This is a genomic window from Nocardioides sp. NPDC087217 (assembly GCF_044744805.1).
In the GTDB taxonomy this organism is placed as follows: Bacteria; Actinomycetota; Actinomycetes; order Propionibacteriales; family Nocardioidaceae; genus Nocardioides.
Genome location: NZ_JBIUZB010000012.1, coordinates 1 through 55,967, shown reverse-complemented (window position 1 = coordinate 55,967; position 55,967 = coordinate 1). Strand labels below are relative to the sequence as shown.

At 70.2% G+C, this 55,967-nt stretch carries 53 protein-coding genes (1 of these 53 running past the window's edge); 14 read left to right on the top strand and 39 right to left on the bottom strand.

From position 1 onward, the window contains the following. The 3 genes in view from ACIO3S_RS28660 to ACIO3S_RS28650 are tightly spaced (at most 45 nt apart) and all read right to left on the bottom strand, a layout consistent with a single transcriptional unit that may run on beyond the window. Positions 1-384, bottom strand: partial view of a thiamine pyrophosphate-binding protein gene (locus ACIO3S_RS28660; RefSeq protein WP_400470047.1) — the 5' end (the start) only. 1,242 nt of this gene lie to the left of the window's left edge; 384 of the gene's 1,626 nt are visible here — the first part of the coding sequence; its start codon is at positions 382-384; its stop codon lies beyond the left edge, outside the window. Beyond that, positions 381-1,358, bottom strand: coding sequence for an agmatinase (gene speB / locus ACIO3S_RS28655; protein WP_400470045.1), 978 nt, complete (start codon positions 1,356-1,358; stop codon positions 381-383). Before speB (ACIO3S_RS28655) ends, ACIO3S_RS28660 begins: the two co-directional genes overlap by 4 nt. A 45-nt stretch (positions 1,359-1,403) precedes the next feature. Further along, a complete protein-coding gene (locus ACIO3S_RS28650) occupies positions 1,404-2,987 on the bottom strand; it encodes a purine-cytosine permease family protein (RefSeq protein WP_400470042.1) in 1,584 nt (527 codons plus the stop codon). Positions 2,988-3,181: 194 nt separating this feature from the next. Between ACIO3S_RS28650 and ACIO3S_RS28645 the strand changes: the two genes are divergently transcribed. Further along, a complete protein-coding gene (locus ACIO3S_RS28645; protein WP_400470039.1) occupies positions 3,182-4,111 on the top strand; it encodes an Lrp/AsnC family transcriptional regulator in 930 nt (309 codons plus the stop codon). 31 nt (positions 4,112-4,142) lie between these two features. Here ACIO3S_RS28645 and ACIO3S_RS28640 read toward each other — a convergent pair whose 3' ends face one another. Beyond that, complete coding sequence (locus tag ACIO3S_RS28640; protein WP_400470036.1) at positions 4,143-4,565, bottom strand: YciI family protein; 423 nt, start codon at positions 4,563-4,565, stop codon at positions 4,143-4,145. 67 nt (positions 4,566-4,632) lie between these two features. After that, a complete protein-coding gene (locus ACIO3S_RS28635; RefSeq protein ID WP_160022306.1) occupies positions 4,633-5,529 on the bottom strand; it encodes a sulfite exporter TauE/SafE family protein in 897 nt (298 codons plus the stop codon). A 218-nt stretch (positions 5,530-5,747) separates the two neighbouring features. Between ACIO3S_RS28635 and ACIO3S_RS28630 the strand changes: the two genes are divergently transcribed. From ACIO3S_RS28630 to ACIO3S_RS28620, 3 genes are all read left to right on the top strand, one after another. Further along, positions 5,748-6,083 (top strand): DUF1048 domain-containing protein, encoded by a 336-nt coding sequence (locus ACIO3S_RS28630; RefSeq protein ID WP_400470033.1) that lies wholly within the window; start codon positions 5,748-5,750, stop codon positions 6,081-6,083. Positions 6,084-6,267: 184 nt separating this feature from the next. Beyond that, positions 6,268-7,155: a bile acid:sodium symporter family protein gene (locus ACIO3S_RS28625; RefSeq protein ID WP_400470030.1), complete on the top strand. Its 888-nt coding sequence runs from the start codon at positions 6,268-6,270 to the stop codon at positions 7,153-7,155. Between the two features lie 56 nt (positions 7,156-7,211). Further along, positions 7,212-7,733 (top strand): hypothetical protein, encoded by a 522-nt coding sequence (locus ACIO3S_RS28620; protein WP_400470027.1) that lies wholly within the window; start codon positions 7,212-7,214, stop codon positions 7,731-7,733. Here ACIO3S_RS28620 and ACIO3S_RS28615 read toward each other — a convergent pair. The 3 genes from ACIO3S_RS28615 to gabT all read right to left on the bottom strand — a co-directional run bounded on the left by ACIO3S_RS28615 (position 7,730) and on the right by gabT (position 14,143). Beyond that, complete coding sequence (locus ACIO3S_RS28615) at positions 7,730-11,182, bottom strand: indolepyruvate ferredoxin oxidoreductase family protein (protein WP_400470024.1); 3,453 nt, start codon at positions 11,180-11,182, stop codon at positions 7,730-7,732. The genes ACIO3S_RS28620 and ACIO3S_RS28615 overlap by 4 nt on opposite strands. 166 nt (positions 11,183-11,348) lie before the next feature. Beyond that, positions 11,349-12,809 (bottom strand): NAD-dependent succinate-semialdehyde dehydrogenase, encoded by a 1,461-nt coding sequence (locus tag ACIO3S_RS28610; protein WP_400470021.1) that lies wholly within the window; start codon positions 12,807-12,809, stop codon positions 11,349-11,351. Continuing rightward, complete coding sequence (gene gabT, locus ACIO3S_RS28605; protein ID WP_400470018.1) at positions 12,806-14,143, bottom strand: 4-aminobutyrate--2-oxoglutarate transaminase; 1,338 nt, start codon at positions 14,141-14,143, stop codon at positions 12,806-12,808. Before gabT ends, ACIO3S_RS28610 begins: the two co-directional genes overlap by 4 nt. A 71-nt stretch (positions 14,144-14,214) precedes the next feature. Here gabT and ACIO3S_RS28600 point away from each other — a divergent pair, with 71 nt between their 5' ends. After that, complete coding sequence (locus ACIO3S_RS28600) at positions 14,215-15,105, top strand: LysR family transcriptional regulator (RefSeq protein WP_400470171.1); 891 nt, start codon at positions 14,215-14,217, stop codon at positions 15,103-15,105. Here the strand turns inward: ACIO3S_RS28600 and ACIO3S_RS28595 are convergent. The 4 genes from ACIO3S_RS28595 to ACIO3S_RS28580 all read right to left on the bottom strand — a co-directional run bounded on the left by ACIO3S_RS28595 (position 15,078) and on the right by ACIO3S_RS28580 (position 19,646). Beyond that, entirely contained in the window at positions 15,078-15,674 is a 597-nt protein-coding gene (locus ACIO3S_RS28595; RefSeq protein ID WP_400470015.1) for an adenylate kinase, read from the bottom strand. The two genes, ACIO3S_RS28600 and ACIO3S_RS28595, sit on opposite strands and share 28 nt — an antisense overlap. Before the next feature lie 126 nt (positions 15,675-15,800). Then, positions 15,801-17,153 carry a flavin monoamine oxidase family protein gene (locus ACIO3S_RS28590; protein ID WP_400470012.1) on the bottom strand — a complete coding sequence of 451 codons (1,353 nt, stop codon included), beginning with the start codon at positions 17,151-17,153 and terminating at the stop codon, positions 15,801-15,803. A gap of 1 nt (position 17,154) precedes the next feature. After that, positions 17,155-18,213 carry an agmatinase gene (gene speB, locus ACIO3S_RS28585; protein ID WP_400470009.1) on the bottom strand — a complete coding sequence of 353 codons (1,059 nt, stop codon included), beginning with the start codon at positions 18,211-18,213 and terminating at the stop codon, positions 17,155-17,157. 44 nt (positions 18,214-18,257) lie between these two features. After that, a complete protein-coding gene (locus tag ACIO3S_RS28580; protein ID WP_400470006.1) occupies positions 18,258-19,646 on the bottom strand; it encodes an APC family permease in 1,389 nt (462 codons plus the stop codon). 145 nt (positions 19,647-19,791) lie between these two features. Between ACIO3S_RS28580 and ACIO3S_RS28575 the strand changes: the two genes are divergently transcribed. Further along, complete coding sequence (locus ACIO3S_RS28575) at positions 19,792-20,388, top strand: TetR/AcrR family transcriptional regulator (protein WP_400470003.1); 597 nt, start codon at positions 19,792-19,794, stop codon at positions 20,386-20,388. 5 nt (positions 20,389-20,393) lie between these two features. Beyond that, positions 20,394-21,659, top strand: coding sequence for an alpha-L-fucosidase (locus ACIO3S_RS28570; protein ID WP_400470000.1), 1,266 nt, complete (start codon positions 20,394-20,396; stop codon positions 21,657-21,659). Here the strand turns inward: ACIO3S_RS28570 and ACIO3S_RS28565 are convergent. The 9 genes from ACIO3S_RS28565 to ACIO3S_RS28525 all read right to left on the bottom strand — a co-directional run bounded on the left by ACIO3S_RS28565 (position 21,656) and on the right by ACIO3S_RS28525 (position 31,397). Next, the gene (locus ACIO3S_RS28565; protein ID WP_400469997.1) at positions 21,656-22,825 is read right to left on the bottom strand and encodes a Cmx/CmrA family chloramphenicol efflux MFS transporter; all 1,170 of its coding nucleotides are present in this window, start codon (positions 22,823-22,825) and stop codon (positions 21,656-21,658) included. The two genes, ACIO3S_RS28570 and ACIO3S_RS28565, sit on opposite strands and share 4 nt — an antisense overlap. Before the next feature lie 206 nt (positions 22,826-23,031). Next, a complete protein-coding gene (locus ACIO3S_RS28560; RefSeq protein WP_400469995.1) occupies positions 23,032-24,273 on the bottom strand; it encodes a DUF222 domain-containing protein in 1,242 nt (413 codons plus the stop codon). A 435-nt stretch (positions 24,274-24,708) separates the two neighbouring features. Further along, positions 24,709-25,461, bottom strand: coding sequence for an AAA family ATPase (locus ACIO3S_RS28555; RefSeq protein ID WP_400469992.1), 753 nt, complete (start codon positions 25,459-25,461; stop codon positions 24,709-24,711). 58 nt (positions 25,462-25,519) lie between these two features. Continuing rightward, a complete protein-coding gene (locus ACIO3S_RS28550; protein ID WP_400469989.1) occupies positions 25,520-26,434 on the bottom strand; it encodes an ABC transporter substrate-binding protein in 915 nt (304 codons plus the stop codon). A gap of 45 nt (positions 26,435-26,479) precedes the next feature. After that, entirely contained in the window at positions 26,480-27,292 is an 813-nt protein-coding gene (locus tag ACIO3S_RS28545; RefSeq protein WP_400469986.1) for an ABC transporter ATP-binding protein, read from the bottom strand. Then, positions 27,289-28,347, bottom strand: coding sequence for a FecCD family ABC transporter permease (locus tag ACIO3S_RS28540; RefSeq protein ID WP_400469983.1), 1,059 nt, complete (start codon positions 28,345-28,347; stop codon positions 27,289-27,291). The genes ACIO3S_RS28545 and ACIO3S_RS28540 overlap by 4 nt, the downstream gene beginning before the upstream one ends. Continuing rightward, complete coding sequence (locus tag ACIO3S_RS28535; protein ID WP_400469980.1) at positions 28,344-29,801, bottom strand: FecCD family ABC transporter permease; 1,458 nt, start codon at positions 29,799-29,801, stop codon at positions 28,344-28,346. Before ACIO3S_RS28535 ends, ACIO3S_RS28540 begins: the two co-directional genes overlap by 4 nt. A 10-nt stretch (positions 29,802-29,811) precedes the next feature. Beyond that, positions 29,812-30,795: an ABC transporter substrate-binding protein gene (locus ACIO3S_RS28530; RefSeq protein WP_400469977.1), complete on the bottom strand. Its 984-nt coding sequence runs from the start codon at positions 30,793-30,795 to the stop codon at positions 29,812-29,814. Between the two features lie 110 nt (positions 30,796-30,905). Further along, positions 30,906-31,397: a MarR family winged helix-turn-helix transcriptional regulator gene (locus ACIO3S_RS28525; RefSeq protein ID WP_357356624.1), complete on the bottom strand. Its 492-nt coding sequence runs from the start codon at positions 31,395-31,397 to the stop codon at positions 30,906-30,908. A gap of 97 nt (positions 31,398-31,494) precedes the next feature. On the opposite strand from ACIO3S_RS28525, the gene ACIO3S_RS28520 reads away from it, so the two are divergent. Next, entirely contained in the window at positions 31,495-32,406 is a 912-nt protein-coding gene (locus tag ACIO3S_RS28520) for a class III extradiol ring-cleavage dioxygenase (RefSeq protein ID WP_350720918.1), read from the top strand. 2 nt (positions 32,407-32,408) lie between these two features. On the opposite strand, the gene ACIO3S_RS28515 is transcribed toward ACIO3S_RS28520, so the two are convergent. The 4 genes from ACIO3S_RS28515 to ACIO3S_RS28500 form a co-directional block, all read right to left on the bottom strand. Continuing rightward, positions 32,409-33,593: an AGE family epimerase/isomerase gene (locus ACIO3S_RS28515; RefSeq protein ID WP_400469972.1), complete on the bottom strand. Its 1,185-nt coding sequence runs from the start codon at positions 33,591-33,593 to the stop codon at positions 32,409-32,411. Further along, on the bottom strand, positions 33,590-34,459 hold the full coding sequence (locus tag ACIO3S_RS28510; protein ID WP_160022236.1) for a carbohydrate ABC transporter permease: 870 nt from the start codon (positions 34,457-34,459) through the stop codon (positions 33,590-33,592). The genes ACIO3S_RS28515 and ACIO3S_RS28510 overlap by 4 nt, the downstream gene beginning before the upstream one ends. Continuing rightward, positions 34,456-35,394 carry a carbohydrate ABC transporter permease gene (locus ACIO3S_RS28505; RefSeq protein WP_400469969.1) on the bottom strand — a complete coding sequence of 313 codons (939 nt, stop codon included), beginning with the start codon at positions 35,392-35,394 and terminating at the stop codon, positions 34,456-34,458. Before ACIO3S_RS28505 ends, ACIO3S_RS28510 begins: the two co-directional genes overlap by 4 nt. 101 nt (positions 35,395-35,495) lie before the next feature. Next, entirely contained in the window at positions 35,496-36,767 is a 1,272-nt protein-coding gene (locus tag ACIO3S_RS28500; protein WP_400469966.1) for an ABC transporter substrate-binding protein, read from the bottom strand. Positions 36,768-36,936: 169 nt separating this feature from the next. On the opposite strand from ACIO3S_RS28500, the gene ACIO3S_RS28495 reads away from it, so the two are divergent. The 4 genes from ACIO3S_RS28495 (at position 36,937) to ACIO3S_RS28480 (ending at position 43,217) form a co-directional block, all read left to right on the top strand. Further along, complete coding sequence (locus tag ACIO3S_RS28495) at positions 36,937-38,109, top strand: ROK family transcriptional regulator (RefSeq protein WP_400469963.1); 1,173 nt, start codon at positions 36,937-36,939, stop codon at positions 38,107-38,109. 24 nt (positions 38,110-38,133) lie between these two features. After that, entirely contained in the window at positions 38,134-39,225 is a 1,092-nt protein-coding gene (gene nemA, locus ACIO3S_RS28490) for an N-ethylmaleimide reductase (protein WP_400469961.1), read from the top strand. A gap of 63 nt (positions 39,226-39,288) precedes the next feature. Beyond that, positions 39,289-41,706, top strand: coding sequence for a GH92 family glycosyl hydrolase (locus ACIO3S_RS28485; protein ID WP_400469958.1), 2,418 nt, complete (start codon positions 39,289-39,291; stop codon positions 41,704-41,706). 41 nt (positions 41,707-41,747) lie between these two features. Continuing rightward, the gene (locus ACIO3S_RS28480; protein WP_400469955.1) at positions 41,748-43,217 is read left to right on the top strand and encodes an NCS2 family permease; all 1,470 of its coding nucleotides are present in this window, start codon (positions 41,748-41,750) and stop codon (positions 43,215-43,217) included. Between the two features lie 22 nt (positions 43,218-43,239). On the opposite strand, the gene ACIO3S_RS28475 is transcribed toward ACIO3S_RS28480, so the two are convergent. From ACIO3S_RS28475 to ACIO3S_RS28415, 13 genes are all read right to left on the bottom strand, one after another. Next, positions 43,240-44,265: an Atu2307/SP_0267 family LLM class monooxygenase gene (locus ACIO3S_RS28475; RefSeq protein WP_400469952.1), complete on the bottom strand. Its 1,026-nt coding sequence runs from the start codon at positions 44,263-44,265 to the stop codon at positions 43,240-43,242. A 12-nt stretch (positions 44,266-44,277) separates the two neighbouring features. Then, positions 44,278-45,030 (bottom strand): urease accessory protein UreD, encoded by a 753-nt coding sequence (locus ACIO3S_RS28470; protein ID WP_400469950.1) that lies wholly within the window; start codon positions 45,028-45,030, stop codon positions 44,278-44,280. Continuing rightward, positions 45,005-45,736 carry an urease accessory protein UreG gene (ureG, locus tag ACIO3S_RS28465; RefSeq protein ID WP_400469947.1) on the bottom strand — a complete coding sequence of 244 codons (732 nt, stop codon included), beginning with the start codon at positions 45,734-45,736 and terminating at the stop codon, positions 45,005-45,007. Before ureG ends, ACIO3S_RS28470 begins: the two co-directional genes overlap by 26 nt. Beyond that, on the bottom strand, positions 45,729-46,391 hold the full coding sequence (locus tag ACIO3S_RS28460; protein WP_400469944.1) for an urease accessory protein UreF: 663 nt from the start codon (positions 46,389-46,391) through the stop codon (positions 45,729-45,731). Before ACIO3S_RS28460 ends, ureG begins: the two co-directional genes overlap by 8 nt. Before the next feature lie 5 nt (positions 46,392-46,396). Continuing rightward, positions 46,397-48,091 (bottom strand): urease subunit alpha, encoded by a 1,695-nt coding sequence (locus ACIO3S_RS28455; protein ID WP_400469941.1) that lies wholly within the window; start codon positions 48,089-48,091, stop codon positions 46,397-46,399. Continuing rightward, positions 48,091-48,405 carry an urease subunit beta gene (gene ureB / locus ACIO3S_RS28450; RefSeq protein ID WP_400470168.1) on the bottom strand — a complete coding sequence of 105 codons (315 nt, stop codon included), beginning with the start codon at positions 48,403-48,405 and terminating at the stop codon, positions 48,091-48,093. The genes ACIO3S_RS28455 and ureB overlap by 1 nt, the downstream gene beginning before the upstream one ends. Before the next feature lie 13 nt (positions 48,406-48,418). Continuing rightward, the gene (locus ACIO3S_RS28445) at positions 48,419-48,721 is read right to left on the bottom strand and encodes an urease subunit gamma (protein ID WP_400469938.1); all 303 of its coding nucleotides are present in this window, start codon (positions 48,719-48,721) and stop codon (positions 48,419-48,421) included. Between the two features lie 25 nt (positions 48,722-48,746). Continuing rightward, entirely contained in the window at positions 48,747-49,424 is a 678-nt protein-coding gene (locus tag ACIO3S_RS28440) for an ATP-binding cassette domain-containing protein (RefSeq protein ID WP_400469935.1), read from the bottom strand. Next, positions 49,424-50,191, bottom strand: a complete 768-nt coding sequence (urtD, locus tag ACIO3S_RS28435) for an urea ABC transporter ATP-binding protein UrtD (RefSeq protein WP_400469932.1) — start codon at positions 50,189-50,191, stop codon at positions 49,424-49,426. Before urtD ends, ACIO3S_RS28440 begins: the two co-directional genes overlap by 1 nt. Further along, positions 50,188-51,333 (bottom strand): urea ABC transporter permease subunit UrtC, encoded by a 1,146-nt coding sequence (gene urtC, locus ACIO3S_RS28430; protein ID WP_400469929.1) that lies wholly within the window; start codon positions 51,331-51,333, stop codon positions 50,188-50,190. The genes urtD and urtC overlap by 4 nt, the downstream gene beginning before the upstream one ends. Then, positions 51,330-52,214: an urea ABC transporter permease subunit UrtB gene (gene urtB / locus ACIO3S_RS28425; RefSeq protein WP_160022194.1), complete on the bottom strand. Its 885-nt coding sequence runs from the start codon at positions 52,212-52,214 to the stop codon at positions 51,330-51,332. Before urtB ends, urtC begins: the two co-directional genes overlap by 4 nt. Before the next feature lie 4 nt (positions 52,215-52,218). Further along, on the bottom strand, positions 52,219-53,460 hold the full coding sequence (gene urtA / locus ACIO3S_RS28420; RefSeq protein ID WP_400469925.1) for an urea ABC transporter substrate-binding protein: 1,242 nt from the start codon (positions 53,458-53,460) through the stop codon (positions 52,219-52,221). Between the two features lie 127 nt (positions 53,461-53,587). Further along, positions 53,588-53,986 (bottom strand): MarR family transcriptional regulator, encoded by a 399-nt coding sequence (locus tag ACIO3S_RS28415; RefSeq protein WP_350842851.1) that lies wholly within the window; start codon positions 53,984-53,986, stop codon positions 53,588-53,590. Positions 53,987-54,121: 135 nt separating this feature from the next. On the opposite strand from ACIO3S_RS28415, the gene ACIO3S_RS28410 reads away from it, so the two are divergent. Together ACIO3S_RS28410 and ACIO3S_RS28405 are read left to right on the top strand one after the other, a co-directional pair. Beyond that, the gene (locus ACIO3S_RS28410) at positions 54,122-55,240 is read left to right on the top strand and encodes a substrate-binding domain-containing protein (protein ID WP_400469921.1); all 1,119 of its coding nucleotides are present in this window, start codon (positions 54,122-54,124) and stop codon (positions 55,238-55,240) included. Between the two features lie 54 nt (positions 55,241-55,294). Next, a complete protein-coding gene (locus ACIO3S_RS28405) occupies positions 55,295-55,717 on the top strand; it encodes a carboxymuconolactone decarboxylase family protein (protein WP_400469919.1) in 423 nt (140 codons plus the stop codon). Positions 55,718-55,729: 12 nt separating this feature from the next. On the opposite strand, the gene ACIO3S_RS28400 is transcribed toward ACIO3S_RS28405, so the two are convergent. Continuing rightward, on the bottom strand, positions 55,730-55,967 hold a 238-nt coding region (locus ACIO3S_RS28400; RefSeq protein WP_400469917.1), incomplete at its 5' end, for an HNH endonuclease.

Here is a 55,967-nt window from a genome sequence, read left to right as displayed (position 1 = left end):
GACGTTGCGGGCGCTGGCCTGCTGATCGTCGAGCTGGTGCAGGTAGCCCTTGCAGGCACCCCCGAGCCCGTCACGCGGGATCTGGCTGGTGATCATCAGGATCGGGACACAGGCGGCGTACGCCTCCTGGAGCGCGCCCAACGCGGTGAGTGCTCCCGGTCCGGTGGAGCAGAACACCACCCCGACCTGGCCGGTCGTCCGGGCGTAGCCGTCGGCCGCGAAGACCGAGTTGTTCTCCACCCGGGAGGAGACGAAGGTCAGGTCGCTGCGGCGGATGGCGTCGAAGAGACCCAGCGCGTGCTGGCCCGGGATGCCGAACACGTGCCTCGCTCCGAGAGCGGTCAGGCTCTCGACGGTGACGTCGCCGCCGTTGCGTCTCGTCATGCCTGACCCGCTGTACCAATTGCCTTGGGCTCCGCGTCGGCCTTACGCATCGCGAGCAGCGAGACCAGGTCATAGGCCACGTGCGAGGCCGCGACGCCGGTCAGCTCGGCATGGTCGTACGCCGGGGCCACCTCGACCACGTCGGCGCCGATCAGGTTCAGGCCGGCGAAACCGCGCAGGATCTCCAGCAGCTCACGGGAGGTGAGCCCGCCGGCCTCGGGGGTGCCGGTGCCCGGGGCGTGCGCCGGGTCGAGGACGTCGATGTCGACCGAGACGTAGACGGGCCGAGTGCCGACGCGCTTCCGGATCTTCTCGACGACCTCGTCGACGCCTTGCCGGAAGACGTCGGAGGAGGTGACGATCCCGAAGCCGAAGCGGCGGTCGTCCTCGAGGTCCTTCTTGCCGTAGAGCGGGCCGCGGGTGCCGACGTGGCACAGCGCCTCGGTGTCGAGGATGCCCTCCTCCACCGCCCGCCGGAACGGGGTGCCGTGGGTGTACTCGGCCCCGAAGTAGGTGTCCCAGGTGTCCAGGTGGGCGTCGAAGTGCACCAGCGCGACCGGGCCGTGCCGCTCGGCGGCGGCTCGCAGCAGCGGCAGTGCGATGGTGTGGTCGCCGCCGATCGTCACCAGCCTGGTGCCGCCGGCGGTGAGCTCGAGCGCCGAGGCCTGCACCGTGTCGAGCGCCTCCTCGATGTGGAAGGGGTTGGCCGCGATGTCACCTGCGTCGACCACCTGGGCCGAGGCGAACGGCGAGACGTCCAGCGCCGGGTTGTAGGGACGCAGCAGCCGCGAGGACTCCCGTACGTGCGCCGGGCCGAAGCGGGCGCCCGGACGGTAGGAGACGCCGGTGTCGAACGGCACTCCGACGACCGCTATGTCGGCCCGCTCCACCTGATCGAGGCGGGGCAGCCGCGCGAACGTCGCGAAGCCGGCATAGCGGGGGTTCTTGGAGGCGTCGACGGGCCCGATGGGCATGGGTGGTTCTCCTTGCGTGGTGCGAGTGTTGCGGGGTGGTTCGGCTCAGCCGACGACAGTGGCGGCGGGCGCCGGCCCGTCGTCGACCGAGATGACCGGTGTGTTCGCGGGCGGTCCGGTGGGCACCAGCCGGGCTCCCTCGGGGCCGTAGGCGTCCCGCGGCTCGGGGAAGGCGAAGAGCAGACCGAGGTAGAGCAGCGCGCCGAGACCCATGCCGAGCGGGATGGAGACATCGACCCCGCCGGGGATCAGGGGGGCGGCCGGCCCGACGAACTGACCGGGCAGGTTCACGAAGGTCAGCGCGACGGCGGCCGCGATCAGCCAGGCGGCCAGGCCGCGCCAGTTCCAGCCGTGGGCGAACCAGTAGCGGCCCCCGCGCTGACGGCGGTTGAAGACCTGCAGCGAGTCGGAGTCGTACCAGCCGCGCCGGACGTACCAGCCGATCATCATCACCATCATCCACGGGACGGTGCAGCTGATGATGAGGACGGCGAAGGCGGAGATGCTGGAGACCACGTCGAAGACGAAGCGGCCGATGAAGATGACGCCGGTCGCGAAGACCCCGATCAGCACCGTGGACTGGACGCGGTTGAAGCGCGGGAAGACGCTGGAGAAGTCCAGGCCGGTGCCGTAGAGCGCGGTGGTGCCGGTCGACATGCCACCGATCAGTGCGATCAGGGCGACCGGCGCGAAGTACCAGCCCGGCGCGATCGCGAGCAGGCCGGAGGCGTACGCACCGGAGGCGAAGATCTCCGGCTCGCGGGTGGCGATGATCGTCATGGTGACCAGTCCGAAGCAGAACGGTACGAGGGTGGCGATCTGCGCCAGGAACGCGGCAGCCATCGAGGAGCGTCCGGGGGTCTCGCGCGGGATGTAGCGGGCCCAGTCACCCAGGAAGGCGCCGAAGCTGACCGGGTTGGACATCACGATCAGCGCCGACCCGACGAAGGCCGCCCAGAAGCCGGGCTCGCCGAACGCTTCCGAGCCGGAGCCGAACGCACCGGCGTAGCCGGGGTCGAAGTCGCCGGCGAACGCGACGATGCCGAGCAGGAACAGCAGCGTCGCGGCGATCACGGCGATCTTGTTGACCAGCAGCATGAACCGGAAGCCGTAGATGCACACGACCAGGACGAGCACGGCGAAGAGGCCGTACGCCAGCGCCAGGGTCAGGTCGTTCTCCGGCAGCCCGACCGCGCGGTTGGCGCCACCGACGAGCACGTCGCCCGAGCTCCACACCGAGATCGAGAAGAACGCGAGCGCGGTGAGCAGGGAGAGGAACGAGCCGACGATCCGGCCGTGCACGCCGAGGTGGGCCGAGGAGCTGACCGAGTTGCTGGTGCCGTTGCGCGGGCCGAACAGCGCCATCGGGGCGAGGACGACGGCGCCGAGCAGCAGCCCGAGCAGCGTGGCCATCAGACCGTGGGCGAAGGAGAGCCCGAAGAGGATCGGGAAGCTGCCGAGCACCACGGTGGCGATCGTGTTGGCACCACCGAAGGTGAGCCGGAACAGGTCCAGCGGGCGGGCGCTGCGCTCGGGGTCGGGAATCGGCTCGACGCCGTGCTGCTCGACCTCGGTGACCTTGGGCGGGGTCGGCGTGGCTGAGGGGATGGTGATCGGTTCCGTGGACACCGAGGCCTCCTGGGTCTGTGGGTCGGCCGAGATCTGCGTCACTGTAAGAGCATCCGGAACGCCGCCGCAATCGTTTCGTTCTTAACCTGGCCGTAATACCTGTCGATATGCCGGTCAGGCTCGGAAGATCCGTCATAATGGCATCAGATCGACCGCCTGGAGGATCGATCCGACATTGGAGACGCTCCCAAAAAATGTCGAACGAAATCACGCCCGGGGTCCTCGACAGCACCGATGAGGCGATTCTCGTCCTGCTCGAGGAGGACGGTCGCCTCACCCACCGCGAGATCGCCGCCCAGGTCGGCCTCTCCCGATCAGCCGCGGCCACCCGGGTCCAGCGGCTGCTGACCGAGGGCCACATCGACGTCCGCGGCGTCGTCCACCCGGCCGTTCTCGGTCATGACGTGCTCGCCCACGTCTCGGTCACCGTGGACGGCTCCGCGACCCAGGTCGCGCAGGCCGCCGCGGCCCGCGAGGACACCACCCTGGTCTCGATGACCAGCGGCCAGCACGCCCTGGTCCTCGAGCTGCGGGCGAAGGACATCGGCCGGATCGACGACGCCCTCGCCGAGGTGCGCGCGATCGACGGCATCGTCACCACCGAGACCCTGCTCTACACCGAGGTCGTCCGCGACGTGGCCGCCCCGGTCGGGCCCGCACCCGCCGCCGGGACGCTCGATGAGACCGACTACGCCCTGCTGCGCGCGCTGCAGGCCAACGGCCGCGCCTCCTTCGTCGACCTGGCCGCGAGCGTCGGCCTCTCCCCCGCCGGCACCCGGCGCCGCGTGGTCCGGCTGCTCGACGGCAATGTCGTCCGGGTCGGCGCCGTCGTGCGTCACTCGGGCCAGGAGCGGCGTACGGCGACCGGCATCGGCCTCCGTCTCGACGGCGCCGCCCACCGTCCGATCGCCGAACAGCTCGCCCGGCTCCCCTCGGTCACGTTCGTGGCCCGGACCCTGGGGCGCTACGACGCCCTGCTCACGGTCCACACCGCCACCTCCGGCGACCTTGTCGGGGTCCTCGACCACATCCGCGACCTCGACGGCGTCCGTGAGGTCCAGACCTGGAGCCACCTCCGCTTCGTCAAGGAGACCTACGCCTCCCTGAACCTCGGCGGCGCCTGAGCGACCGCCGAGGCATCGTCCTCGCAGGCGTCTAGTCGGCCTCGGAGACCTGGCGCAGGGTGGCGACGATCTTGCACTCCGGCCAGTACGTCGCGTGCAGCTGCGCGAACTCCCGCTGCCCGGCGATCGCCTCCTCGAGGGTGTCGTAGCGCGTCAGCGCCCACCCGCCGACGACCTCCTTGGCCTCGGCGTACGGACCGTCGACCCGGGTGACCTCGCCCTTCTCCACCAGGAAGTTCACCGAGTCCTCGCTGCCGTAGAGACCGCCGCCGTCGAGGAAGTGTCCGGCAGCCGCCTGCTCGCCGATGTAGTCGTCCATCGCCTTGTACAGGGCCTCCGGCGCCGGGCCGTTTCCCTCTTCCATCCTCACGAAACCCATGAAACGCGGCATGATGTGCTCCTCAGTTCGGGGCCACCGCTTCTCGGTGGCCGACACCTGTGCGTCGAACCACATCGTTCTCCTTCGACATCGACATCGGAAGAACTTTCCACCGGCCACGAGGTCGCCGGCATGCCGATACTCAGGCGTTGGCGGCCTCGGACTCGGGCGTCGGCTCCTGCGCCGGGGCGATCTTGCCGCCGGCCTTGCGCACCGCGATGGCGACGATGACAGCGGCGACGGCGAAGAGCAGGCCGTAGGCACCGACCGACTCGGCGTCGAAGTTGCGCAGCAGCGTACGTCCGTTGGTGATCAGGATGATGCTGCCGACGAGACCGCCCAGAACCGGCAGCGAGAGGTGCTTGACGAGGTAGGCGGCGAACGGGGCGGCGATCACGCCACCGATGAGGAGGCCGGCGATGACGCGCCAGTCGAGCGCCTCTCCGGCCAGTCCGACGAGGAACCCGACACTCGCGGAGAGCGTCGTGACGAACTCGGCGGTCGAGACCGATCCGATCACCTTGCGCGGGTGCAGAGTGCCGCTGGAGATCAGGGTCGGCGTGGTCACCGGGCCCCAGCCGCCGCCACCGGTGGCGTCGATGAAGCCGCCGAAGAGACCGAGCGGCGCGAGCAGACCAAGCCCCGGGCGACGTCCCGGGATGAAGACCGGCGGCTTGCCGAAGACGAAGCGGGCGATGATGTAGACGCCCAGGACGAGCAGGAGACCAGCCACCCAGGGCGTCGCGCTCTCGGTGGAAAGGCTCGAAAGGACGGTCGCGCCGGCGAAGGCGCCGATGCCGCCCGGAATCGCGATCTTGGCCACGACCTTCCAGTCGACGTTGCCGAGCCTCCAGTGCGAGACACCCGAGACGAACGTGGTGCCGACCTCGGCCAGGTGCACCGACGCCGAGGCGACCGCCGGCGCGACACCAGTCGCGACCAGCAGGGTGCTCGAGGTGACGCCGTACGCCATGCCGAGGGAACCGTCGACAGCCTGGGCCGCGAGACCGACCAGAGCGAAGATGAGAAGCCGCTCCACGCGGACCTCCTAGGGATGGGATCAAACTACGATAGTCACGTAATTTAGTAGACTCTAGGCCGCCTCACCAAAGCCCGACGGGCCATCTCACGACCTGGGCGCGAGCGCCGAGAACTTTTCCTTCGATCGGTCCTTGACCTTGACGCAGCGTCAGGGCTGCACGCTTCTTCCATCGACCCGAACACGGGACCCGAAACCATCGAAGAAGGAGCACCACCATGAACAACATCCTCAGCCGCCTCGTAGGTGACAAGAAGGACTGGAAGCGCATGGAAGCCCGCGCCGCCGCACTGCCCACCGACTACCGCACCGTCTATGGCGAGATGAAGAGCTACCTGTGGCGCTTCACCGCCGGCGACGGCATGGACATCGTCGAGGTCCTGCGCGAGATCCTCGACCTGTTCGAGACCGAGGCCGCCGCCGGACGCCCGGTCATCGAGGTCACCGGGACCGACCTGGCCGCCTTCTGCGACGCCCGGCTGCCCGAGCAGCACGACGCCTACCGCGCCAAGCTCCGCGCCAACCTCAACCAGGTCGCCGACAAGCTCTCCTGAGCCCGGCGATGCTCACCGCACATCCCCTGTCGCGAGCCGAGAAGGCCGCTCGCGACAGGGGATACGTTCTTTGCGGGGCGAAATGTCGGGATAAGACTGTGGTTCACCTCTTCCGCATGGTCCACTGTGACGCACATCTCATACGGCCGATCGTGGCGGCTGCCCCGCACGCTGGAGGAACACAGTGAACGACTCGGCCCTGCTCTCGGTCGGCCTCCCCATCGCCTTGGCCATCATCATGTTCGGACTTGGCCTGAGCCTGACCCCGGGAGACTTCCGCAGGGTCGTACGCACCCCGCGAGCCGTCTTCGTCGCGCTCACGCTCCAGATCGTGGTCCTGCCGATGATCGCGTTCGGGCTCGTCGTGGCAGCCGACGTGGATCCGCTGATCGCCGTGGGGGTCATGCTGCTGGCCGCCTCGCCGGGCGGGACGACGGCGAACCTGTTCAGCCACCTGTTCCGTGGGGACGTCGCGCTCAACGTGACGCTGACCGCGGTCAACTCGGTGCTTGCGGCGGTCTCGATCCCGTTGATCACCAACGCGGCGATCACCTACTTCGACGCCGGCGACACCCTGGGCCTCCAGTTCGGCAAGGTCGTCCAGGTCATCGCCATCGTGCTGGTTCCGGTCGGCATCGGGATGCTGGTGCGGAGCCGGTCGGCGACGTTCGCCGCACGGGCGGATCGTCCGGTGCGGATCTTCTCGATCGTCGTACTGGTCATGGTCTCGGTCGGCGCGATCCTCGGGGAGCGGGAGAACATCGCCGACTACCTCCGCGAGATCGGTGTGGTCGTGACGCTGTTCTGCTGCGCGAGCCTCTGCCTCGGATACCTCGGCGCTCGGGTGTTCAAGCTCGGCCAGCCGCAGGCGATCGCCACCTCGATGGAGGTCGGGATCCACAACACCACCGTCGCCCTCACCATCGCGCTCAGCGTGCTCGACAACACGACCGTGGCGATCCCCGCCGCGGTCTACAGCATCGTGATGTACGTCCTCGCGACCGCCTTCGGCTTCCTGATCACCCGCTCGCGGGTGGGGCAGCCCGCCGCGCCGCACGACGCCATCACCTGACGCACGGGCCACCGTCGGCTAGGTTGCGTGTCGTCACCCGTCGAGGAGGAGCTCAGATGACCGCACCGCTGGCACGTACGGCACAGATGATGGCGCTCGCGTTCATGACCATGGTCGTGGGCCTGGGGGTCATCGTCGCGCTCAGCATCCCCGATGCCGATCTGCAGCTGCCCTCGGCGTACGTCATCGGCGGTCAGGTCGCGGCCGGCGTGGTCCTGGCCGTGCTGTGCTCGGCGATCGGCTTCCGCGCCGTTCCGATCACGCCTGGGACCTCGCCGGAGAAGGCGACCAGCGAGGGCCTGCAGAAGCACCAGACCTCGATGATCCTGCGGCTCGTCCTCAGCGAGGTCGTCGCGCTCGTCTCTCTCGCCCTGGCCTTCGTCCTCACCGAGGGACAGCTGATGACGTACGTCATCGGTGGGGCCATCTCGCTGGTGCTGATGGCCTACTTCGCCTACCCGTCGGCGCGCAACATCCGCAAGGTGGAGGCCAGCCTCGACAGCGCTGGTGCGCCGTCGAGGCTGGCAGAGGCGTTCGGCGTGGGTGACGGTCCGGCCAGCACCCACCAGGTGCTCTAGACCGTCAGGTCGATCCCCTCGGCGGCGAGCGCCTCGCGGTAGGCCTCGACGTTGCGCATCTTCACGTTCTCGTAGCCCCGCACCATGTCCGGAAGCTCCGCGAGGCGGACGGCCCGGGCGTAGGACTCCTCGGTGAGGTCTTCAGCGAGGCTGGTGACCAGCGCGGAGTAGTGCGCGAGGAGGGCCCGCTCGGTGCGGCGTACGTGGGCCTGACCGAACGGGTCGAGGACCGTGCCGCGGAGGAACTTCATGGTCGCCAGCAGGCGGAGCATGAAGTGGGTGCGCGGCCCGAAGGTCATCTTGCGGCCCTTCAGGAACGCCCCGAACACCGGCGGGGAGAGCTTGAAGCTGATCTTGCCCTGGACCTCGGCGCGGACACCGTCGAGGGCGGCCGGCGCGGTGAGCAGCCGGGCGACCTCGTACTCGTCCTTGTAGGCGGTGAGCTTGAACAGGTAGCGGGCGACAGCCTCGGAGAAGCGGGTGTCCTCCGTGACCGCACGCTCGGCGTTCCAGATCCGGTCGACGGTCTCGACGTAGTCACGGGCGGTCGCCTGGTTCTGGAAGGCGACGAGCTTCGGGGCACGGAACTCGGCGAGGCGACGCACCTCGCCGTCGAACGTCGCGGCCTCGAGAGCCGGCACGGCGATCTGCTCGACCGGAGCGGTCGCGGTGCCGGTGACCTTGGCGAACTCCTCCGGCGCGGCCACCGAGGCGCGGCCCCAGCGGAAGGCGGCGACGTTGGCGCTGACCGCGACCCCGTTGATGCCGATGGCCTCCTCGATCGCCTCGGCGGGGATCGGAAGAGCGCCGGCCTGGTAGGCGGCACCGACCAGCAGGAAGTTGGCCGCGGCGGTGCTGCCGAAGAGGGTCTCCGCGGCCGCCAGTGCGTCGAAGGCACGCAGCGAGGACGTCGCGCTGTTGACCCGGGTTAGCAGCTCGTCATCGGCCGGGTAGGCGATGTCCTTGTCGTAGACCATCGGCCCGGTCGGCGTCTTGCTGGTCGACACGACCGCACGGGTACGCGCCGGGTCACCGTAGGCGAGGTTCTTGCCCTCGGCCAGGGTGAGCAGGTCGAAGCCGAGCAGCGCGTCGGCCGACCCCGGGGTGACCCGGTTGGAGGGGTCGATCGAGCCCGGGCCGAACCGCAGGTGCGCCGTCACCGGGCCCGCCTTCTGGCTCATCCCGACCTGGTCGAGCGACTCCACGCCGAAGCCGGCGCGCAGCGCCGCGGTGGCGAGCACCTGGTTGACCGTGACGATGCCGGTGCCGCCGATGCCGGCCATGAAGACGCCGTACGTCCGCTCCAACTCGCCATAGCCCGGGTCGGCCACCGTCGGCGGCTCGGGGGTCGACTTCTTCGCCTTCTTCGCGGTCGGGTCGGTCTCGACGGCCATGAAGGAGGGGCACTCCCCCTCGACGCAGGTGTAGTCGGTGTTGCACGAGGTCTGGTCGATGCGGGTCTTGCGGCCCAGCTCGGTCTCGACCGGCTGCACGGAGAGGCAGTTGGACTTCACCCCGCAGTCGCCGCAGCCCTCACAGACGGCCTCGTTGATCACGATCCGGGTGTTGCGGGCCTCGATCGTGCCGCGCTTGCGCTGACGCCGCGCGTCAGCGGCGCAGTGCTGGTCGTAGATCAGGACGGTCACGCCCTCGACCTCGCGCAGCTCCCGCTGGGCGTCGTCGAGGCGGTCGCGGTGCCACAGTCGTACGCCTGCGGGGAAGTGGGCGCGGCGGTAGCGCTTCGGCTCGTCGGCGACGACGATGATCGCCTTGACGCCCTCGTTCATCAGCTTGTGGGTCAGCTGCGCCATCGCGACCTCGCCCTGCCGCTTCTGGGCACCGGTCATCGCGACGACGTCGTTGTGGAGCAGCTTGTAGGTGATGTTCACCCCGGCCGCGACGCACGCCTGGATGGCGAGCTGCGCGGAGTGGAAGAAGGTGCCGTCACCGACGTTCTGGAACGTGTGACCGGCGTGGCTGTAGGGCGCCTGCCCGATCCACTGCGAGCCCTCGCCGCCCATCTGGGTGATGCCGACGACCGCACTGTCCTCACGCTGGGATGCGGTCACCAGGGTGTGGCAGCCGATGCCGCCGCCGCCCAGGCTCCCGTCCGGGAGCGCGGTCGAGCGGTTGTGGGGGCAGCCGGAGCAGAAGTAGGGGGTGCGCGAGGTCGAGAGGAGCGGCAGGTCGATCCGGGCGGGCCCGGCGGCCTTCAGCTGGGCGTGGCCCTTCAGCGCACGACGCAGCGGCGCGAGCAGGCGGCCGGCGGTCAGCTCGCCGTCGAGCGGAACCAGCGGGACACCGTTGCGGTCCTTCTTGCCGACGATGACGGGAGCGGAGGGAGCGCCGTAGAGGATCTCGCGGATGCCCTGCTCGATGAAGGACGTCTTGTCCTCGACGACGATGATCTCCTCGAGCCCGTCGGCGAACTCCGAGACGATGGTCGGCTCGACCGGCCACATCATGCCCAGGCGCAGCACCCGGATCCCGGCGGCCATCAGGTCGTCGTGGTCGAGGCCGAGGTCCTTCAGGCCCTGGCGCATCGAGTCGTAGCACGAGCCGGAGGCGACGATGCCGACCTTGGCGTTCGGTGCCTTGACCTCGATCCGGTTGAGCCGGTTCTCGGCGGCGTACGCCTTCACGACATTCATCCGGGGGCCGTAGAGCTTCGCCTCGGCACCGACGATCCGGTCGGGGAAGAGCTCGATCTTGGTCGGCTCGTAGGTGTAGGGGACGCCTTCCCACTCGGTCTTGGGCGTGACCGGGTCGAGGACGCCGATCTCCGGGTTGACCACCCAGGCGCCGTCGGCGACGTCGGCGACGATCTTGAGCGCGACGACGCAGCCGGAGGCGCGGGAGAGGGCGATGCCCTCCATGCCGTACTCGACGATCTCGGAGGCGTTGCGCGGGAACAGCACCGGGATGCCGAGGCTCGCCAGGGTTCGCTCGCTCACGGCCGGCACGGTGGACGACTTGGCGGCCGGGTCGTCACCGACCAGCATCAGCATGCCGCCGGTGGGGTGGGCACCGTACATGTTCGCGTGGCGCATCGCGTCGAGCGCACGGTCGACGCCGGGACCCTTGCCGTACCAGACCCCGGTGACGCCGTCGTAGCGCTCGGTGTCGAGGGTGACCGCGGACTGCGAACCCCACACCGCGGTGGCCGCGAGCTCCTCGTTGAGGCCGGGGACCACGGTGATGTCGGCGTCGGCCATCTCCTTCGGCAGACCCAGCAGCAGCTGGTCGAGACCGCCGAGCGGGCTGCCCGGGTAGCCGGAGATGAAGGTGCCGGTCCGCAGGCCGCGGCGCTGGTCGAGGGCCCGCTGCTCGACGAGCATCCGCGCGATCGCCTGGATCCCGGTGAGCAACACCGGGCCGGCTCCGACTCGATAGCGGTCTGCCAGGTCGTAGGCCTCGAACGAGGTCCCGGGCTCGAACACTGCGGTCATAGGTGTGACTCCTCAATCTGCCGGGCGGCGCTGGTGGTCCGTCTGGAGCGTTGTGCCGGGACTGCCGGGTGAGGCTGTCCCGAGGGACCACCCGCAGGGTGTGCGGGTGGCCTGGGTCACATCATCGTGGATAGGGCCTGCGCTCGGCCAATTCCTGAGGCGCAGATCACCAGGCGACGCTGAGGTACTGCGTCTCCAGGTACTCCTCCAGACCGGCCCGCGCGCCCTCGCGCCCGATGCCACTCTGCTTCACCCCGCCGAACGGCGCGGACGGGTCGGAGACCAGGCCTCGGTTGACGCCGACCATCCCGGCGTCGATCCGCTCGGCCACGTGCAGCGCCTCGCCCATCTCGCCGAAGACGTACGCCGCCAGGCCGAACTCGGTGTCGTTGACGGAGGCCAGCAGCTCTTCGATGTCGTTCCAGACCACGATCGGGGCCACCGGCCCGAAGATCTCCTCGCGCAGCAGCGGCGAGTCGGCCGCTACGCCGGTCAGGACCGTCGGCGGGTAGAAGTAGCCCTCGGACTGCGGGATCTCGGTGCGGTGGGCGATCACGGCTCCCGCGGCCACGGCGTCGTCGACGAGGCCGGTGACGGTGGCGTACGCCTTCGCGGAGATGAGCGGGCCGATGTCGCTGCCCTGCTCGGCGGGGCCGACGCGGAGCGCCTCCACGGCCGCGCCGAGGCGGGCGGTGAACTCCTCGGCGACGTCGGCGTGGACGTAGAGCCGGTTGGCCGCGGTGCAGGCCTGTCCCCCGTTGCGGAACTTGGCGACCATCGCGCCCTCGACCGCGGCGTCGATGTCCGCCGAGGAGGTCACCACGAACGGCGCGTTGCCGCCGAGCTCCATCGAGGTGTTCACGACCCGGTCGGCGGCCTGGCGGAGCAGGATGCGGCCGACGCCGGTCGAGCCGGTGAAGGAGATCTTGCGGACCCGCGAGTCGGCGAGCCAGGTGCTGACGATGCCGGCAGCGTCCGTTCCGGGGACCACGTTGACGACGCCCTCCGGCACGCCTGCCTCGGCGATCAGCCGGGCGACCGCGAGGGCCGTCAGCGGCGTCTCGGCGGCGGGCTTGAGCACGACGGTGCAGCCGGCCGCGAGGGCCGGAGCGATCTTGCGGGTGGCCATCGCGGCCGGGAAGTTCCACGGCGTCACGAGGGCGGCCACGCCCACCGGCTTGTGGGTGACGATGGTGCGGGTGCCACCGGCCGGCGAGGACCCGAAGTCGCCGTGCGGGCGCACGGCCTCCTCGGCGTACCAGCGGAAGAACTCGGCGGCGTAGACGACCTCGCCGCGGGCGTCGGCGAGGGACTTGCCGTTCTCGAGCGCGATCAGGGCGGCGAGCTCGTCGGCATCGCGCAGCATCAGGTCGCGTACCCGGCTGAGCAGGTCGCTGCGGGTGCGCGGCGGCAGGGCCGACCACTCCGGGAGCGCCGCGGCGGCCGCGTCGACGGCCGCGGTCGCGTCCTCCGTGCTGCCGTCGGCGACGTCGGCGACGAGCTCGCGGGTGGCGGGGTTCTCGACCGCGAAGACGCCGGCGGTGCCCGGACGCCACCGGCCGCCGACGAGGACCCCGCTGCCGGGCTCGAGGGAGTCGAGGTAGCTGGTCTCGATGCTGGTGGTCACTTGGTCTCCTCGAGTGCGGTCGTGAGTACGTCCAGGGCCTCGTCGAGCAGCTCGTCGGAGATGCTCAGCGGGGGCAGGAAGCGGATGACGTTGCCCCAGGTGCCACAGGTCAGGGTGATGACACCCTGGCTGTGAGCGTAGGCGGCGACGGCCTTCGCCACCGCGCCGTCCGGGTTGCCGGTGGCCGGGTCGACGAACTCGGCGGCGATCATCGCGCCCCGGCCGCGTACGTCACCGATGCGCGGGTCGCTCGCCTGCAGGTCACGGAGTTTTCCGAGGAGACGCGTCTCGATCTCGCGGGCCCGGGTGAGCAGGTCCTCGGCCTCGATGGTCTCGATCACGGCCAGTGCGGCGGCGCAGGCGAGCGGGTTGCCGCCGTAGGTGCCGCCCAGACCGCCGGGGTGGACGGCGTCCATGACGTCGGCGCGACCGGTCACCGCGGAGAGCGGCAGGCCGCCGGCGATGCCCTTGGCGCTGACCACCAGGTCCGGGACGACGTCGTCGTGCTCGACGGCGAACCAGGTGCCGGTGCGGCCGAAGCCGGACTGCACCTCGTCGGCCACGAAGATCACGTCGTTGGCGCGGCACCAGTCCGCCAGTGCGGAGAGGAAGCCCGGCGCCGGGACGATGAATCCGCCCTCGCCCTGGACCGGCTCGATCACAACGGCGGCGAGGTTCTCGGCGCCCACCTGCGTCTCGATCAGGGAGGTGGCCCGGGCCGCCGCCAGCTTGCCGTCGATCTCGGCGGCGTCGCGGAACGGGTAGGACATCGGCGCCCGGTAGACCTCGCCCGCGAACGGCCCGAAGCCGTGCTTGTAGGGCATGTTCTTCGCGGTCATCGCCATGGTGAGGTTGGTGCGCCCGTGGTAGGCGTGGTCGAAGACGACGACCGCGTCCTTGCCGGTGAACGAGCGGGCGATCTTGACCGCGTTCTCGACGGCCTCGGAGCCGGAGTTGAACAGCGCGGTGCGCTTCTCGTGGTCGCCGGGGGTGAGCCGGGCGAGCTGCTCGGCGACGGCCACGTAGCCCTCGTATGGCGTGACCATGAAGCAGGTGTGCGTGAAGGCCGCCACCTGGTCGGAGACCGCCTCGACCACCTTGGCGGCGCTGGAGCCGACGGTGGTCACCGCGATGCCGGAGCCGAGGTCGATGAAGCGGTTGCCGTCGACGTCCTCGACGATCCCGCCGGCCGCGCGCGCGGCGAAGACGGGCATGGTCGTGGCCACGCCCTGGCTCACGGCCGACACCTTGCGGGCCATGAGCTCCTGGGAGCGCGGGCCGGGAAGCGGCGTACGCAGGAGACGGGACTGTTCGAGGGTCGAGGACTCGGTCATGGCTTCAGCATGAGCCTCGGCAACACATGTCGTCCAAGACCTTTTGACTACTACAATCATGTCTCGTGAGCATGGATCTGCGGCTGCTGCGCTACTTCGTCGCCACCGCCGACGCGGGCTCGGCGACCCGCGCCGCCGAGGTGCTGCACGTGACCCAGCCGGTGCTGTCGCGCCAGCTGCGCCAGCTCGAGACGAACCTGGGTGTTCCGCTGTTCGCGAGGGAGGGACGGCGGCTGCGTCTCACCCGCACGGCCGAGGATCTCCTCCCCCGCGCCCGGGACCTGCTCGCGCACGCCGACGACCTCGAGCGCGCGGTCGGCGTGCTCGCCTCCGGGCGGCTCGACGAGCTCCATCTCGCCGTGCCCACCACGACGCTCACCGATGTGCTCGCGCCGTTCCTGGCGACGCTCGGGCCCGAGGACCCCGTCGCGATGGTCCGCGAGCTGGATCCGCGTGGCGCGGTCGCCGCCGTCCGCGCCGGCGCCGACCTGGCGATCGTCACGCGGCCGCCGGCCCGGTCGCTGGCCTCGCGCGCGCTCGCCGTGCTGCCGGTGTGGGCCTATGTCCGCGCCGACGATCCGTGGGCCGGGCGGGGGTCCGTGGACGTACGCGATCTGGTGACGCGGTCGCTCGTGCTCCTCACCGAGGACCTGCGTCCGCGTCCGCTCCTGGACGCAGCGGTCGAGGACGCCGCCGTGGGCTACGGCGACGTCCTCGAGGTGTCCAACGCCCAGGTCGCTCAGGCGCTCGCGGCCTCGGGCCGAGGGATCGCGGTCGTCTCCGACGACCCCCGGTTCGGGCTGGTGCCCCTGCACATCGAGGCACCGGCAGGCCGGGTGCGGATCAGGCTGTACGCAGCCTGGGACCCCCAGCACCACGCCGCCGAGGCGCTCGCCGGCCTGGCCGAGCGGCTCTCGGCCTTCTGCGTCGAGCGCTACGGCGCCGAGGTCGCCGTCCGCTGAGCGGCCGCCGACGTCAGCACGGTCAGGATCCGCTCGGTGACCTCGTCGACCGGGCCCAGCCCGTCCACTCTCGCGAGCAGGCCGCGCTCCGCATAGCCGGCGGCGAGCGGACCGGTCTCGGCGGCGTACACCTCCAGCCGCCGGCGGATGACCGACTCTGTGTCGTCGGCCCGGCCCTGCTCCTCGGACCGGGCCAGGAGCCGGCTCACCAGCTCGTCGGGGTCCGCCTCGAGCAGCACCACCGCGTCGAGCCCGGCGCCGGAGAGCTCGAGGAGCGAGTCGAGCTCGACGACCTGCTGCGGGGTGCGCGGATACCCGTCGAGGAGGAACCCGTCGGCGCAGTCACGCTCGGCGAGGCGGTCGGCGACCATGGCGTTGGTGATCTCGTCCGGGACATACTCGCCCGCGTCCATGTAGGTCTGTGCCGCCACGCCCAGCGTGGTCTGCTGGACGACGTTCGTCCGGAAGATGTCGCCGGTCGAGATCGCCGGCACGGCGAACCGCTCGGCGATGACGGCGGCCTGGGTGCCCTTGCCGGCACCGGGAGGTCCCATGAGGAGGAGGCGCATACGAAGGGTGGACCTTTCTCGAGGGGTGGCGCGCTCACCCCCACGATGAGCGCGCCCGGTCGGAGGCTAGGTGCCGCTTCGCTGCGATCACGTTGCATCCGCGCAGACCTCTGACAGACCTTTCGGTCAGCGGCCGCCGATCCGGCGAGCGATCTCCTCGCCCACACGTACGGCTCCGTCGACGTGCTGGAAGCCGTGGCCGGCGACGTCGCTGCTGCCGAACTCGATCGGCCCGAGCGGCTCGCGCAGCACCGCGCCCCAGCGGGTCAGGCCACCCAGGTCGAAGCTCGTCCCGTATGCACCGCCGGTGAGCTCCTGGTGCTGCCAGTCGCTCTCGACGAAGGTGAGCGGCTCGAGCGCCGCGTCCCCGAAGTACGCCGCCAGCGACCCGAGCACCTGACGGCGTCGCTCGGAGTCGGAGAGCCGGCCGACCGTGTCCGCGCGCTCGTCGGAGACGAAGCCGACCAGCGTCCCGCGCTGCTCGCCCTCGGGGGTGTTGTCGTAGACCTCGTGGACCAGCTGCCAAGGAGCGAAGCCGGTGCCGCTGAGACCGTCGGCACGCCAGAACGGCGTCTCGTACTGCGCCTGCACCTTGATGACCAGCCCGAACGACTGGTGCTCGCGGGCGATCCGGTGCTCGGCCGGAAGCTCGGGGCTGAACCGGATCCGCTTGACCAGGGTCGGCGGCACCGCGAGTACCAGCCGGTGGGCGGCATGGATCTCGCTGCCGACGTGGACGACGGCACCGTCCTCGTCCCACTCGATGTGGGTGACGTCCTGGCCGAGCCGGACGCGATCGCCCAGCCGCTCGGCCAGCGTCAGCGGCACCCGCTGCAGGCCGCCGACGACTCGGCGGTCGAGGATCACGTCGGCGTCGACGAGGTTGCTGAACGACCCCGCGCTGGCGGCCATCTGCACGGCCTGGAGCGCGGAGAAAGAGTGGGCGGGCTTCGTCAGCATCGCCGGCCCGATGTAGAGGGCGACGTTGTCGACGGCGACCGGGTCGTCGCACTGCTGCTCAAGCCAGGCCCGGAACGAGATGCTGTCGAGGTGGTCGGCGTCGTCGAGCTCCCACGGCCGGGCCGGGTCCATGGCCGCGGCCAGCGCGTCGAGCGTCTTGGTAAGCTGCGCGATGGCGGCCGAGGTGCCCTCGCCGACCGGCAGTTCGTCGCCGAAGCGATGCGCCACACCCGCCTTGTCGACGTAGAGCGACTCGCCCTCACGAAAGCGCGGGTAGGTCGGCAGGCCGAGCTCGTCGAGGATCCCGATCAGGGCGTCCTGGTCCGGCGAGACCCACTGGCCGCCGATCTCGAAATCGGCCTCTTCCCCGGGCGCACCGTGCGCCTCGGTACGCAGCCGGCCGCCGACACGGTCGCGCGCCTCCAGGACGAGTACGTCCTGGCCTGCCTGGGCCAGTCGCCAGGCCGCGGTCAGGCCGGTCACGCCGGCGCCGACCACGATCACGTCGTGGGTGGTCATGTCAGTTCTCCTGGTTGTCGGTCGGGCGCTGGTCGGGGCGGCGGTCGGGACGCTGGGCGAGCAGCGGGAGGCTCGGGTCCCAGCGGGTCCCGTCGGCCTCGTCGCGCTTGCGGCGGGCAATACCGGAGAGCGCCTCGAGGACGACCCGGTTGGCGAGGAACGAGGTGATGTCGGCGTGGTCGTACGGCGGGGAGACCTCGACGACGTCGATGCCGACCACCGGCAGCTCGTAGGCGATCCGGCGGACCGAGTCGAGCAGCTGACGCGCGGTCAGGCCACCCGGCTCGGGGGTGCCGGTGCCGGGCGCGTGGCCCGGGTCGCAGACGTCGATGTCGACCGAGAGGAACACCCCGTCGCACTCGTCCGTGGCGATGGTGAAGGCCTCGGTCAGGCACTCCTCCAGGCCGCGGTGCACGATCTCGGTCATCTCGTAGGACCGCATGCCCTGCTCGGCCATCCAGTCCAGCGTCTCGGGCTCGGGCCAGTAGCCACGCAGCCCCATCTGCAGGAACCGGTCGCCACGCAGCGCACCGGACTCGATGAGCCGGCGCATCGGCTGGCCGTGCCCGATCAGCGAGCCGAACTCGATGTCGCCGGTGTCGGCGTGGGCGTCGAAGTGGATCATCGAGACGCGCCCCTGGCCCAGGTGCTGGGCGACGCCGGCGGCGTCGGGCCAGGCGATCGTGTGGTCGCCGCCCAGCACCAGCGGGATGGCACCGTTGCTCGTCACGGCGTGGACGGCCTCCTGCAGGTCGCGCACCGAGCGCTCGGCGTCGCCGGAGAACATCTCCACGTCGCCCGCATCGAGCACGCGAAGATCCTTGAGCGCGTCGACCCGCATCGCGAGCGAGGGCCGCGACCCGTCGTGGGCCAGGTAGCAGGTCTGCCGGATGAACTGCGGGCCGAACCGGGTGCCCGACCGGTGCGACGTACCTCCATCGAAGGGGGCACCGAGGATGACCACATCGGCCCCCTCGTACGTCGCGGGGTCGGCCCAGTCGCACCGGTCGACACCCAGGAAGGTGATGTCGGGGCCGAACTGGGTTCCGTAGCGAGCCATGGCTTCTTCTCTCTCGTTCGTTTCTCTGGATACGTCGGTCGTACTCAGTCCTCGGTCGGGTCGACGACCAGGAACCGCTCGCCCGGTCGGCGGGCGAGGTAGACGTAGTAGTAGGCGAGGGCGGCGACCACGACGCCGGCCGTGATCAGGACGTCCATCCGCGCGGAGCCGGCCAGCGCGTAGCCGATCGCACCGATGACGACCAGCGGGGGCAACGGCCACAACGGCATCCTCCAGCTCTCGGCAGCCGGTGCCAGTCGAGGCGCGCGGAGGGCGGCGATCGCGACCACGACGTACATCGTGGACATGACCACCGAGGTCACGCCGAGCAGAGACTCGATCTCGACGGCACCCGCCAGGATCGTTCCGGGGATGCCGATGACGAGGGTCGCGAGCCACGGGGTGGCGTAGCGGGGGTGCAGCCTGGTCAGCACGTTGTTGACCGGTGCCGGCCAGGAGCGGTCGCGCGCGGAGGCGTAGACGACCCGCGCGTTCTGCAGCACCATCACGATGACGGCGTTGAGGATCGCGATGGCGATGGCGACGTTCACGGCGACCGCGACGCGCTCGCCACCCCAGGCGGCGACCCACTGGGAGAAGTTGCCGGACGCGAGATCGCTGAGGTCGTCGACCGCGAGGACCGTGGTCACGGTCGGGATGAGGATGACGAGGCCACCCAGGCCGAGGGTCCAGAAGATGACGCGGGCGACGTTGCGACGCGGGTCGACGATCTCCTCGGAGAGGTAGACGGTGGTGCCGAAGCCGCTGACCAGGAACGTGCTCACGGCGAGACCGGAGATGAGGATCGCCAGGGTGAAGGGCTCCAGGCCGTTCTCACCGATGACGTGCGGCGAGACCAGCTCGCCGGGACCGCGCTGGACGTGGCCGAGCCCGAGCACGACGACGACGGCGGCCGCGATCATCTCGAGGGCGAGGAAGGTGCCGGTGACGACGGCGTTGGCCTTGATGTTGAGGATCGCGGTCGCGGTCGAGAGGAGCATCACGATCGCACCGGTCGCGGCCCGCGGCAGCTCCACCAGGTCGGCCAGGTAGTCGGCGGTGCCGAGGGCGAAGATCGGCGGGATCAGCCAGAGCAGCACGCCCGCCAGGGAGAACGTCAGCCAGCCCATCGACTTGCCGAGGGTCTGGGTGACCATCGCGTACTCACCGCCGGAGCTGGCGGTGCGGGTGCCGAGCTCGGCGTAGCACGCGGCGATCGCGATCGAGACCGCGAAGCCGGCGACGACGGCCAGCACCGCGCCGCTCCCCTGGGTCGCGAAGAGCTCCGGGACGATGATGAACAGGCTCGAGGCGGGCGTGATGCACGACAGCACCAGCAGGACCGCGGCGCCGGGTCCGAGCACCCGCGCGAGCCGCCGCCGTTCCTGCGCCGGCTTCACCCCGTCGGGGCTCACCTGCATGGATTCGATCATCGCGGGTCTCCTTGTGATGAGGGTACAGCGTGTTTTGAACGCTGTACAAAACTTTGAACGGCATTCAAAGTGACCCAGATCACCGCTAGAGTCAAGGGGTGGGACCGAAGATTTCACCGAGCGAGCACAAGGAGACACTGTCGAGGTGACGCGCACACGCTCCAACAGACGCCTGGAACGACCGCGCGAGCAGGTGCTCGCGACCACTCTGGAGATGGTGGCCGAGCAGGGGCTCGCCAAGGTGACGATGGCTTCCCTCGCTGCCCGGCTCGGCACCAGCGGAGGCCACCTCCTCTACTACTTCGGCACCCGCAACGGCCTGCTTCTCGAGACCCTGCGATGGAGCGAGAACGAGTACGCAGCACAGCGAGCGCCCATCCTGGAGAAGGCCGAGAAGGACGGCTCCGGAGGCGTCGACGCGCTGGTCTCCTTCACCGACGTCTACCTCGCCCTCGACGAGCGTGACCCGCGCTGGCTCCTCTGGCTCGAGCTGTGGGCACGGGCGCCGTACGACTCCGAGCTCGCCGCCGCGCAGCGCGCGATGGACGACGAGTGGCACGCCGACCTGGTCCGGCTGTTCGCCGCGGCGCTCCCGGAGGTGCCCGACCGTGAGGCCGTCTCCGAACGCCTGCGCGCGATGTGGGACGGCTTCAGCATCGGCATCGTCACTGGAGGCGGCACCACCCTGCGCGAGCACGCCCTTGCGCACACCCGCGCCGTCGTCGCCGGACACGAGGGGTAGCGGACATGCCGATCGCGTCCTGGTTCCCCGAGGCCCAGCTGGGCATCTTCGTCCACTGGGGCATCTACAGCGTCGACGGCGTCGCGGAGTCCTGGTCGTTCTACGACGGCCGGGTCCCCTACGCCGACTACATGGCCCAGCTCGACGGCTTCACCGCCTCCAGGTTCGACGCCGACGCCTGGGCCGAGCTCTTCGAGCGGGCGGGGGCGACGTACGCCGTGCTCACCGCCAAGCACCACGACGGGGTCGCGCTCTACGACACCGACGCCAACGACCTCTCCGTGGTCGAGCGGACCCCGGCGGGCCGTGACCTCGTCGCCGAGTTCGTCGAGGCCCTACGCCGCCGAGGGCTGAAGGTCGGCCTCTACTTCTCCCACCTCGACTGGTCCCATCCCGACTACGCGACCGTGCGGCCCGAGGTGCAGCACCACGTGGTGCAGGACAACCCGTACGCCGTGCCGCGGCCGGGTGCGGAGGAGCCCGAGCGCTGGGAGCGCTACCTGGAGTTCCACCGCGCCCAGATCCGGGAGGTGGTCACCCGCTACCAACCGGATCTGCTGTGGTTCGACGGCGAGTGGGAGCGCGACGAGCGGCAGTGGCGGATGCGGGAGCTGCGTGCCGAGCTGCGCGACCTCGCTCCCGAGATGGTCGTCAACGGCCGGATGCTCGGCCACGGCGACTACGTGACCCCGGAACAGGGTGTTCCGATCGTGCCGCCGGACGGCCCGTGGGAGCTCTGCCTGACCATCAACGACTCCTGGGGCTGGCAGCCGCAGGACCACAACCACAAGTCACCGCGCCAGCTCGTACGCACCTTCGTCGAGACCATCGGCGGCGGCGGCAACCTGCTGCTCGACGTCGGGCCGCGCGAGGACGGCACGATCACGCCCGAGCAGACCGAGCGGCTCGAGGCACTCGGCGAGTGGGTCGCGCGCCACTCCCCCGCGGTCCACGGCATCCGCCGCGGTCTCCCCCACGGTCACTTCTACGGTCCGACCGCCGTCTCGGCCGACGGCCGGACCCTGTTCCTCTACGTCCTGGACCGGCCCAACGACTACGTCGTGGTCCGCGGCCTGCGCAACCAGGTCCTGAAGGCGTACGTCCTCGGGTCCGGCGCCGAGCTCGACCATCAGCGCATCGGCGGCCTCCACGAGGTCCCCGGCTGGGAGTACGTCTTCACCACCGACGACGTCCTCGACCCGCTGTGCACCGTCATCGCCCTCGAGCTCGACGGCGAGGTGTCGGTGCACCGCGAGCACGAGTCGCACTAGCCGAGGCGTGCGGGCACCGACGTCATCAACGCGCGCCTCGAGAGGAGCATGACCAGGAGCGCCAGCGTGGTCAGCGCCGCGGCGACCCACACCGGTGCCAGCGCGCCCGCTCCGGTCGCCAGGCCGAGAGCACCGAGCACGGGCCCGGCCGCGGCTCCGGTGTTCAGGGCCGCGGTCGCGTACGCCCCCGCCATCGTCGGCGCGCCCGAGGCGGCGTAGAGCACCCGCGCGATCAAGGTGCTGCCAACCCCGAACGCCAGCATGCCCTGGACGAGGACCAGGCCGAGGAGGAGCCCGGGACGAGGCGCGGCGAGCGCCAGCGCGATCCAGCCGACCGGCAGCAGCGGGCCGCCCACGGCGAGCACGAGGCCGGGCCGGTGGTCCGAGAGCCGCCCGGCGAGCGTGACGCCGAGGAACGACCCAACCCCGAACATCACCAGCATCACCGAGATCCACACCTCGGCCAGGCCCGCGGTCCCGGTCACGACCGGCGCCAGGTAGGTGACCGCCGCGAAGGTGCCGCCGTTGACCAGGGCACCGAGGCCCATCGCGAGGAGGAGACGGGGCGAGCGGAGCCAGCCGAGCTCGGCACGCAGCCCGGGGGTGACGTCGGTCCCGCCCGGAGCGGACCCGACACCCCGGAGGATCCCGATGGCCGCAGGAACGCACAGCAGCGCGATCGCCCAGAAGGTCGTCCGCCACCCGGCCGCGGTGCCGAGCAGCGCCCCGGCCGGAACGCCCGCCACCATGGCGATCGTCGTTCCTGACAGCAGAATCGCCAGCGCGCGTCCCTTCTGGTCCCCGGGCACGAGCCTGGTGGCCGCGCTCAGGGCGACCGCGAGGAAGCCCGCATTGGCGAAAGCGCTGAGCACGCGGGCGGCGAGCAGGAGCGGGAACGCGGGCGTGACCGCCCCGAGAACATGGCAACCGGCGAACACGAGCAGACAGACGAGCAGCGCGAGCCGTGGCGGCCAGCGTCGGGCGAAGGCAGCCATCACAGGAGCGCCGACGACGATGCCGACGGCGAACGCAGAGGTCAGCAGACCCGCCGTACCGACGGAGACGTCCAGGTCAGCGGCGATCGCGGGGACGAGCCCAGCGAGCATGAATTCAGAGGTGCCCATGACGAAGACCGCCAGGGCGAGCAGGTAGAGAGCGAGAGGCATCGAGTACTCCGAGGTGAGAGGTCACAGGGACGCTTCTGGTCACCACGGCCGGAAGCCCGGAGTACGCCGCACTCACCCGCACGAAAGGCGGGTGGCGCTGCTCAGCGGTTCACGGGGCTGGCGGTGTGACCGGCAGCCCCCGACCTGTCCGACTCGGGACTCGACATGCCCCGGACACTACCCGAAGGCGTCACCACGGTCTCGGCTCATGTCCGGCGCGTGAATCGGATGTCGCCGTTGGGGAGGCGTTCGTGGAGGTATGCGGCGTCGTGGGCGCGGTGGTGGTGATGGCTGCAGAGCAGGGCGGCGTTGTCGAGGTCGGTCGCACCGCCTTGGGCCCATTCGATCCAGTGGTGGGCTTCGGCCCAGGTGCCGGGGATGTCGCAGCCCCCGGCCTCGCAGGTCGCTGACCTGAGCAGGAGGGCTCGGCGTTGGGCTGCGGTGAAGAAGCGTTCCTTGCGGCCCAGGTCGAGGACCTCGGAGGCGCCGCCGAGGACGGCGGGGATGATGTTCGCGGTGCAGGCCAGCCGTCGGGCTTCGGCGGCGGTGATCGGGCTGCCACCGATGATCTGGGCGATGCCGGCTTCTTTGCGGAGCTGGTCGAGGTCGATGGTGACGATCACCGTGGTGGCATCGCCGCCGTGGATCGGCAGCCGGGCTGGGTCGAGGGTCTCCAGCAGTTGGCAGAACGCGCGTCCCAGGCGGCGGTCGTAGGGCAGGTACTCACCTGTGTCGGCGCGGGTGCCGTCATCGCGTCGGGGTGAGGCGAACGCCTCCAGGGCGGTGGCCAGCCGGTCCGCGGTTGCGTCCGGGACCACCGCCGTGATCCGGGTGGTGCCGTCCCCAAGACGCCGCATCGCGAGTCGGGTCTTCTTGCGGGCGTGGGCTTCCTCGGCGGCGAGGCGTTTCGCCTCTTCCGCTTCGGCGATCTCCGGGGCGATGACGTCGAGGATCCGGCGACCCAGGCGACGCAGCTGGGTCGGGTCGAACCGGGTCGCGTAGCCGACCAGGGCCTCTTCGGCCGTGGTCTTGATCTCGTGGTCGAGATCTGCCGGCAGGTCGTCGAGGGCATTCACGATCACGTGGGCTTGGGCCGGGTTGCAGGCACCACGGCGCATCGCCTCCGCGACCTGGTGATAGGTCCTGTCCAAAGCCTCAGCTAGCCGGAGGTCGGCGCGGAGGGTCTCGGGGCGCTGGTGGGTGTGGTGATGCAACCACGCCGCGACATCCCGCGCCGCGGACTCGGCGGCCACATCACCGGCCGTGGCGAGCACCCGCAGCTCGAGCTCAGCCAACTGCGCCTTCGCGCGAGCGATCTCGAGCAGCGCGGTGGCCTTCTGGCCGGTGGCCATGAACACCGGACATGCCTCAGAGACACGGGCAAGCGAGGCAGTGACCGCGACCACCGCCCCCAGCACGGGGTGCTGGGGCTGTTGCAGCGTGGTCATCGAACCGGTCACCTCCCGACGTACGAACTCAAGGGTTTCTGCCTGTGCAGAATCCCGGTTGGTTCGCTGGTCTCGGAGGCCCGGCAGTACGGGCTATTACTTACCCTCGCAGCTCAGCGTGCACGCCCCTGGTTCCCCTGGATTACCCCACCCCCGTTGTGTCTCGGGTGGATAGGGCACGCCTCTTTCGAGGTGGTCGGCCTTCACGTTTACGCCTGCGCCGAGCCTACCACACAACGCAAACCAATGAACCCAATCAGGGACAGATATCCCCAACCAAACCCAGACCGCTGCTGGAAGCCCGCAAGACACCCGAATGGCACCCACCCCAGACACCCTGCTTCTAAATCTCCCAACCCAAGCAACGTATTGGCCCCACCCACGCTGGAACCCAGGCACAAGGCACTAGCACCACAGAACCCGCGGCCATGTTCATCAGTCCTCCAGGACGTACCGCAGATATCGCTCCGGATTCGCCAGGAACCGACGCGTCAGGTTGACCGGTTCGGCGTCGTCGTAGGAAACCTGCTGCATCCGCCCGTCCTCGTCGAACTGCAGGATCCTCGCTCCGGGCACCGATAGCAGGACCGGGGAGTGGGTGGCGATGATGAACTGGGATCTCTCGTCGGCAAGCTCGATGATGCGCGCGACCAGCGCCAGGCAGCCCTTCACCGAGAGCGCGGCCTCGGGCTCGTCGAGGATGTAGAGGCCGTCGGGCCTGAACCGGTGCATCACCAGGTCGAGGAACGACTCGCCGTGGGAGCGCTCGTGCAGCGAGGTTCCGCCGTACGCGGGTAGGAGCGGTTCCGGCTCGGCCTGGTCGAGACGCTCGATCTCGGTGGCGACGTTGTAGAAGGACTCCGCGCGCAGGAAGTATCCGTTGCGCGGCCGCTTGAGCCCGCGCTCGATCATGATGTAGTCGGCGAGCGACGACTCGGTCGCACGGGTGGCGAACCGGAAGGAGGTGGAGCCGCCCTCGGCGTTGAACCCGGACGCGACCGCGATCGCCTCGATGATCGTCGACTTCCCGGTGCCGTTGTCGCCGACCAGGAACGTGACCCGCTCGTCGAAGTCGATCCCGTCCCCGCCGGCCAGCTCGCGGACGACCGGCAGGGTGAACGGATATCGACCGGTGTCATGGCGCGGATCGAGCGTGACCCGGGCGATGTAGCGTTCGTCGAACCGCATGGACGCCAGTATGGAGCGCAGCTCGGTGCGACTCGATACCGGCGTCCGCGTGGTCAGCTCAGCCGAGCTCCTTCTCGAACTGGGCGAGGATCTGCTGGGCAGCCTGGATGCCGATGCCGCTGAGCAGGTCGTCGTTGATGTCGTGGACCTGACCGGACTCGACCGCGGGGATCCGCTGCCACAGCGGCCCGCCGAGCACCTTGGCCTTGTCGGTGTCGCCCTCCGGGCCGTACGTGCTGACGTAGAGGTGGTCCGCCTGGGCGGTGGTGACCTGCTCGGGCGAGATCTCGAGGTAGGTGTCCTCGCCCACCGCCTGCTCCGGGACGGTCAGGCCCATGTCGTCGAGGATGACGCCGGAGAAGGACTTGTCGGAGTAGAGCCGGATCTGGCCGGGGAGGAACCGGACGATCGACAGGGTCTTGCCGGTGCCGACGGTCTGGCCGAGCGCGGCGGCGTCGCTCTCGAAGTCGGCGAGCATCCTCTCGGCCTCGTCGGTCTTGTTGAGCGCGTCGGCGTACAGCAGGAAGTTGTCCTTCCAGGTGTCGCCGAGGTCGGGCGCGAGCACGGTCGGGGCGATCGCGTTCAGCTGGTCGTAGATCGCCTCGTGGCGGACCGTGCTGGACAGGATGAGGTCGGGGTCGAGGGCCGCGATCTTCTCGAGGTTGGGCTCGGAGATGGTGCCCACCTCCTCGATCCCCTCGGTCTGGTCGCCGAGGTAGCTGAGGAAGTCGGTGGCCACGTCGATGCGTACGGCACCGACGGGCTTCACGCCGAGCGCGAGCGCGTCGTCGAGCTCTCCGGTGTCCAGGACCACGACCCGCTTCGGGGCCACGGGCACCTCGGCCACGCCCTTGGCGTGCTTGACCTCGCGGGTCTCGGCGGCGGCCTCCTCTCCCGAGGAGCTGCCGCCGCAGGCGGTGAGGACGAGGGCGGCGGCGAGCATGGCAGCGACGCCGGACAGGTGCTTGCGCACGTGGTTTCCTTTCATCATGGCGTTCCCCGGTCTTCCGGGGCACGTTCAGTGCTGGACGATGGGCGCGGAGCGGCGCACGCCGATCGGGACGATCATCGGGCGGCCCGAGACCGGGTCGACGAGCACCTGGCTGTCGAGTCCGAAGACGTCGCGGAGCAGCTCGGCGGTGATGAGCTCGTCGGGCGCGCCGGAGGTGACGATGCGCCCCTCGCGCATCACGATCAGGTGGTCGCTGTAGCGGACCGCCAGGTTGAGGTCGTGGAGGACCATGACGACGGTGCGCTGCAGGTCGGCGTGGAGCTTGTCCACGAGGTCGAGCACCTCGACCTGGTGAGCCAGATCGAGGTACGTGGTCGGCTCGTCGAGCAGCAGGATTTCCGTCTCCTGCGCCAGGGCCATCGAGATCCAGGCCCGCTGGCGCTGCCCGCCGGAGAGCTCGTCCACGGGGCGGGTGGCGAGCTCCTGCATCCCGGTCAGCCGAAGCGCCGCGTCGACCTCGGTCTCGTCGTCGCTGGACCATTGGCGCAGCCACGACTGGTGCGGGTGACGCCCCTTGGCCACCAGGTCGGCGACGGTGAGGCCTTCGGGCGCGGTGGGCGACTGCGGCAGGATGCCGAGCACCTTCGCGACCTCACGGGTACGCATCGAGGTGATCGCCTTGCCGTCGAGCAGCACCTGCCCGGAGCGGGGCTTGAGCAGCCGCGCGACGGCCCGCAGGAAGGTCGACTTGCCGCAGCCGTTGGGGCCGATGATCGTGGTGACCTTGCCGGACGGGATCTCGGTGGTGAGACCGTCTGCGACGACCCGGTCGCCGTAGGCGAGGACCAGGTCCTCCGCCGTGATCTGGTGCTCGCTCATCGCGACAGCCTCCGGTTGGTGCGGATGATCAGATACATCAGGAAGGGGCCTCCGATGGCGGTGGTGACGATCCCGACCGGGAGCTCGACGGGCAGGAGCACGCGCGCGACGTAGTCGCTGCCCACCACCAGGGCGGCGCCGGTGAGCGCCGAGGCGATCAGCGGCGGCCCAGGGGTGCGGGCGATGCGGAGCGCGACCTGGGGTGCGACGAAGGCGATGAACCCGATCGGTCCGGCCGCGGTGACGCACATGGCGGCGAGCAGGACCGAGGCGATCAGCAGGACCGACTGGCTGAGCTGCACCCGTACGCCGAGCGCGCGGGCGGTGTCGTCGCCCAGCTTGAGCGCGGAGAGCTGGAAGGTCGAGGCCAGGGCGACCATGCCGATGGCCCCGACCGCGACGGCGGCGGGCACGGCGTCGTCCCAGCCCCTGCCGTTGAGCGACCCGTTGAGCCAGACGGTCGCCTCCTGGGCGTCCCAGATCTCGCCGATGACGAGCATCCAGTTGGTCAGTGCGAGCAGGATGCCGTTGACGGCCACTCCGATCAGGACCAGCCGGAAGCCCTCGATCCCCCGTCGCCAGGCGAGCAGGTAGATCACGACCCCGGTCAGCAGACCGCCCCCCATGGCCGCCGCCGGCACCCCGATGGTGGTGCCCAGGAAGGCGGTGCCGCCGAAGACGATCACCGCGACCGCCCCGGCGCTGGCGCCGGCGGTGATGCCGAGCAGGTCCGGGCTCGCCAGCGGGTTGCGGGTGATCGACTGCCAGATCGCCCCCGACATCGCGAAGCCGGCGCCCACGAGGAGGCCGACCACGGAGCGCGGCAGGCGCAGGTCCCAGACGATGAACCGCTCGGCCTCGTTGCCACCGCCGAGGATCGCCGCGGCCGTGTCGGGCACGCTGATCGGGTAGTCGCCCTGGCCGACGTTGAGGCACACCAGCAGGAAGACCAGCACGAGGAGGCCGACGTTGACCGTGACCAGGCGGGGGCGCCAGACCATCGTCACCGGCCCCCACCCGAAGCGCGGACGGCCGGGCACGAGCGTCGTCGTCACAGGGTCACCAGCTTCCGGCGGCGTACGAGAGCGATGAAGAACGGCGAGCCCACCAGAGCCAGGACGATGCCGACCTGGAGCTCGCCGGGGCGCGCGGCGACCCGGCCGAGGATGTCGCAGGTGATGAGCATGACGGCCCCGATCAGGGCGGAGCACGGCAGCAGCCACCGGTAGTCCGGCCCGGTGAACGCCCGCGCGATGTGGGGTACGGCGAGGCCGATGAACGCGATCGGCCCACAGGCCGCGGTGGCCGCCCCGGCGAGCAGGGTGATCGCGGTGATCCCGAGGGTGCGGTTCAGGGCGACGTTGGTGCCGAGCGAGCGGGCGACCTCCTCGCCGAGGCTGATTACGTTGAGCCCGGGTGCGTTGACCATGGCGAGCACGAAGCCGAGGGCGAAGAAGGGCAGCAGCGGCACCAGGATCTCGAGTCCTCTGCCGGCGACCGAGCCGACGATCCAGAAGCGGTAGGCGTCGAGGGTGGTCTGGTCGAGAAGCACCACGGCGGAGGTGATGGCGGAGAGGAAGGCCGCCACCGCAGCGCCGCCGAGGACGAGGGAGACCGGCGAAGGGCTGCCGCTCCCGACCGCGGAGAGCCCGAAGACGGCGAGGCTGGTGATCAGAGCACCCGCGAGCGCGAACCAGATGTAGCCGACCGGGCTCGTCACGCCCAGGAACGTGATCGCCAGGACCACCGCGCACGCGGCACCGGCGCTGACGCCGAGGATTCCGGGGTCGGCGAGCGGGTTGCGGGTGTGTCCCTGGATGAGCCCGCCGGCGAGGCCGAGCGCGATGCCGGTGACGAGGCCGAGGAGGGTCCGGGGCGTACGCAGGTCGCGGACGATCAGGTCGGCCTCGGTGGGGGTGATGTCGTACGGCGGGAGGAGACCGTGCCAGATCTCACCGAAGCTCAGCGGCCGGGAACCGACGGCGACGCTCGCCAGGAGCAGGACCGCCAGGATCACCAGCAGCGCGAGCAGGCCGGTGATTCGGCGCAGACGCAGCTTCGCCGGGGTGAGATCGACCTCGATCTCGGCGAAGCCCTCGTCCATGGCCGTGATCCGGCGCACGACCTGTCGCGGCGCGAACAGCAGGCTGCGGCGTACGCCGAGCGGGCGGCCGTCGCGGCCCCGGGCGATCAGCCCGAGCCAGGTCTTGCCGGTCGAGGCGCCCCGCCTGCCCTCGGCGAACCCGCGGTTCCACACCAGGACGGCGGCCGCGACGGCGAGCGCGAAGCCACCGAAGACCACCCGGTCCACGGTGCCGCCACCGTTCGCGTCACGCAGCGAGTGCACGACCAGCGCGCCGACGACGAGCGGCAGGGCCACCAGGGCGAGGTCGACGACCGCCGCCGTCGCCCGGAGGGCGATGGGCGCACGCCCACGCGGGACCTGCACCCTGGTGTGGTCCGCGCGCGCCGTGACGGCCTCGCCCGAGGCGAGGTCACTGAGACGCACGTCGTGCCCGTCAGCCCTGCTCGAGGACCTGGGCGGCCTCGAGCTGGTCGGCGTACCCGCTGAAGATCTTCGCGTACGCCTGGTAGCTGTAGGGCGCGGCCGGGTACCAGAGGTCCTGCTGACCGCCGGCGACGGCGGGCAGGCGCTTGAAGATGTCCTTCTTCTCGAGCTCCGCAAGACCGCCGGTGTCGCGGGCGTCGACCAGGAGCAGGTCGGCGTGGTACTTGCCGATGTTCTCCAGGCTGACCGGCTCGAAGATCCCCTGCTCGTCGGGCGTCACCTTAGGGAACTTCACGCCGAGCTCGGCGAGGTAGGCGAGGTCGGGGTGCTCGGGAGCGTTCGCGAAGTAGATCTCCTCGCCGTAGCTCGACACGGCCAGCACGGTGAGGTCAGGGTTCTTCTTCACGGCCGCCTTGATCCGCGCGACGGCGTCGTCGAACTCGGCCTTCGCGTCGTCGACCTCCGGCTTCGCGCCGAGGTCCGTCGCCAGCTTGTTGAAGGCCTCGATCTGCTCGGTCACCGAGAGCCCGGTCAGCGGCATCCCGATGGTGGGCGCGAGCTTCTCCACCTGCTTCTCCACCTCGGCGGCGTACCAGAGCGTCTTCTTGTCGAAGGTCATGTCGATCAGCAGGTCGGGGTTCATCGCCGCGTACTCCTCGACGTTGAACTCGCCGAAGGCCTTGCCCAGGACCTTCGTCTGGGAGACGTCGAGGTTGCCGATGAGGTAGTTCTCCGTATCGGGCAGGTCGCCGTACACGCCGTCGACCTCGAGACCGTTGTCCCACAGCGCCGCGGCGGCGCTGGCCTGGGCGACGATCGTCTCGGGCGTGCCGTCGATCTCGACCGTCTTGCCACGGGCGTCCTCGTAGACGAAGGCCGAGCCGGCACCGTCAGCGTCGTCGGAGGCATCGGTGGAGCCGCCACAGGCGGTGAGGGTGAGGACGGCAAGGGCGGCGGCGGCCGCGAGTGGGCCCATACGGAAACGACGGTTCACGGGGGTTCCTTCAGGTTTGCGCTCGGGTCAGGTCGGCGCCGAGCCACCAACCAAGGTTAGGGTAACCTAACGCGACCCAGCGGCCGGGCGCCATCCCCTCCCCTGGATCCCTAACCAGCCTCCGGGTCGATCGGCGGCCTTCTCGCTCCGGTCGGATCCAGCCGGTCGAGGATGGTCCCGGCGATCTCGGCCAGCTGGTCCACCTGCTCAGGACTCAGCGAGTCGAAGACGTACTCCCGCACCGCGTCCACGTGACCAGGAGCGGAGGCGACCATCTTCTCGTGGCCCGCCTCGGTGAGACGTACGTTGGTCGCGCGGCGGTCGCCCGGGCAGGTGTGGCGCTCGATGAGGCCGCGGTCGACCAGGCGCTTGACCACATTCGAGAGCCGCGGCAGCGTCGAGTTGGTGTAGCCGGCCAGCTCTGTCATCCGCAGGGTCCGGTCCGGCACCTCGGAGAGCATGGCCAGCACGCCGTAGTCGAAATGGGTCAGGCCGGCATCGCGGCGCAGCTGGGAGTCGAGGGCACCCGGGAGGAGCTCGAGCACAGCGATGAGGCGAACCCATGCCGCCCGCTCCGCCGGCGACAGCCAGTTGCCCTCCACGCCACGGAGTGTGCCGCAGAAAGTTGCGTGGAACAAACAACGGTCCTCTAGAGTTAGTTCAAGCAACAACTATTGGGTCAAACCGCAGGAGACCGCCATGACCACCGCACCCGAGAGCACGACCGCCGCCGCGGACGCCCGCCTCCCGCAGACGCATCCGTTCGCCCAGCACCTGCGGACGGTCCAGGCACGCGAGGCGGCCGACCCGCATCGCGTCTGGACGCCGGCGGACGGGCCGCTGCCGAGCCTCTACCTGTCCCACGGCGGTGGCCCGCTGCCGCTGCAGAGCCCGGAGTGGCTCGACCCGCTGCACGCCTGGGCACGGTCGCTGCCCCGACCGAAGGCCATCCTGGTCATCTCCGCCCACTGGGAGTCGGCGCCGCTCTCGATCAGCGCCACCCATCCCGACGAGCTGGTCTACGACTTCGGCGGCTTTGACCCGATCTACCACTCGGTGCGCTATGACACCCCGGACGCGAGCGAGCTCGCCCGCACCACCGCGGCGCTGATGCCCGACGCCGAGACCGCCCACCAGCACACCCGCCGCGGCCTCGACCACGGCGCCTGGGTGCCGCTGAAGATCATGTACCCGGCCGCCGACATCCCGGTCGTGCAGCTCTCGCTGCCCACCGAGGACCCCGACAAGCTGCTCGCCCTCGGCGAGCGCCTGCGGCCGCTGCGCGAGGAGGGCGTGCTCGTGGTCGGCTCGGGCCACATGACCCACGGGTTGCCTTACCTCACCCGCGAGTCCATGACCGAGAACAAGCCCGCCGGCTGGTCCTCCGACTTCGACGCCTGGGCGGCCGAGGCCCTGGACCGCGGCGATGTCGCCGAGCTGGCCAGGTTCCGCACCGCCGCCCCCGGCATGCCGTACGCCCACCCGACCGTCGAGCACTTCACCCCGCTCTTCGTCACCCTGGGCGCGGCCACGGACCCGACGGCCCCAGTCACCACGACCCTGGACGGCTACGGCCTGGGCCTCTCCCGTCGCTCGTTCCAGGCGGCCTGAGGCTACCGGCGCAGCTGCACCGACAGCACCGGGGCGAGCGGCATCCGGGCGAGCAGCAGGGCCTGGTAGGCGTGGTAGACGTCGGGTTTGCCGTGCCAGATCACGTGCGAGGGACGGTTGTGCTCGTCCAGCTCGTGGTGCCAGCTGCCGAGCTCGCGGTCGATCAGGTGAGTCTCGATGTACGCCTCGAACCGCAGGCGCCACTCGTCATAGCCGGTCTCGCCGGTGCGGGTGTGCAGGGCGCCGGCGGCGGCGAGCGCCTCCGCGGCCACCCAGTGCAGCCGTAGCCGGGTGACCGGCGTTCCGTCCCACGAGGTCGTGTAGACGAAGCCGGTCTCGCCGTCGGCGGACCAGCCGACCTCGACCGCGCGCGCGAAGAGCGCCCGCGCATCCTCGACCAGCCACGACGGCGCGTCCGGCAGGGTCGCGTCCAGGTGCAGGAGCAGCCGGGACCACTCCAGCAGGTGCCCGGGCGTGCAGCCGTAGGGCCGGAACGGGTCGCCGGGACGGTCGGCGTTGTAGTCCGGCAGCGGCGACCAGGAGAGGTCGAAGTGCTCGGGCAGGTCGTAGCCGTGGGAGCGGGCGACATCGTGGATCAGATGCTCGGCGATCGCGAGCGCCCGCTGGTGCCAGGCGGCGTCGCCGGTGACGTCACCCGCGGCCAGGAACGCCTCCACGGTGTGCATGCTGGAGTTGGCCCCGCGATAGGCCTCCCCCGACGCCAGGTCGCGCTCGAGGCTGTCGACCACTCGGCCGGAGTCGTCGAGGAAGTGCTGCTGCATCACCCCGAGCGCCTCGTCGAGCAGCGCGTCCGCACCGGGCACACCGGCCGCGACGCCGCTGCTCGCGGCCAGGATCACGAAGGCGTGGGCGTAGGCCTCCTTGAGGGTGCCGACCGGCTCACCCTCGGCCGAGACCGAGGCATACCAGCCACCGAGCTCGTCGTCGCGCAGTGCGCCGCACAGGGCTCGGACGCCGTGAGCGGCGAGGTCGGCGGCGTCGTCCGCGTCCCCGCGCAGGTGCGCGAGGGCGAAGACATGGGTCATCCGGGCGGTGATCCAGGTGTGCACCGGCTCGGCCGGGTCCGGGCGACCCGACTCGTCCAGCCACCAGAAGCCGGCCGGCGAGGCCGCCGACGGCCGGGCGAACCCGGCCAGCCGGCGGCACTCGGCGTCCGCATCGATCATCCCTTGACCGAGCCTGCCATCAGCCCGCCCACGAAGTAGCGGCCGAGCAGGATGTAGATGATCAGGGTCGGGACGGACGCGATCAGCGCGCCCGCCATGCTGGCGGAGTAGTCCTGGAGCTGACCGCTCGCCAGGAAGTTGAGCGCGATCGTCACCGGCCCGTTGCGCGAGGTGGAGAAGAAGAGCGCGAACAGGTAGTCGTTCCAGGCCGAGGTGAACTGCCACATCAGCACCACCACGAACGCCGGCGCGGAGATCGGCAGGATGATCGAGGCGTACGTCCGGAGCATGCCGGCGCCGTCGACCCGAGCGGCCTCGACGAGCTCGACCGGGACCCCCGCGTAGTAGTTGCGGAAGATCAGCGTGGTGATCGGCAGGCCGTAGACCACGTGCAGCACGATCAGGCTCGGGACGCCCGAGGGGACGCCGAGGTTGCTCATCAGCTGGACCAGCGGCACCATCACGGCCTGGTAGGGGATGAACATCCCGAACAGGATCAGCGTGAACACCACGTCGGCGCCCGGGAAGCGCCACTTCGAGAGCACGAACCCGTTCATCGAGCCGAGCACCGAGGAGATGATCGAGGCCGGGATGACCATGGCGAAGGTACGTCCCAGGGCCGGCCCGAGCTGCTCCCAGGCGCGCGACCAGCCGGCCGTCTCCCAGGACTCGGGGAGCTTCCAGGCGTTGGCGGGGGTCGCGTCGCCGAGACCCTTGAAGCTGGTGACGAGCAGCACGTACGCCGGGAGCAGGACGATCAGCGCGAAGGTGATCAGCAGGACGTACTTGACGGCGCGCCAGATCCCGCGCGAACGCTCGCCCGGGATCTTGCTCGCGACGGCTGCCGGGATGGCATCGGTAGTCATCGGCGGCGCTCCTGACGGTAGGTCGAGACGAGGTAGGGAACGATCAGGATGGCCACGATCACCAGCAGGATGGTGCCGATGGCGGCCGACTTCGCGTAGTCGCCGCGGGTGAACTCGATCCACATCTGGGTGGCCGGCACCTGGGTCGTGTAGTTGGTCTGGCCCGCGATGGCCATGATCAGGTCGAAGACCTTCAGCGACATGTGGCCGATGATGATGATCGCGGAGAGGGCGACCGGGCTCAGCTGCGGGAAGATGACGTGGCGGTAGAGCTGCCACTCCGAGGCGCCGTCCATCCGGGCCGCCTCGCGCAGCTCCTCGGGAATGCCACGGAAGCCGGCCAGGAAGAGCGCCATCACATAGCCGCTGAGCTGCCAGATCGCGGGAACCGCGATCGCGAGGATGCCCCACCGCTCGTGGGTCCACCACGGGTTCTGCAGGAAGTCGAGGTGGAGGGTGTCGAAGAGCCGGTTCAGGCCGGAGGCACGGTCACCCTCGGCGTTGTTGAGCAGCCAGCGCCAGACCACACCGGAGGCGACGAACGAGACCGCCATCGGGAACAGGTAGATGGCCCGGAACAGCGACTCGCCGCGGGCCTTGCGCTCGAGCAGCCACGCCCACAGGAACCCCAGGCACAGGGTGCCGATGAGGAACGTCGCGGTGTAGAGCAGCAGGTTGCGCAGCGAGTAGATGAAGTCGTCGTCGGCGAACAGGTCGCGATAGTTGTCCAGACCGGCGAAACCCTGGGACGGCCCGATGTTGTGGCGGTCCTGCAGGGACGTGTTGATGTTGGACCCGATCAGGCCGTAGACGAAGACACCGATGACGATGACGGTCGGCAGGATCAGGAGTACGGGTGCGACCCACCCGTGGCCGCCGATGCGGCCCTTGGGCCGTCGGGGCCGCTTGACGGCGCTGGGCACCGTGGAGGACATGTGTCCGTCCTTTCACAAGGGGCGGCCGAGGGGCCACGGCAGCTGGTGCGGCCGCAACCCCTCGGACCAGATGATCTCGTCAGGCTCGGGAGAGCCCGGGGTCACTCGGGCTTGTTGTCCTCGGCGGCCTCGGCGAGGCCCTCCTGGAGCTCGGCGACGTCCTTGTTGCTGCCGAACTTGGCGACGGCGGCGGTGATGTCGGTCAGCCAGTTGACCGAGGTCGCGGCGCCGTGGGCGAGCGAGGACACGATCTCGTCCTCACCCCACGACTTGATCGCGGTCTGCTGGTACTCACCGAAGTCCGCGGTGTCGGCCGTGGTGCTGGCCGGGATCGAGCCCTTCGCCTTGTTGAAGGCCACCTGTCCCTCGTCGCTGGCGATGGTGTCGAGCCAGGCCTCGGTGCCCTCGGGGTTGGGGCCGTCCACCGGCATGGTGAACGAGTCGGCCAGGAAGTCGAAGACGCCGTCGGTGCCCGGGACCGGGACCGCGGTGTAGTCGGTGCCCAGCGTCTTCTTCTGCTCCTGGAAGGCGGCCTCGGCCCAGTCGCCCATGACGTTGAACGCGGCCTCGCCGTCGATGACCAGCTGGGTAGCGTCCGGCCAGTCGAGACCCTGGCGGTCGGTGTTGGTCAGCGAGAGAAGCGTGTTGTAGTCAGCCAGAGCGTCCTTGACCTCGCTGCCGCCCCAGTCGGTCGTGCCGTCCCACAGACCGTTGTACGCCTCGGCGCCCAGATCGGCGAGGAGCACGGTCTCGAGCAGGTGGACCTGGGTCCAGTCGGTCGCGATCGAGAGCGGGATGATGCCCTTGGCCTTGATCGTCTTCAGGTCGGCGATCCACGCGTCGAGCGAGTCGTACGTCTTGTTGGCCTCGATACCGGCCTTCTCCAGGACGGCCGGGTTGGCCCAGAGCACGTTGGCGCGGTGGATGTTCGAGGGGACGGAGTAGATGCCGCCGTCCTGGGTCAGGCGCTCGAGCAGGCCCTCCGGGAACTGCTCGTTCCAGCCCTTCTCCTCGTAGAGGTCGGTGAGGTCCTCGATCTGGCCGGCGTTGATGTAGTCGGTCAGCTCGGCACCCGCGTGCGCCTGGAAGGTGGCCGGCGGCTCACCGTTCTGCAGGCGGGACTGGAGCACGTTCTTGGCGTCGCTGCCGGCGCCACCGGCGACGGCACCGTTGACGAACTTCAGGTCGGGGTTCTGCTCGTCGAACACCTTGACCAAGGCGTCGAGCCCGGCCTTCTCACTGCCCTCGGCCCACCAGGTGAAGACCTCCACCTCATCGGTGCTGCCGCTCTCGTTGTCACTTCCGCAGGCGGACACCGCCAGCAGGCTCAGGGCGGCCAGGCCGGCGGCCAGGGCCTTACGCGTTGCGTTCATCTTTGATCCTCCGGTTGCGCGACCGCCACGTCGGTGTGTGATCTGGGTTACTCGCGGTCGCGTGCCGGGAAAACGTACGCCTCTCTGTTCTGTCCAGTCAACGCATAACACAGGACGTTTTCAACCTGAGATCTGTCGCAAATCGACATAATCACCTACAGTCACGCCCATGACCACTCCGGAATCGCGGCTGCGCGTCGCCAACCGTTCCCAGGTTCTGGACCTGCTGGGACGGTCGGCGCCGGTCAGCCGCGCCGAGCTCGCCCAGCGCACCGGACTCTCCCGCAGCACCGTGTCGAGCATCGTCCAGGAGCTGCTCGCCTCCGAGCAGATCGTCGAGACCACCGGCGCCGCCTTGGCCCGGGGCGGCGGACGACCCCCGTCACTTCTCACCATCAACGGCTCTCCCGGCACCCTCATCGGCGTCGACATCGGCCATCGCCACGTCCGCGTCGCGGTCGCCGACCTCGCCGCGAAGCCGCTCATCGACCACGAGATCCGGCTCGATGTCGACAACTCCGCGGTCGAGACCATCGACCGTGCCGCGGCCCTCGTGCGCGAATGCCTGGCCGAGGTGGACATCGACCCGAAGAAGGACCGCGTCCTCGGCGTCGGCATGGGGATCCCCGGCCCCGTCGACCCGCACAGCGGCATCGTCGTCTCCCCCATCCTCGGGAACTGGATGGACCTGGCCCCGGGCGAGGAGCTCGCCCGCCGCATCGGCCTGCCCGTCCAGATCGAGAACGACGCCAACCTCGGCGCGCTCGCCGAGGTCGAGTACGGCGCCGCGCGCGACGTCGACGACGTCATCTACGTCAAGGCGTCCAGCGGCATCGGCGCCGGCCTGGTCCTCGCCGGCAAGCTCTACCGCGGGATCACCGGGATCGCCGGCGAGATCGGCCATGTCCGTTTCGAGGACAACGGGCCGATCTGCCGCTGCGGCAACCGCGGCTGCCTGGAGAAGGCCTTCGGCGGGTCCCGGCTGGTCGAGCTGCTGCAGCCCGCCTACGACGAGACGCTCACCGTCGAGCGCCTGCTCGAGCTCGCCCAGGAGGGTGACATCCGGGTCAACCGGATCCTCGACGACGCCGGCCGCGCGGTCGGCCGCGTGCTGGCCGACCTGTGCAACCACCTCAACCCGGCGCTGATCGTGGTGGGCGACACGATGCGCCAGTCGGAGTCCTTCGTCCTCGGCATCAAGGACTCGATCGACCGCTTCACCCAGCCCGACACGGCTGCCGCGCTCGACGTGGTCCCCAGCGAGCTCGGCGACAACGCGGGCGTCATGGGGGCGCTGGTCATCGCCGGCTCGACCGCTCCGGCGTCGCCGGGAACAATATGAGCGCTCGCTTACGTTGAGCACCTCGTGACTTCACTCTTCTCGCAGCTGAGCCTGGGTTCGACAACCCTCCCCAACCGCGTCCTGATGGCGCCACTGACCCGGATGCGTGCCAGCCGGCCCGGCGACGTACCCAACCCGCTGATGGCCGACTACTACCGGCAGCGCGCCTCGGCCGGGCTGATCGTGTCCGAGGGCACCCAGATCTCGCCGCAGGGCAAGGGCTACATGGACACCCCGGGCATCTACTCGGCCGAGCAGGTCGAGGGCTGGCTACACGTCACCGACACCGTCCACGAGGCGGGCGGCCGGATCGCGGCACAGCTGTGGCACACGGGCCGGGTCTCCCACGAGTCCTTCCACGACGGCAACCTCCCGGTCAGCGCCTCGGCGCTCCCCTACCGCAACCGCACGACCGTACGCGGCGAGGACGGCACCCCGACCCGGGTCAGCTGCCCCACGCCCCGCGCCCTGGAGACCTCCGAGATCGCCGGTGTGATCGACGACTACCGTCGCGCCACCCGCAACGCCCGCGAGGCCGGCTTCGACCTCGTCGAGATCCACGCCGCCCACGGCTACCTGCTCCACCAGTTCGCCAGCGCGAGCAGCAACGAGCGCACCGACTCCTACGGCGGCTCCCTCGAGAACCGTGCCCGGCTCGCTCTCGAGGTGCTCGACGCCGTCATCGACGCGTGGGACGCCGAGCACGTCGGCATCCGGATCTCCCCGATCGGCTCGTTCAACGGCCTCGAGGACCCCGAGGGCGCTGAGATGGGCCTCCACCTGGCGACCGAGATCGGCAAGCGCGGCATCGCCTTCCTGCACCTGTCCGAGCCCGACTGGGCCGGCGGTCCGGAGCTGACCGACGACTACCGCAAGCAGCTGCGCACCGCGCACCCCGGCCCGATCGTGGGCGCCGGCTCCTACACCCCCGAGAAGGCCGCCCGCCTCCTCGAGGCCGACCTGATCGACGCCGCCGCGTTCGGGCGTACGTTCATCGCGAACCCGGACCTGCCCCGGCGCCTCGCGGAGAGCCTCCCGCTCAACGAGCCCGACCTGTCGACCTTCTACGGCGGCGGCGAGGCCGGCTACACCGACTACCCCGAGTGGACTGCCTGAGTTCAACTCGCTCTCACCTGAACCCGCACGGCGGAGGACGTTCCTCTGGAATCGTTCTCCGCCATGCGGGTTCTCGCGACGTGTGCCTTGTCCCTCGCGCTGCTCGGCGGCGCCTTCACTCCGTTCTCGGCGGCCCGGGCCGCCGCGCCGCCCGCCGGTGATCCGGTGGCGCTCGTCGACCCGTTGATCGGGTCGTCGAACGGCGGCAACACCTACCCCGGAGCCGTACGCCCCTTCGGGATGCTCTCCTTCAGCCCGACCTCCACGGCGGGCGACCAGACCAACACCGCCGCGTCGAACGGCTACTCCTACGACACCACACGGCTGCGCGGCTTCTCCCTGACCCATGTCAACGGCGCGGGCTGCCATCCCGGCGCCGCCGGGGACGTGCCGATCTTCCCGCACACCGGTGAGATGACCGGCTCGCCCACCGCGGACGTGACCGATGCGACGTACGCCTCGAACTTCAGCCACGCCGACGAGCTGGCCGAGCCGGGGCGCTACCGGCTGGGCCTGGCCAACGGCGCCGAGGTCGACACCGCGGTGACCACGCGAGCCTCGGTCAGCGACCTGACCTTCCCGGCCGACAAGCCTGCGAACCTGCTCTTCCGCACCTCCAACTCGCTCAACGGCAGCGAGACGGCGGTGACGCGGATCGACGAGGCGAAGCGGACGGTCAGCGGCTCGGTGCTCACCGGCGCCTTCTGCGGCCGGCGCGGCAACGGCGGCGGGAGCAACAAGCGCTCCTACTACCGGCTCTACTTCACCGCGCAGTTCGACCGCGGCTTCTCCGGCCACGGCACCTGGGTCAACGGCGAGCTCCAGCCGGGCTCGACCGAGGCGCGGGGCGGTGAGGGCTACGAGACCGGCGCCGCCCGCCAGGGCCAGGGCTCGGGCGGGTACGTCTCGTTCGACCCGAGCCGTGACCAGAGCGTGCGGATGCGGATCGGGATCTCCTACACCAGCCAGTCCGCCGCCGAGGCCAACCTCGCCGCCGAGATCGGGCGACGCGACACCGTCTCCTCCATCGCCGCGGAGGCCACGGCCGAGTGGCGCCGGGCGCTCTCCTCGATCGAGGTCTCCGGTGGCACCGACGAGGAGCAGACCGCCTTCTACACCGGCCTCTACCACTCCTACCTGCAGCCCAACGTGATCTCCGACGTGGCCGGCACCTACTGGGGCAGCGACCAGGAGGTCCACCGGATCGAGCGCGGCCAGCAGGCGCAGTACGGCAACTTCTCGGGCTGGGACCAGTACCGGGCCCACACCCAGCTGCTCGCGCTCCTGGAGCCGCGGGTGGCCGGTGACTTCGCCCGCTCCCTGCACGCCTACTCCCGCCAGCACGGCGGCGTCTGGGACCGCTGGGTCCACCTGAGCGGCTGGACCCATGTGATGACCGGCGACCCGAGCGCGCCCACGCTGGCCGGCTTCTACGCGCTCGGGGTGCGCAACTTCGACGCTCGAGGCGCCTACGACTCCCTGGTCCGCCAGGCCACGGTGCCGCACCCCGACGGTCTGTCCAGCTACGGCTGCCCCGGGCAGTGCATCGGCCAGCGGCCGAACCTGGCCGAGTATCTCGCCAAGGGGTACGCACCCCAGGACACCTGTCGATGCTGGGGCGGCGCCGCGGAGACCCTCGAGGACTCCGTCGCCGACTACGCGCTCGCCGACTGGGGCCGCCGCCTCGGCGCCTCCGCTTCCCAGACGGACTCCCTGATGGAGCGGGCCGGCTGGTGGCAGCACACGTTCAACCCGGCCGCCACGCCCGAGGGCGGCTATCAGCAGGCCCGCAACGCCGACGGGAGCTGGGTCGGTGGCTTCACGCCGTCGACGCAGACCGGCTTCGCGCAAGGGAGCAGCGCGACGTACACCTGGATGGTGCCGCACGACGTCGCTCGCCTGGCGGAGGCCGTCGGTGGGCGGGAGCGGGCGATCCAGCGGCTGGACGCGTTCTTCCACAAGGCCGACGGCTCCTGGCAATACACCGGCGGCGACGCGCTGCGCTACGACCCGACCAACGAGCCCGGCATCCACGTCCCGTGGATGTACAACGCGCTCGGCGCGCCCTGGAAGACCCAGGAGACGGTCCGCGCCATGGCCGACCTGGCCTATGGCACCGGCCCACGCGGCCTGCCCGGCAACGACGACCTCGGCACCATGTCGGCGTGGTACGTCTTCTCCGCGATGGGCATCTACCCGCAGGACCCCGCCCGCGCCGAGATGCTGCTCTCCAGCCCGATCTTCGAGCGGGTGGTGATCCACCGCGGCAACGGCGTCGACATCACCATCGAGTCCCCCGGCGCCGGCGCCGAGAACATCTACGTCCAGTCCGTCACCCTCGACGGGCGGGAACGTACGCAGTCCTGGTTGCCCGAGTCGGTGATGACCCGCGGCGGCACCGTCCGCATCGACGTCGCCTCCGAGCCGAACCGCGCGTGGGGCACAGCCGAGGCGGACCTCCCGATCTACCACACCGACTGACCCACACCACCAGCGACGCCTCACGCCCCGCATCTGCGAAGATGCGGGGCGTGAGCACCTCGACCCCAGCACGTACCAACGCTCTTGACCGGTTCTTCCAGATCAGTGCGCGTGGCTCGACGGTCGGGCGGGAGGTGCGAGGTGGGGTGGTCACCTTCTTCACGATGGCCTACATCGTCGCGCTGAACCCGCTGATCCTCGGGTTCGCGGAGGACGTCAACGGCGACCTCCTCGGCGGCAACGGCGGCGACAACCTGGCCGCGATCGCGGCGGGTACGGCGCTGGTGGCGGGCGTGATGACGATCCTGATGGGCGTCGTGGCCAACTACCCGCTGGCGCTGGCGACCGGGCTCGGGCTCAACGCGTTCGTGGCCTTTTCGATCGCGAGCCAGATGACCTGGGCCGACGCGATGGGGCTGGTGGTGATCGAGGGTCTGGTGATCCTCGTGCTGGTGCTGACCGGGTTCCGCGAGGCCGTCTTCCACGCCGTGCCGCGTGAGCTAAAGACCGCGATCTCGGTCGGCATCGGTCTGTTCATCGCGTTGATCGCCTTCGTCGATGCCGGGGTCGTGCGCCGCATCCCCGACGCCGCGAACACGACCGTTCCGGTGCAGCTGGGTCCGACGGGGCAGCTCGCTGGCTGGCCGGTGCTGGTCTTCGTGATCGGCCTGGTCCTGGTGATCACGCTGTGGGTGCGCAAGGTGCGCGGCGCGATCCTGATCTCGATCGCGGCGACCACGGTGCTCGCGATCGTCGTCGAGGCGATCGCCGGGATCGGCAAGGGCAGCGCAGAGAACCCGACCGGCTGGGCGCTCAACGTGCCGGCCTTCCCGGACAAGATCGTCGACTGGCCCTCGTTCGCGACGCTGGGCGAGTTCAACCTGCTCGGCTCCTTCGAGAACGTCGGCATCGTGACCGCGGTGCTGCTGGTCTTCACGCTCATGCTCGCCGACTTCTTCGACACCATGGGCACGATGACCGCGATCGGCTCCGAGGCGGGGCTGCTGCGTGCGGACGGCACTCCGCCGCGTACGCGCTCGATCCTGGTCGTCGACTCGCTGGCCGCCGCGGCCGGTGGCGCCGGTGGCGTCTCGTCCAACACCTCCTACGTCGAGTCGGCCTCCGGCGTCGGCGAGGGCGCCCGCACCGGTCTGGCGGCGGTCGTGACCGGTGTGCTCTTCCTGCTCACCACGTTCCTGTCCCCGCTCGTCGAGATCATCCCGTCGGAGGCGGCGGTGCCGGCCCTCGTCCTGGTCGGCTTCCTGATGATGCAGCAGGTCAAGGACATCAACTGGGCCGACGTGGACATCGCCATCCCGGCGTTCCTGACGATCGCGCTGATGCCGTTCACCTACTCGATCTCGGTCGGCATCGGCGCCGGCTTCCTGGCGTTCGTGCTCATCAAGATCGTCCGCGGCAAGGCCAAGACCGTCCACCCGCTGATGTGGCTGGTCGCGGTCATGTTCGCCGTCTACTTCGCGATCCACCCGATCTCGAGCTGGCTGGGCTGACCAGGAGCTGGGCTGACCCGGCTCAGCCCAGCATGTCCTTGACGAGCGGCACGACCTGGGTGCCGTAGAGCTCGATCGAGCCCATCAGGTCCTCGTGGCGCACCTGGCCCTGGTCGTACTTCAGGTCGAAGCGGTCGACGCCGAGCACCTTGATGGTGCCGGCCAGCTTCCTGGCGACCGTCTCCGGCGAGCCGACGTAGAGGGACCCGCCCTCGATCTCGCGCTCGAAGTCGCCGGGCGAGGGCGGCGGCCAGCCGCGCTCACGACCGATCTGGGTGCGCATCGCGAGCCAGCCCTCGTAGACGGTCTCGCGCGCCAGCTCGTCCGTCGCCGCGACGAACCCGGGCGAGTGGACGGCGACGCGCTGGCGCTGCACGCCGAACTCGTCCTGGGCGCGCTCGAAGAGGTCGATGTAGGGCACGAACCGGTCGGCGGGACCGCCGATGATCGCCAGGAAGAGGCCGAAGCCGTGGCGGGCGGTGCGTACGACCGACTCCGGGCTCCCGCCGACGCCGACCCATGCGGTCAGGCCGTTCTCCGTGCGCGGGAAGACCTCCTGGTCGGTGAGCGCCGCGCGGGTGCGCCCCTCCCAGGTGACCTTCTCCTCCTTGAGCAGGGCGGCGAGCAGCTCGAGCCGCTCCTCGAAGAGCTCCTCGTAGTCGGCGAGGTCGAAGCCGAACAGCGGGAACGACTCGGTGAACGAGCCACGCCCGGCGACGATCTCCGCGCGGCCCTGGGAGACGGCATCGAGGGTGGCGAACCGCTCGAAGACCCGCACCGGGTCGTCGGAGCTGAGCACCGTCACCGCGGAGCCGAGCCGTAGCCGCTCGGTGCGGGAGGCGACCGCGGCGAGCACCATCTCCGGGCTGGAGACGGCGAAGTCGCGGCGGTGGTGCTCGCCCACGCCGAAGAAGTCGAGCCCGACCTGGTCGGCCAGCACGCCCTCCTCGACGATGTTCCGGATCACCTGCGCGTGGTGCTGCGGCTTGCCCTCGGCGTCGCGGGTGACCCCGCCGAAGGTGTCCAGGCCGAACTCGATGTCAGTCACGCCGTTGAAACATCAACCAGTCGTGGCGCATTCCCAGGGTCCGGCCGGGACCTCGTGGGTCTCGCCGGCCAGGTGGCGCCACAGGGTGCCGCCGCACTCCAGGTCGAGACGTCCGTCGGGGCAGGCGTCGGGCGGTACGTCCCCGCCGAGCACCGTGACCGACGCGAGCACGCGATGCGGACCCAGGAGTCCGGGCGCCAGCGAGCTCGCGTCCAGGTCGAGGGACTCAACCAGGAGCGGGCACCCGTCGTCCAGATGGGCCGACCAGGTGGTGGCCACCCGGCCGGGTCGTTCGCCGTGACGGCCGAGGACGAGGGTCTCACGCAGGGCGAGCCTCGCCGTGGGAGCGAGGGTGACCCGGGTGTCGCGGGTGACGTCGGCGCCGGCGGAGACCACGAAGGGCTCCCCCGCCCAGACCAGGCTGGCGTTGGCGGCGAGGGTGATCGCGACCGTCCAGGACGCGTGGCCGCCGTCCATGTCGTAGGCGACCGTCCCGGCCGGCTCGACCAGGGTCAGGCTGGCGCCCTCCCCCACCTCCACCTCGACCGTGACCTGGTCGCCGGCGAGGAGCATCGCGCCGTCGGGGACCAGCGAGATCCGCGCCGAGCGGGCGTCGCTGGCGAGCAGCATCGGACGCAGCGCCGGAGCCGTCGCGGGTCCGGTGACGTCGGTCTCCACGCGCACCCGGCCGCCGTCGACCGCCCCGACCCGCACCCGGGTCAGGGAGCCGCTGGCGGTCTCAGGCGTGCTGATGGTCGTGGTCATGGGTGTGGACATGGCTGGTGCCGTCCGCGTGGAAGTGGGGCGCCATCGGCCCCGGGTCGGCCGGAACCAGGGCGCCGCCGCGGTGCCGGGCCAGCTCGGACCTCACCCACGTCACCAGCGCCTCCACCGAGGCCGGATCGGTGCGCGAGAGCGCGATGACCGGACGGCCCTCACGCACCGACCCCGCGTCGGAGACCATCGCGACCGGGTCGACACCGACGTACGGGGCCAGGTCGGTCTTGTTGACCACGAGCAGGTCGGCGCGCTCGATGCCGGGGCCGCCCTTGCGGGCGACGTCGCCGCCGCCGGCGACGTCGATCAGGAAGATCTGGGTGTCGACCAGCGCCGGGGAGAAGGTGGCGGTGAGGTTGTCGCCGCCGGACTCGACCAGGACCACGTCCAGCGGCGCGAAGTCCTCCTCGAGCTCCTCGACGGCGATCAGGTTGGCGGTGACGTCGTCACGGATCGCGGTGTGGGGGCAGGCGCCGGTCTCGACGGCCCGGATGCGGGCCGGGTCGAGCACACCGGCGGAGCGGAGGAAGCGGGCGTCCTCGTCGGTGTAGATGTCGTTGGTGACTACGCCGATCTCCAGATCGGCGGACAGCTCCCGGCACAGGAGCGCGATGAGCGAGCTCTTGCCGGTCCCGACCGGACCGCACACGCCGATGCGCAGCCCCCTGTCGTTCTTCGTCGCGTTTTCAGGCACTGAACAACCTCCTGGTCGTGTGGGCGTGGGTCTGGGCCCACAGGTCTAGCTGGGGCGCGCTGGGCGCCGGGATGTCTTGGGGATCGGTGAGTGGGGCGACCTCCGTGGCGAGCCGGTCGGCCTCGGGGAGCAGCTCGTGCACCCACGAGGTGGCGTCGAGCGGGTCGAGGGGCAGCAGCTTGAGGGATGCCGAGGCGACGGTCTGCAGGTCGTCGTACGCCACCAGCCGGCCCAGCGAGGCCGGCGCGATGCCACCGGTGGCGCCCGCGGCGGCCAGGACGAGTGGGCGGCAGGGACGCCCGATCCCGGCCACCTCCGTGACGTGCGGCGAGTCCGGGAACAGGCGTTTGACCAGCCGCAACAGCGCGCGGCCGAGGGTGCGCGAGGTGTCGCGCATCGGGGCCGCGGGCGTGCGGGCCGCCCAGGCGTCGTAGACCGGCTCCAGCGGCAGACCGGCGCGCAGCCGGTGCAGCGCGACCACCGCCGTGCCCGCCTCGACCCGCACGACGCTGGCCAGGCGCGACCGCATGAAGACCGGCACCTGCTCGGCGGTGAGCCCGGAGCGTACGGCTGCCTCCAGCTGGCCCGACTGGGTGTGGCCGGCGACCGGGAGGCGGGCGTCCGAGAGCAGCATCATGAGCAGGTCGTCGGACATCGGGCTCAGAACATCGAGTAGAGCTGCGTCAGCGGCAGCTCGGTGGCGGGGGCGGGCTCGATCAGCTCGCCGTCGACATGGATGCGGAACGTCTCGGGCTCGACCCGGATCTCGGGGGTCACGGAGTTGTTGACCATGTCGGCCTTGCCGATCTCGCGGGTGGGCGAGACTCCGACGAGACGGCGGCGCAGGCCGAGACGGTCGGCCAGGCCGGTCTCCAGCGCGGCCGGCGCGACGAACGAGACCGCGTGGTCCGCTCCCGGCCCCACCAGCGTCGGCCGCATGAGCACCGGCTGCGGGGTCGGGATGGAGGCGTTCGGGTCGCCGAGGGCACCCCAGACCAGGGCGCCGGACTTCATGACGACCTCGGGCCGGATGCCGAAGAACCGTGGGTCCCACAGGACCAGGTCGGCCATCTTGCCGGGCTCCACGGAGCCGACCTCGGCAGCGATCCCGTGGGCGATGGCGGGGTTGATCGTGTATTTGGCGACGTACCTCTTGGCTCTGATGTTGTCCGCCTTCCCACCCAGCGAGCCGAGCCGCGCCTTCATCGCGTGGGCGACCTGCCAGGTGCGGCAGACGACCTCGCCGATGCGGCCCATCGCCTGCGCGTCGGAGGAGGTGATCGAGAGCGCGCCCATGTCGTGCAGCACGTCCTCGGCGGCGATCGTGGTTGCCCGGATCCGGGACTCGGCGAAGGCCAGGTCCTCGGGCACCTGCGGGTTGAGGTGGTGGCAGACCATCAGCATGTCGAGGTGCTCGGCGACGGTGTTGACGGTGTGCGGCAGGGTCGGGTTGGTGGAGCCGGGGATGACGTACGGCAGCGAGGCGACCGAGAGGATGTCGGGCGCGTGCCCTCCCCCGGCGCCCTCGGCGTGGAAGGCGTGGATGGATCGGCCGGCGATCGCGGCGACGGTCGACTCCAGGTAGCCCGCCTCGTTGAGCGAATCCGAGTGGAGCGCGACCTGCAGGCCGTGCTCGTCGGCCGCCTTGAGAGCGGCGTCGATGGCGGCCGGGGTCGAGCCCCAGTCCTCGTGGACCTTGTAGGCGGCGGCTCCGGCCAGCGCCTGCTCGGCCAGCGCGGCGGCGGAGACCGTGTTGCCCTTGCCCATCAGCAGCAGATTGACCGGCATGTCGTCGAGCGCGCGATGGACGGTCTCCAGGTGCCACGGGCTGGGGGTGACCGTGGTGGCCTTGGAGCCCTCCGAGGGTCCGGTGCCTCCGCCGCCGACGGTGGTGGTCCCGGTCGAGATCGCCTCGACGATCTGGGAACGGGAGAGGAGGTGGACGTGGATGTCGATCGCCCCGGCGGTGAGGATCTTCCCCTCGCCGCTGACCACGTCGGTGCCGGGCCCGATGATCAGGTCCGGGTGGACGCCGTCGGCGATGTCGGGGTTGCCGGAGCGACCCAGGGCGACGATCCTTCCGCCACGGATCCCCACGTCGGCACGGACGATGCCCCAGTGGTCGAGCACGAGGGCGTTGGTGATCACTGTGTCGAGGGCGCCCTCGGCCGAGGAAACCGTCGACTGGTTCATCGACTCGCGGATCGACTTTCCGCCGCCGAAGACCGACTCCTCGCCACCGGCGGTCAGGTCGTCCTCGACCTCGATCCACAGGTCGGTGTCACCGAGGCGCACCTGGTCGCCGGTCGTGGGGCCGTAGAGCGCCGCGTACTCGCTCCTGCTGATCTCCACCATCACGCCTCCTTGATCTGGATGCCCGGGACACGACGCGCACCCTTGAGCGCGACGATGGCGACCTCCCGGGACGCGCCCGGCTCGAACCGGCGCGAGGTGCCGGCCGGGATGTCGAGCCGGAACCCCTCGGCCGCCTCGCGGTCGAACGCGAGGGCGGAGTTCACCTCGGGGAGGTGGATGTGGGAGCCGATCTGGACCGGCCGGTCGCCGGTGTTGAGGACGACCAACGTACGCCGCTCCGACTCGCTCCGGTCGGTGTTGAGCCGGATGGTGCCGTCGGCGACGCGTACGGCTCCGGGACCGCTGGACTGCATGGACATCTCCGCTTCAGGCGATGGGCTGGTGGATGGTGACGAGCTTGCGGCCGTCGGGGAAGGTCGCCTCGACCTGCACCTCGACGAGCATGTCGACCACATCGGGCATGACCTGCTCGCGGGTCAGCACGCCGCGGCCCTGCGTCATCAGGTCGGAGACCAGGGCGCCCTCACGCGCGCGCTCGATCACCCAGGTGGACAGCAATGCCACCGACTCGGGGTAGTTGAGCAGCACCCCACGGGCGAGCCGGTCGCGAGCGACCATCCCAGCCACGGACAGCAGCAGCTTCTCGGTGTCGGACGGGGTCAGATGCATCTCGCCAACTCTCTGGACGGCCGGCCTAGACGGCCAGCTGGGATCGGACGTGATCGTGCGCCTCGGTGCCGCCGTCACCTCTCGCGGTGATCCGGCCGGACTCGAGGATGTAGTAGGCAGAGGCCGTACGCAGGGCGAACCCGACGTGCTGCTCGACGAGCAGCACGGTGAGGTCGCCGCGACCGGTGAGCTCGGCGATCACCCGCTCGATCTCGGCGACGACGTTGGGCTGGATGCCCTCGGTCGGCTCGTCGAGGATGAGCAGCCGCGGCCTGGTCAGCAGCGTACGCGCGATCGAGAGCTGCTGGCGCTGACCGCCGGAGAGCAGCCCGGCGCGTCGCCCGAGGAGGTCCTTCAACGCCGGGAACAGGTCGATCATCTCGCTGATCCCGGCCCGGTCGCCGACCAGCTGGAGGTTCTCCAGCGCGGTCATGTCGCCGAAGCTCTGCTGGCCCTGCGGGACGTAGCCCAGACCTCGCTTGACCCGTGCGCTCGGTCGCAGCGCGGTGACGTCCTCGCCGTCGAGCAGCACCCGGCCGCTCTTGGCCCGGACCAGCCCGACCGCCGCCTTGAGCAGGGTCGTCTTGCCGGCGCCGTTGTGTCCCATCAGCGCCACTGCGGCGCCGGTCGGAACCTCGAGGCTGACCTCGTGAAGCACGGTGGTGCGGCCGTAGCCGCCGGTGACCGATTCGATCCTCAGCATCAGGCGTCCTCCCCTGTTCCCGCGCTCGTCTCGGTCACCCCGGCGACGGTGTCACCCAGGTAGACCCGTTGCACCTCGGCGTCGGCCCGGATCTCGGCAGCCGTGCCCTCCGCGATCACCTTCCCGGCATGCAGGACGGTGACGACGTCGGCGAACCGGCGGACGAAGTCCATGTCGTGCTCGATGACCACGACCGTCCGCTCCGGGCTGATCCGGCGCAGCAGTTCCCCGGTCTCCTCGCGCTCCTCGGCCGACATCCCGGCGACGGGCTCGTCGAGGAGCATCACCGAGGAGTCCTGGACCAGCAGCATGCCGATCTCCAGCCACTGCTTCTGCCCGTGCGAGAGCACGCCCGCGGGCCGGTCCGCCAGCTCCGTGAGCCCCACGGTCTCCAGCACCTCGGCGACCTGCTCGGGTGTCCCGCGCCGCGGCAGCATCAGCCGCCACCGCGCCCGGTGCACTCCGGCGGCGATGTCGAGGTTCTGGAGCACGCTCAGCTCCTCGAAGACCGTGGCGGTCTGGAACGTACGTCCCACCCCGAGGCGGGTGATCCGGTGCGATGCCAGCGTGAGCAGATCGCGTGTGCGATAGCGCGCCTCACCACTTCCGCTCGCCAGGCCGGTCAGGGCGTCCACGAGCGTCGTCTTCCCGGCGCCGTTGGGACCGATCAGGAAGTGCAGCCGGCCCGGCTCGAGGGTCAGGGAGACCCCGTCGATCGCCACGAAACCGTCGAACTCGACCCGCAGGTCGCTCACCGTCAGGGTCATCGCGCTGCCGCCTCCTCGGATGCTGACCGAGGTACCTCGGTCTCGCCTTGCTTCCCTCGTGGAACTCCACGAGGAGAGTGATCGTCCACCGAGTTACCTCGGCGAACATTCAGCCGACCGACCAGCCCCAGCAGCTGCGCCAGCCCACCAGGCAACAGCAGGATGACCAGCACGAACAGGGCTCCCTGGAAGTAGGACCACGACCCCGGGAAGGCCTCGGAGAGCGAGGTCTCGGCGTAGCCGACCAGGAGCGCGCCGACGGCCGGACCGAGCAGCGAGGCCCGCCCACCCAGCGCCACCCCGGCCAGCAGCCCGATGGAGGCGACCACGCCGACGTCGTCGGGCGAGACGATCCCGGCGATCGGCACGAAGAGGGCGCCGCCGATCGAGGCGAGGACGGCCGCGATGACGTACGCCGCCAGCTTGACGTTGGCCGGGTCGGTGCCCAGGAACCGCACCCGCTCCTCGCCGTCGCGGACGGCGACCAGCAGCTCGCCGAAGCGGGTGCTGTAGAGCCAGGCCATCACCAGGATCGAGATCAGCAGGATCCCGGCGGCGATGAAGTAGAGCATCCGCTTGTTGGCGGGATCGAACAGGGCGTACCCGAAGAAGCCCTGGAAGTTGTTCAGGCCATTGGCACCGCCAGTGGTCTTCACCTGGCCGACGAGCAGGATCGCGAAGGCGGCGGCGAGCGCCTGGCTCAGGATGGCGAAGTACGCCCCCTTGATCCGCCGCTTGAAGACCGCGAGCCCCAGCAGGCCCGCCACCAGTGCCGGCAGGACGAGGATGACGACCAGCGCGAGCCCGCCGTTGCGCAGCGGCTCCCACCAGGCCGGCACCGTGGCGTCGCCGTAGAGCGCCATGAAGTCCGGCACCCCGCCGGGGCCGGCGTCGGCGAGCTTGAGGTGCATCGCCATCGCGTAGGCGCCGATCCCGAAGTAGAGCCCCTGGCCGAGCACCAGCATCCCGCCACGGCCCCAGGCCAGACCGATGCCGACCGCAGCGATGGCGTAGCAGCAGTACTTCGCGAGCAGGCCGAGGCGGAAGTCGGACAGGACCGCGGGGGCGAGGACGAGCAGGGCGACCGCGAGCAGCAGCCAGCCGACGTACGGATAGGCCCATCTGAGGTTGGAGAGTCTCATGCCAGGCTCCTGGTCCGGACCGAGAGGATGCCCTGCGGGCGCAGCTGCAGGAACGCGACGATCGCCAGGAAGACGATCACCTGGGCGACCGAGCCGGTCAGGGCGTGGGCGAGGAACGCCTGCAGCAGGCCGATCCCGAGAGCCGCCACGATCGTGCCCTTGAGGTGCCCGATGCCGCCGACCACGACCACCAGGAACGCCTGCACGATGTAGGACGTGCCGAGGTTGGGGCCGGTCGACCCGAGCAGCGTGAGCGCCACCCCGGCGACACCGGCCAGGCCGGACCCGATGAAGAAGGTTGCCCGGTCGGTGCGGCGGGTCGAGATGCCGATGGTCTCGGCGAGGTCGCGGTTGCCGACGGTCGCCCGGATCTGCCGCCCGAGGGCGGTGAACCGGAGCACCGCCAGCAGCGCGGCCACGCACGCGGCGGCCAGGACGATGATGAAGAGCCTGGTCAGGGGGAAGTCGTAGCCCAGGATCGGGATCGACCCGTCCAGCCAGCTCGGCGCGGGCACCTCCTTGGCCGGAGCCCCGAAGATGTCGCGCGCGACCTGCTGCAGGACGAGGCCGACGCCGTAGGTGACCAGCAGCGTGTCCAGCGGACGGGCGTACATCCACCGCAGCACGCTCGCCTCGAGCGCCAGCCCGAGCAGCCCGCCGATCACGAACCCCACGGGGAGCGCGATCAGCAGACTCAGCTCGGTGCTGGCGACGATGGTCGAGACGACATAGGCGGTGTACGCGCCGGCCATGATGAACTCGCCGTGAGCCATGTTGATCACGCCCATCTGACCGAAGGTCAGGGTGAGGCCGAGGGCGATGAGGAGCAGGACCGCACCGGCGGAGATGCCGGTGAAGACCTGGGCGAGGAGCGCGTCCAACGGGCTAGTTCTTCCACCAGTCGTAGGACTTCAGGTAGGGGTCCGGCTCGATCGGCTCGTCGCTCGACCAGACCGTGTCGATCAGGCCCTCGGAGTTCACCTGGCCGATGAGCGCGGTCTTGGCGATGTGGTGGTTCTCGCCGTTGACCTCGACGGTGCCCTCGGGCGCGTCGTACGTGACGCCGTCGGAGGCGTCGATGACGTCCTCGACCGCGAACGAGTCCGCCTTCTCGACCATGCCCTTCCACAGGTGCAGCGATGTGTAAGCAGCCTCCATCGGGTCCGAGGTGACCGCCTTGGCGCCGTTGGCGGCCTTGAAGTCGGTCACGAACTTCTGGTTCGCCGGGCTGTCGATGGTCTGGTAGTAGTTCCAGGCCGTGTACTGCCCCTCGAGGTTGCCCACGCCGACGCCCGGGACCTCCTCCTCCGCGATCGAGACCGAGAGCACCGGCATCGCCGAGGCGGTCAGGCCCTTGCCCTTGTACTCCTTGAAGAAGGCCACGTTGGAGTCGCCGTTGAGGGTGTTGAAGACCGCGTCCGCGCCGGCGGCCTTGACCTTGTCGACGACCGTGCCGAAGTCGGTCGAGCCCAGGGGCTGGTACTCCTCACCGAGGACCTCGATGCCGTTGGCGGCTGCGTACTGCTTGATGATCTTGTTCGCCGTGCGCGGGAATACGTAGTCGGAGCCGACCAGGAAGATCGACTCGATCTTCTTCTCCTGCTTGAGGAAGTCGAGAGCGGGGATGATCTGCTGGTTGGTGGTCGCGCCGGTGTAGAAGATGTTGTGCGAGGACTCCAGGCCCTCGTACTGCACCGGGTAGAAGAGCAGCGCGTCGTTGCCCTCGAAGACCGGCAGCATCGCCTTGCGCGAGCTGGAGGTCCAGCCACCGAAGACGGCCGCGACGCAGTCGTCCTGGATCAGCTTGGTCGCCTTCTCGGCGAAGACGGTCGGCTCGGACTGGCCGTCCTCGCTGACGATCTCGAGCTTCTTGCCGAGCACGCCACCGTCGGCGTTGATCTCCTCGGCCGCCATGGACAGGGACTTGAAGACGGTCGTCTCGCTGATCGCCATCGTCCCCGACAGGGAGTTGAGGAAGCCGATCTTGATGGTGTCGCCGCTGGTGTCGACGCAGCTCTCGCTGGTCGCGGAGTCACCGGTCTTGGCGCCGCCGCAGGCGGTCGCGGTCATGCCCAGGGCGAGCACCGAGCTGGCCGCGAGGAGGCGGCTCGAGAATTTCGTACGCACGGGATGGGGGTCCTTCCATCGGACAATTGCTCTCGAATGGAAGGAATCTAGGGACGGGTTGTTTCGCGGATGTGTCGGACCCCGCGACGATTTGTTTCCAGATGGAAACGCCTTCAGTCGGCCGGGCTCAGGGCAGCTTCTCGAGCACGGTACGCAGATCGCGGGCGACCCTGGCGACGGCCTCGGTCTGCTGGCGGGCGCGGATCTCCCGGGCAGCCGAGGCGCCCACCGGCGAGAGCGCGACCACGGCGCGGCGCTTGTCCTCGGCATGGATCTTGCGCAGCACCAGCCCGCGCTCGACCAGCCGGTCGACGTGCCTGGTCAGCGTGCCGGCCGGGAGCGCGGCGCCGTCGGCGAGGCGCGTCATCGTCTGGCCCGGATCGTCGAGCAGCACGCTGAGGATGCGCCACTGCTCCGCGGTGAGGTCGAACTCGGCGTACGCCTCGGCGAGCGCTCGCTCGATCCGGCGCTGTGCCTGGGCGAGCAGCACGGCGAGATCCGTGACGGCCGTCTCGGCCACCTCCATGGCGTCCTCCCACGAATGTCTGCATGGATGCCCGCTGCGCCGAGGGCCCGACTCCCGTACCCTAACCATCCATCGGCTCAATGGTGAGTCATCCGTCCGCTTCAGCTGGTCTGGTTCGTCTGGGAGCAGGTGCCGATGTCTCCGCCGTCGTTCACCCCGGCGCCCCATGCCCTGCTGGGCCTCGCACCGCGTCCGCCGGGGGCACTCTCGATCGCGTTCGTGGTGCCGATGCAGGGCCCGACCGGCATCTACGGCCCAGGCTGCCTCGCCTGCGGCGAGCTCGCCGCCGAGGAGCTCAACGCCGGCGGCGGGATCGCCGGAAGGCCGGTCGAGCTGGTCGCGATCGATGCGGGTCGAGCTCCCCACGAGGTCGCCGCCGAGGTCGCTCGGCTCGTCGAGGTCGGCCGGGTCGATGCCATCGCCGGCTGGCACATCTCCGCCGTACGACAGGCGATCACCGCGCGCGTCGGCGGCCGCGCCCTCTACGCCTTCGCCGCCATGCACGAGGGCGGTGACGACACTCCTGGGGTCTTCATGATCGGCGAGCGCCCGGTCAACCAGCTGCTCCCCGCCACCGCCTGGATGCGCGCCAACCACGGCGTCTCCCGCTGGGCGGTGGTCGGCAACGACTACGTCTTCCCACGCGTCACCGGGTCCACGGCCCGGGCCGCGCTGCGCGGATCGCCCTCGGAGGTCGTGAGCGAGACGTACGTCCCGCTGGGGACCCGTGACTTCGCCGGTGTGCTGCGTGGCCTCGAGGGTGGCGAGCAGGACGGGGTGATCATGCTGCTGATGGGGCAGGACGCCGTGCATTTCAATCGCCAGTTCGCCGCTGCCGGGCTGAGCTCGTCGTTGACCCGGCTGAGCCCCGCGGTCGAGGAGAACACCCTGCTCGCCGGTGGCGCCGGCGCCAACGCCAACGTCTTCGCGGCCGCTGCCTACTTCGACGGCCTCACCACCCCCGAGTCGGCCGACCTGGCCGAGCGCTACTACCGCCGCTTCGGTGAGTACGCGCCCTCGCTCAACGCTGTGGGCGAGTCCTGCTACGAGTCGCTGATGTTCCTGCGCCAGATCGGCGACGCCTGCGGCGGGCTCGAGGTCGAGCCCGCGCTGCGGCTCAGCGACCGCCACAGCTACTCCAGCCCCCGCGGCCTCATGCGGATGCACGGCAACCTGGTCGACCAGGATGTCTACATCGCCGCCGCCGACGGTCTCCGCTTCGAGATCCAGGAGCAGATCGCGTACGCCTCCTGACGCCTGCTTCGGTCCGTTGACTTCGAGTGCGCTCCAACTCCTAGCGTGCGCGGCATGACCTTCGAGAACCCCGCCCAGGACCCCATCTCCCGCGCCGCCCGCCACGACCACGGACGCGAGATCCTCGATGCGATCGACGGCGAGGCCGGTGCTCGAGTCATCGACGCGCTGGCCGACATCGCCCCGGAGCTCGGCCACCAGGTCGTCGCCTGGGGCTTCGGCGAGATCTACGCCCGCCCCGGCCTCGAGCCGCGAGACCGACAGCTCGTCACCCTCGGCATGCTCACCGCCCTGGGTGGCTGCGAGCCCCAGCTCGAGGTCCACATCAACGCCGCCCTCAACGTCGGCCTGACCCCCGAACAGATCATCGAGGCGTTCCTCCACTCCGCGGTCTACTGCGGCTTCCCCCGCGCCCTGAACGCCACCTTCACCGCCAAGAAGGTCTTCGCCGAACGCGACCTCCTCCCCCTCGCCTGAGCGCGACATGGCTCAGGCGGCGAGGGTGTGTTCGAGGAGTACGTCGCGCAGTCCGAACTCGGCTCGGGACCAGGTTGGTGGGGGTTGTGGCCAGATGTCGGGTGGTGGGCTGATGTAGGTGTGCCCGGTGGGCGTGGTGGTGATGATGGTGCCGGCGGGTCCTGGTCTGGCCTGCCAGCCGAGGGCTTCCTTGGCTTGGTTGCACCTCTCGCACAGCCCTTGGAGGTTCTCGGCGCTGGTGGTGCCGCCG

What these genes read in the sequence shown, in the direction of transcription:
- speB (WP_400470045.1), bottom strand. Translation starts at nt 1,358, where the DNA reads ATGCCCATCGGGCCCGTCGACGCCTCCAAGAACCCCCGCTATGCCGGC.
- ACIO3S_RS28645 (WP_400470039.1), top strand. Translation starts at nt 3,182, where the DNA reads ATGTCGAACGAAATCACGCCCGGGGTCCTCGACAGCACCGATGAGGCG.
- ACIO3S_RS28640 (WP_400470036.1), bottom strand. Translation starts at nt 4,565, where the DNA reads ATGTGGTTCGACGCACAGGTGTCGGCCACCGAGAAGCGGTGGCCCCGA.
- ACIO3S_RS28630 (WP_400470033.1), top strand. Translation starts at nt 5,748, where the DNA reads ATGAACAACATCCTCAGCCGCCTCGTAGGTGACAAGAAGGACTGGAAG.
- ACIO3S_RS28620 (WP_400470027.1), top strand. Translation starts at nt 7,212, where the DNA reads ATGACCGCACCGCTGGCACGTACGGCACAGATGATGGCGCTCGCGTTC.
- ACIO3S_RS28615 (WP_400470024.1), bottom strand. Translation starts at nt 11,182, where the DNA reads ATGACCGCAGTGTTCGAGCCCGGGACCTCGTTCGAGGCCTACGACCTG.
- gabT (WP_400470018.1), bottom strand. Translation starts at nt 14,143, where the DNA reads ATGACCGAGTCCTCGACCCTCGAACAGTCCCGTCTCCTGCGTACGCCG.
- ACIO3S_RS28600 (WP_400470171.1), top strand. Translation starts at nt 14,215, where the DNA reads ATGGATCTGCGGCTGCTGCGCTACTTCGTCGCCACCGCCGACGCGGGC.
- ACIO3S_RS28595 (WP_400470015.1), bottom strand. Translation starts at nt 15,674, where the DNA reads ATGCGCCTCCTCCTCATGGGACCTCCCGGTGCCGGCAAGGGCACCCAG.
- ACIO3S_RS28590 (WP_400470012.1), bottom strand. Translation starts at nt 17,153, where the DNA reads ATGACCACCCACGACGTGATCGTGGTCGGCGCCGGCGTGACCGGCCTG.
- speB (WP_400470009.1), bottom strand. Translation starts at nt 18,213, where the DNA reads ATGGCTCGCTACGGAACCCAGTTCGGCCCCGACATCACCTTCCTGGGT.
- ACIO3S_RS28580 (WP_400470006.1), bottom strand. Translation starts at nt 19,646, where the DNA reads ATGATCGAATCCATGCAGGTGAGCCCCGACGGGGTGAAGCCGGCGCAG.
- ACIO3S_RS28570 (WP_400470000.1), top strand. Translation starts at nt 20,394, where the DNA reads ATGCCGATCGCGTCCTGGTTCCCCGAGGCCCAGCTGGGCATCTTCGTC.
- ACIO3S_RS28565 (WP_400469997.1), bottom strand. Translation starts at nt 22,825, where the DNA reads ATGCCTCTCGCTCTCTACCTGCTCGCCCTGGCGGTCTTCGTCATGGGC.
- ACIO3S_RS28560 (WP_400469995.1), bottom strand. Translation starts at nt 24,273, where the DNA reads ATGACCACGCTGCAACAGCCCCAGCACCCCGTGCTGGGGGCGGTGGTC.
- ACIO3S_RS28555 (WP_400469992.1), bottom strand. Translation starts at nt 25,461, where the DNA reads ATGCGGTTCGACGAACGCTACATCGCCCGGGTCACGCTCGATCCGCGC.
- ACIO3S_RS28545 (WP_400469986.1), bottom strand. Translation starts at nt 27,292, where the DNA reads ATGAGCGAGCACCAGATCACGGCGGAGGACCTGGTCCTCGCCTACGGC.
- ACIO3S_RS28520 (WP_350720918.1), top strand. Translation starts at nt 31,495, where the DNA reads ATGACCACCGCACCCGAGAGCACGACCGCCGCCGCGGACGCCCGCCTC.
- ACIO3S_RS28515 (WP_400469972.1), bottom strand. Translation starts at nt 33,593, where the DNA reads ATGATCGATGCGGACGCCGAGTGCCGCCGGCTGGCCGGGTTCGCCCGG.
- ACIO3S_RS28510 (WP_160022236.1), bottom strand. Translation starts at nt 34,459, where the DNA reads ATGACTACCGATGCCATCCCGGCAGCCGTCGCGAGCAAGATCCCGGGC.
- ACIO3S_RS28505 (WP_400469969.1), bottom strand. Translation starts at nt 35,394, where the DNA reads ATGTCCTCCACGGTGCCCAGCGCCGTCAAGCGGCCCCGACGGCCCAAG.
- ACIO3S_RS28500 (WP_400469966.1), bottom strand. Translation starts at nt 36,767, where the DNA reads ATGAACGCAACGCGTAAGGCCCTGGCCGCCGGCCTGGCCGCCCTGAGC.
- ACIO3S_RS28495 (WP_400469963.1), top strand. Translation starts at nt 36,937, where the DNA reads ATGACCACTCCGGAATCGCGGCTGCGCGTCGCCAACCGTTCCCAGGTT.
- ACIO3S_RS28485 (WP_400469958.1), top strand. Translation starts at nt 39,289, where the DNA reads ATGCGGGTTCTCGCGACGTGTGCCTTGTCCCTCGCGCTGCTCGGCGGC.
- ACIO3S_RS28480 (WP_400469955.1), top strand. Translation starts at nt 41,748, where the DNA reads ATGCGGGGCGTGAGCACCTCGACCCCAGCACGTACCAACGCTCTTGAC.
- ACIO3S_RS28470 (WP_400469950.1), bottom strand. Translation starts at nt 45,030, where the DNA reads ATGACCACGACCATCAGCACGCCTGAGACCGCCAGCGGCTCCCTGACC.
- ACIO3S_RS28460 (WP_400469944.1), bottom strand. Translation starts at nt 46,391, where the DNA reads ATGTCCGACGACCTGCTCATGATGCTGCTCTCGGACGCCCGCCTCCCG.
- ACIO3S_RS28455 (WP_400469941.1), bottom strand. Translation starts at nt 48,091, where the DNA reads ATGGTGGAGATCAGCAGGAGCGAGTACGCGGCGCTCTACGGCCCCACG.
- ureB (WP_400470168.1), bottom strand. Translation starts at nt 48,405, where the DNA reads ATGCAGTCCAGCGGTCCCGGAGCCGTACGCGTCGCCGACGGCACCATC.
- ACIO3S_RS28445 (WP_400469938.1), bottom strand. Translation starts at nt 48,721, where the DNA reads ATGCATCTGACCCCGTCCGACACCGAGAAGCTGCTGCTGTCCGTGGCT.
- ACIO3S_RS28440 (WP_400469935.1), bottom strand. Translation starts at nt 49,424, where the DNA reads ATGCTGAGGATCGAATCGGTCACCGGCGGCTACGGCCGCACCACCGTG.
- urtD (WP_400469932.1), bottom strand. Translation starts at nt 50,191, where the DNA reads ATGACCCTGACGGTGAGCGACCTGCGGGTCGAGTTCGACGGTTTCGTG.
- urtC (WP_400469929.1), bottom strand. Translation starts at nt 51,333, where the DNA reads ATGAGACTCTCCAACCTCAGATGGGCCTATCCGTACGTCGGCTGGCTG.
- ACIO3S_RS28415 (WP_350842851.1), bottom strand. Translation starts at nt 53,986, where the DNA reads ATGGAGGTGGCCGAGACGGCCGTCACGGATCTCGCCGTGCTGCTCGCC.
- ACIO3S_RS28410 (WP_400469921.1), top strand. Translation starts at nt 54,122, where the DNA reads ATGTCTCCGCCGTCGTTCACCCCGGCGCCCCATGCCCTGCTGGGCCTC.
- ACIO3S_RS28405 (WP_400469919.1), top strand. Translation starts at nt 55,295, where the DNA reads ATGACCTTCGAGAACCCCGCCCAGGACCCCATCTCCCGCGCCGCCCGC.